49 protein-coding genes and 1 tRNA gene (1 of these 50 running past the window's edge) are annotated in these 57671 nt (G+C 46.2%); 18 read left to right on the forward strand and 32 right to left on the reverse strand.

Going from position 1 to position 57671, the window contains the following annotated elements; translation table 11 throughout:
• From Q0323_RS00320 to Q0323_RS00330, 3 genes are all read left to right on the forward strand, one after another.
• The coding region (locus Q0323_RS00320; protein WP_298050446.1) for a hypothetical protein at positions 1-186 on the forward strand (186 nt) is incomplete at its 5' end.
• Between the two features lie 14 nt (positions 187-200).
• On the forward strand, positions 201-2948 hold the full coding sequence (locus Q0323_RS00325) for a pitrilysin family protein (protein WP_298050448.1): 2748 nt from the start codon (positions 201-203) through the stop codon (positions 2946-2948).
• Between the two features lie 31 nt (positions 2949-2979).
• On the forward strand, positions 2980-3948 hold the full coding sequence (locus tag Q0323_RS00330) for a putative transporter (protein WP_298043837.1): 969 nt from the start codon (positions 2980-2982) through the stop codon (positions 3946-3948).
• 346 nt (positions 3949-4294) lie between these two features.
• Here Q0323_RS00330 and cydB read toward each other — a convergent pair whose 3' ends face one another.
• From cydB to gatC, 11 genes are all read right to left on the reverse strand, one after another.
• Positions 4295-5401, reverse strand: coding sequence for a cytochrome d ubiquinol oxidase subunit II (gene cydB, locus Q0323_RS00335; protein WP_298050450.1), 1107 nt, complete (start codon positions 5399-5401; stop codon positions 4295-4297).
• 1 nt (position 5402) lies between these two features.
• Entirely contained in the window at positions 5403-6926 is a 1524-nt protein-coding gene (locus tag Q0323_RS00340; protein ID WP_298050451.1) for a cytochrome ubiquinol oxidase subunit I, read from the reverse strand.
• A gap of 2 nt (positions 6927-6928) precedes the next feature.
• On the reverse strand, positions 6929-7135 hold the full coding sequence (locus Q0323_RS00345; RefSeq protein ID WP_005871229.1) for a DUF4492 domain-containing protein: 207 nt from the start codon (positions 7133-7135) through the stop codon (positions 6929-6931).
• A 478-nt stretch (positions 7136-7613) separates the two neighbouring features.
• Entirely contained in the window at positions 7614-8399 is a 786-nt protein-coding gene (locus tag Q0323_RS00350; protein WP_298050453.1) for a shikimate dehydrogenase, read from the reverse strand.
• Positions 8399-9430 carry a hypothetical protein gene (locus Q0323_RS00355; RefSeq protein WP_298050455.1) on the reverse strand — a complete coding sequence of 344 codons (1032 nt, stop codon included), beginning with the start codon at positions 9428-9430 and terminating at the stop codon, positions 8399-8401. Before Q0323_RS00355 ends, Q0323_RS00350 begins: the two co-directional genes overlap by 1 nt.
• A gap of 94 nt (positions 9431-9524) precedes the next feature.
• Positions 9525-10772, reverse strand: a complete 1248-nt coding sequence (locus Q0323_RS00360) for a serine hydroxymethyltransferase (RefSeq protein WP_298050457.1) — start codon at positions 10770-10772, stop codon at positions 9525-9527.
• 2 nt (positions 10773-10774) lie between these two features.
• Complete coding sequence (lysS, locus tag Q0323_RS00365; RefSeq protein ID WP_298050459.1) at positions 10775-12274, reverse strand: lysine--tRNA ligase; 1500 nt, start codon at positions 12272-12274, stop codon at positions 10775-10777.
• Position 12275: 1 nt separating this feature from the next.
• Positions 12276-12743: a Fur family transcriptional regulator gene (locus tag Q0323_RS00370; RefSeq protein ID WP_005871221.1), complete on the reverse strand. Its 468-nt coding sequence runs from the start codon at positions 12741-12743 to the stop codon at positions 12276-12278.
• Positions 12740-13417 carry a CvpA family protein gene (locus Q0323_RS00375; RefSeq protein WP_100067315.1) on the reverse strand — a complete coding sequence of 226 codons (678 nt, stop codon included), beginning with the start codon at positions 13415-13417 and terminating at the stop codon, positions 12740-12742. Before Q0323_RS00375 ends, Q0323_RS00370 begins: the two co-directional genes overlap by 4 nt.
• A complete protein-coding gene (locus tag Q0323_RS00380; RefSeq protein ID WP_005871218.1) occupies positions 13417-14499 on the reverse strand; it encodes a type IV pilus twitching motility protein PilT in 1083 nt (360 codons plus the stop codon). Before Q0323_RS00380 ends, Q0323_RS00375 begins: the two co-directional genes overlap by 1 nt.
• 10 nt (positions 14500-14509) lie before the next feature.
• Positions 14510-14797, reverse strand: coding sequence for an Asp-tRNA(Asn)/Glu-tRNA(Gln) amidotransferase subunit GatC (gene gatC / locus Q0323_RS00385; RefSeq protein WP_298050461.1), 288 nt, complete (start codon positions 14795-14797; stop codon positions 14510-14512).
• Positions 14798-14913: 116 nt separating this feature from the next.
• Here gatC and Q0323_RS00390 point away from each other — a divergent pair, with 116 nt between their 5' ends.
• The 5 genes from Q0323_RS00390 to hisG are packed head-to-tail and all read left to right on the forward strand — an operon-like array spanning position 14914 to position 18015.
• Positions 14914-15465, forward strand: a complete 552-nt coding sequence (locus Q0323_RS00390; protein ID WP_298050463.1) for a hypothetical protein — start codon at positions 14914-14916, stop codon at positions 15463-15465.
• A complete protein-coding gene (locus tag Q0323_RS00395) occupies positions 15465-16478 on the forward strand; it encodes an L-seryl-tRNA selenium transferase (RefSeq protein ID WP_298050465.1) in 1014 nt (337 codons plus the stop codon). The genes Q0323_RS00390 and Q0323_RS00395 overlap by 1 nt, the downstream gene beginning before the upstream one ends.
• Complete coding sequence (locus Q0323_RS00400; protein ID WP_298050467.1) at positions 16465-16800, forward strand: hypothetical protein; 336 nt, start codon at positions 16465-16467, stop codon at positions 16798-16800. Before Q0323_RS00395 ends, Q0323_RS00400 begins: the two co-directional genes overlap by 14 nt.
• The gene (locus Q0323_RS00405) at positions 16787-17407 is read left to right on the forward strand and encodes a type III pantothenate kinase (RefSeq protein ID WP_298050469.1); all 621 of its coding nucleotides are present in this window, start codon (positions 16787-16789) and stop codon (positions 17405-17407) included. The genes Q0323_RS00400 and Q0323_RS00405 overlap by 14 nt, the downstream gene beginning before the upstream one ends.
• Positions 17404-18015, forward strand: a complete 612-nt coding sequence (hisG, locus tag Q0323_RS00410) for an ATP phosphoribosyltransferase (protein ID WP_298050470.1) — start codon at positions 17404-17406, stop codon at positions 18013-18015. Before Q0323_RS00405 ends, hisG begins: the two co-directional genes overlap by 4 nt.
• A 1415-nt stretch (positions 18016-19430) precedes the next feature.
• On the opposite strand, the gene dnaE is transcribed toward hisG, so the two are convergent.
• The 7 genes from dnaE to putP all read right to left on the reverse strand — a co-directional run bounded on the left by dnaE (position 19431) and on the right by putP (position 31016).
• Positions 19431-23576: a DNA polymerase III subunit alpha gene (dnaE, locus tag Q0323_RS00415; protein ID WP_298050471.1), complete on the reverse strand. Its 4146-nt coding sequence runs from the start codon at positions 23574-23576 to the stop codon at positions 19431-19433.
• Positions 23577-23897: 321 nt separating this feature from the next.
• Positions 23898-24578 carry an amino acid racemase gene (locus Q0323_RS00420; RefSeq protein WP_298050473.1) on the reverse strand — a complete coding sequence of 227 codons (681 nt, stop codon included), beginning with the start codon at positions 24576-24578 and terminating at the stop codon, positions 23898-23900.
• A 28-nt stretch (positions 24579-24606) separates the two neighbouring features.
• Complete coding sequence (locus Q0323_RS00425; protein ID WP_297901296.1) at positions 24607-25917, reverse strand: dicarboxylate/amino acid:cation symporter; 1311 nt, start codon at positions 25915-25917, stop codon at positions 24607-24609.
• 249 nt (positions 25918-26166) lie between these two features.
• Positions 26167-26243: transfer RNA gene (locus tag Q0323_RS00430), tRNA-Ile, on the reverse strand.
• A 257-nt stretch (positions 26244-26500) separates the two neighbouring features.
• Positions 26501-27157: a YccF domain-containing protein gene (locus tag Q0323_RS00435; protein ID WP_298050474.1), complete on the reverse strand. Its 657-nt coding sequence runs from the start codon at positions 27155-27157 to the stop codon at positions 26501-26503.
• A 1044-nt stretch (positions 27158-28201) separates the two neighbouring features.
• On the reverse strand, positions 28202-29515 hold the full coding sequence (locus Q0323_RS00440) for a DUF2130 domain-containing protein (protein WP_298050475.1): 1314 nt from the start codon (positions 29513-29515) through the stop codon (positions 28202-28204).
• Positions 29508-31016 carry a sodium/proline symporter PutP gene (gene putP, locus Q0323_RS00445; RefSeq protein ID WP_298050477.1) on the reverse strand — a complete coding sequence of 503 codons (1509 nt, stop codon included), beginning with the start codon at positions 31014-31016 and terminating at the stop codon, positions 29508-29510. The genes Q0323_RS00440 and putP overlap by 8 nt, the downstream gene beginning before the upstream one ends.
• Before the next feature lie 169 nt (positions 31017-31185).
• On the opposite strand from putP, the gene Q0323_RS00450 reads away from it, so the two are divergent.
• Genes Q0323_RS00450 through Q0323_RS00480 form a run of 7 tightly spaced genes read left to right on the forward strand, consistent with a single transcriptional unit; the run spans position 31186 to position 37140 of the window.
• Positions 31186-31848, forward strand: coding sequence for an amino acid ABC transporter permease (locus Q0323_RS00450; protein ID WP_298050554.1), 663 nt, complete (start codon positions 31186-31188; stop codon positions 31846-31848).
• Positions 31841-32569: an amino acid ABC transporter ATP-binding protein gene (locus Q0323_RS00455; RefSeq protein WP_298050478.1), complete on the forward strand. Its 729-nt coding sequence runs from the start codon at positions 31841-31843 to the stop codon at positions 32567-32569. The genes Q0323_RS00450 and Q0323_RS00455 overlap by 8 nt, the downstream gene beginning before the upstream one ends.
• Before the next feature lie 11 nt (positions 32570-32580).
• On the forward strand, positions 32581-33321 hold the full coding sequence (locus Q0323_RS00460; protein WP_298050480.1) for a basic amino acid ABC transporter substrate-binding protein: 741 nt from the start codon (positions 32581-32583) through the stop codon (positions 33319-33321).
• A gap of 59 nt (positions 33322-33380) precedes the next feature.
• The gene (locus tag Q0323_RS00465; protein ID WP_298050481.1) at positions 33381-33920 is read left to right on the forward strand and encodes a hypothetical protein; all 540 of its coding nucleotides are present in this window, start codon (positions 33381-33383) and stop codon (positions 33918-33920) included.
• Positions 33917-34531: a thiamine phosphate synthase gene (thiE, locus tag Q0323_RS00470; RefSeq protein WP_298050483.1), complete on the forward strand. Its 615-nt coding sequence runs from the start codon at positions 33917-33919 to the stop codon at positions 34529-34531. The genes Q0323_RS00465 and thiE overlap by 4 nt, the downstream gene beginning before the upstream one ends.
• A complete protein-coding gene (locus Q0323_RS00475; RefSeq protein ID WP_297988807.1) occupies positions 34518-35294 on the forward strand; it encodes an undecaprenyl-diphosphate phosphatase in 777 nt (258 codons plus the stop codon). Before thiE ends, Q0323_RS00475 begins: the two co-directional genes overlap by 14 nt.
• A gap of 22 nt (positions 35295-35316) precedes the next feature.
• Positions 35317-37140 (forward strand): phosphoethanolamine transferase, encoded by a 1824-nt coding sequence (locus Q0323_RS00480; RefSeq protein ID WP_298050485.1) that lies wholly within the window; start codon positions 35317-35319, stop codon positions 37138-37140.
• Between the two features lie 631 nt (positions 37141-37771).
• Here the strand turns inward: Q0323_RS00480 and Q0323_RS00485 are convergent.
• Complete coding sequence (locus tag Q0323_RS00485; RefSeq protein ID WP_298050486.1) at positions 37772-39112, reverse strand: aminotransferase class V-fold PLP-dependent enzyme; 1341 nt, start codon at positions 39110-39112, stop codon at positions 37772-37774.
• A 101-nt stretch (positions 39113-39213) separates the two neighbouring features.
• Between Q0323_RS00485 and Q0323_RS00490 the strand changes: the two genes are divergently transcribed.
• Both Q0323_RS00490 and Q0323_RS00495 read left to right on the forward strand, forming a co-directional pair.
• Positions 39214-40023 carry a DUF234 domain-containing protein gene (locus Q0323_RS00490; protein ID WP_298050487.1) on the forward strand — a complete coding sequence of 270 codons (810 nt, stop codon included), beginning with the start codon at positions 39214-39216 and terminating at the stop codon, positions 40021-40023.
• Positions 40024-40060: 37 nt separating this feature from the next.
• Positions 40061-40891, forward strand: coding sequence for a hypothetical protein (locus Q0323_RS00495; RefSeq protein ID WP_298050488.1), 831 nt, complete (start codon positions 40061-40063; stop codon positions 40889-40891).
• Between the two features lie 207 nt (positions 40892-41098).
• On the opposite strand, the gene Q0323_RS00500 is transcribed toward Q0323_RS00495, so the two are convergent.
• Positions 41099-41839 (reverse strand): hypothetical protein, encoded by a 741-nt coding sequence (locus Q0323_RS00500; protein ID WP_298050490.1) that lies wholly within the window; start codon positions 41837-41839, stop codon positions 41099-41101.
• 88 nt (positions 41840-41927) lie between these two features.
• On the opposite strand from Q0323_RS00500, the gene efp reads away from it, so the two are divergent.
• The gene (gene efp, locus Q0323_RS00505; protein ID WP_005871146.1) at positions 41928-42494 is read left to right on the forward strand and encodes an elongation factor P; all 567 of its coding nucleotides are present in this window, start codon (positions 41928-41930) and stop codon (positions 42492-42494) included.
• A gap of 277 nt (positions 42495-42771) precedes the next feature.
• Here the strand turns inward: efp and Q0323_RS00510 are convergent, their stop codons facing one another.
• From Q0323_RS00510 to Q0323_RS00565, 12 genes are all read right to left on the reverse strand, one after another.
• Positions 42772-43008, reverse strand: a complete 237-nt coding sequence (locus Q0323_RS00510) for a SelT/SelW/SelH family protein (protein ID WP_298050491.1) — start codon at positions 43006-43008, stop codon at positions 42772-42774.
• A 152-nt stretch (positions 43009-43160) separates the two neighbouring features.
• The gene (locus tag Q0323_RS00515; protein ID WP_298050493.1) at positions 43161-43478 is read right to left on the reverse strand and encodes a hypothetical protein; all 318 of its coding nucleotides are present in this window, start codon (positions 43476-43478) and stop codon (positions 43161-43163) included.
• A 36-nt stretch (positions 43479-43514) separates the two neighbouring features.
• Positions 43515-43871 (reverse strand): metallophosphoesterase, encoded by a 357-nt coding sequence (locus Q0323_RS00520; RefSeq protein WP_298050494.1) that lies wholly within the window; start codon positions 43869-43871, stop codon positions 43515-43517.
• A gap of 432 nt (positions 43872-44303) precedes the next feature.
• The gene (locus Q0323_RS00525) at positions 44304-45356 is read right to left on the reverse strand and encodes a GDSL-type esterase/lipase family protein (RefSeq protein WP_298050495.1); all 1053 of its coding nucleotides are present in this window, start codon (positions 45354-45356) and stop codon (positions 44304-44306) included.
• Positions 45349-46662, reverse strand: coding sequence for a DUF459 domain-containing protein (locus tag Q0323_RS00530; RefSeq protein ID WP_298050496.1), 1314 nt, complete (start codon positions 46660-46662; stop codon positions 45349-45351). Before Q0323_RS00530 ends, Q0323_RS00525 begins: the two co-directional genes overlap by 8 nt.
• Complete coding sequence (locus Q0323_RS00535) at positions 46663-48195, reverse strand: MBOAT family O-acyltransferase (protein WP_298050497.1); 1533 nt, start codon at positions 48193-48195, stop codon at positions 46663-46665. It lies immediately after the preceding gene.
• Positions 48196-49693: 1498 nt separating this feature from the next.
• Entirely contained in the window at positions 49694-51976 is a 2283-nt protein-coding gene (metE, locus tag Q0323_RS00540) for a 5-methyltetrahydropteroyltriglutamate--homocysteine S-methyltransferase (RefSeq protein ID WP_298050498.1), read from the reverse strand.
• A 354-nt stretch (positions 51977-52330) separates the two neighbouring features.
• Positions 52331-52915 carry a hypothetical protein gene (locus Q0323_RS00545; RefSeq protein WP_297881510.1) on the reverse strand — a complete coding sequence of 195 codons (585 nt, stop codon included), beginning with the start codon at positions 52913-52915 and terminating at the stop codon, positions 52331-52333.
• A 255-nt stretch (positions 52916-53170) separates the two neighbouring features.
• Positions 53171-55351 carry an STT3 domain-containing protein gene (locus Q0323_RS00550; protein WP_298050499.1) on the reverse strand — a complete coding sequence of 727 codons (2181 nt, stop codon included), beginning with the start codon at positions 55349-55351 and terminating at the stop codon, positions 53171-53173.
• Positions 55352-55880: 529 nt separating this feature from the next.
• The gene (locus Q0323_RS00555) at positions 55881-56255 is read right to left on the reverse strand and encodes a hypothetical protein (protein ID WP_297905105.1); all 375 of its coding nucleotides are present in this window, start codon (positions 56253-56255) and stop codon (positions 55881-55883) included.
• Between the two features lie 307 nt (positions 56256-56562).
• A complete protein-coding gene (locus tag Q0323_RS00560) occupies positions 56563-57210 on the reverse strand; it encodes a hypothetical protein (protein ID WP_298050500.1) in 648 nt (215 codons plus the stop codon).
• 281 nt (positions 57211-57491) lie between these two features.
• Positions 57492-57671 carry the 3' end of a saccharopine dehydrogenase family protein gene (locus Q0323_RS00565; RefSeq protein ID WP_298050501.1) on the reverse strand. Its footprint extends 1032 nt past the window's final position, so only the last 180 of its 1212 coding nucleotides appear in the window; its start codon lies beyond the right edge, outside the window — the gene reads right to left on this strand; it ends in the stop codon at positions 57492-57494.

Consider the following 57671-nt stretch of genomic DNA (forward strand, 5'->3'; position numbering starts at 1 on the left):
AAAAATTCCAAAAATTCCAAAAATTCCAAAAATTCCAAAAATTCCAAAAATTCCATTCCTCTCAATTCTGCAAGTAAAATTTCAAAACCGCAAGTAAAATCCCAAATCTTTGGCAAAATTTCACCCATAGCAAAGCTAGCAAAATCATACTTTAAACTAGCTTTTGTTACAATCGCAAGTTTTTAAATCCAAGGACAATTATGAAAAAGTTTATATTTTTTATCGCCACCCTGCTTTGCTCTTTGAGCCTTTACTCCGCAGATATCAACCCGGACGCGCCACTTAAGCTCGATCCTAGCGTAGTGCACGGCGAGCTGGCAAACGGCGTGAAATTTTATATCCTCAAAAATGATGTGCCAAAAAATAGCGCGCTTTTTTACCTCAACGTAGCCGCGGGTAGTGTCGATGAAAATGACGACGAGCAGGGCTTAGCGCACTTCGTCGAGCATATGGCATTTAACGGCAGCGAGCACTTCGATAAAAACGAGCTAGTTCATACCTTGCAGCGCTTGGGAGTAAAATTCGGCGCCGATCTCAATGCGCAAACAGGCTTTGAAAACACCACATACAACATCCAGGCTCAAGTGAGCGACGAGACACTAAAGGACATATTTTTGGTACTGCGCGATTATTCAGGCGGCGTAAAATTTGACGAGAACGAAACGCAAAAGGAAAAAGGTGTAATCTTAGAGGAAGCAAAAAAAGGCTTTGAGAGGCGCTTTTACGAAAAGCGCGCCACATATTTATACCCTAATTCCATATTTTCCAGACGCTTTCCGATCGGACAAAATGAAATCATCAAAGGCGCCACCGGCGAGCAACTAAAAAAATTCTACGCGCGTAACTACCTTCCTAGCGCCATTAGCATCATAGTCGTGGGCGACGTAAATGTTGAGCAAATTAAAAACCTAATCAAGCAAAATTTTAGCTCTCTTTCTGCGCACGGCGAAAAAATCCCGCGCGATCTTGGTCTACGGCCATTTGAAGGCGGGCTTGCAAGCACCGTAGAGCCCGAGCTCGGCGCTAATGTCGCTAGCGTGCTTTACGCAGGCAAATATGAGCCGCTAAGAAGCTACGGTGCGCTTAAAAATGAGTGGCTGCAAGCCTACGTATCGAGGCTGATGGAGCTTGGATACGACGCGATGAATGTAAATGCCAAAATTCCGCTTAAAGCCTATTTCGGCTCGGACGATCTGTTTAAAAACCGCAGACTATACAGCATAAGCGCGAATATTTTTAATTTCGACGCCAACGCCACGCTAAGGAGTCTTTTTAGCGCGATCAAAGGGGTGCGCGAACATGGATTTAACAATGACGATTTTGATAGCGTTAAGGCAGAATTTAAACATCAAGTGCAAGCCGATCTGCTTAAAAACGATACGCAAAGTGCGCAAATAGAGGCATTACTTGATTTCGTACAAAACGGCAATGTAAAGCTTAGTAAGCAAGACGAGCACGATCTAAGCCTCAAGGCGTTAGAAGAAATAACGCTAGCAGATGTTAATAAATTTTTCTCAAAGATAACAGATGGAGCGAGATTTACGGAGATTATATCGGCAAAGGATTTGGGCATTAGCCAAAAAGACGCGGAGCTGCTCTACGAAAAAGCGGTGCCGTTTAATTTCGCTGCTTCGAAGCTTGCTTCCAAGCAGCTTGCGGGAGCAGATTTAAAAGAGGCGGAATTTAAAGCACAAAAAGGCGCTAGCGGCACTGAAATTTTGGAGTTTAAAAACGGCGCGAAGGTAATTTTAAAGCCTCTTAAAAGCGAGAAAAATAAAATTGCCCTCGCAGCCGTTAAAAAAGGTGGCTACGCGCATTTCGGCAAAGCTCGTGGCGAAATTCTAACCGCGCTGCTAAACTCAGGCACCATAGGCGAGCTAAACGAATACGAGGCGGGACGTTTGACTTCAAAATTTGATTATAAGCTAAGATTTAGGATGGATGACGCGGACTGCGGTTTTAGAGGCGCAGGGGCGGATCTGGAGGCGATGGCACACGAGCTTTACGCAAGATTTAGCGAGCCGTTAATTCATGCAAGCTCACTTACAAAATACAAAACCGACGCGCTTTCGGCGATTGCGCTACGAGACGAGACGGCGGAATTTAAATTCGGCGAGCAAATTTTAAAATCGCTATATTCAGGAGATACGACTCGCAAGCAGCCGCTTAGCGCAGATGACGTAAAGAGCGCAAATCTTGCCGATTTACAGCGCGATGCGGATGAAATTTTTTCAGGTGCTGGAAATTTTATCTTTGTGCTTAGTGGCGATTTTGAGCCTGCGCGCGCAAAACAAATTCTAGCCAAATATATCGGCAATCTAAAGTCCGGCACAAGCAGCGCTACACCTAAAACTCTGATGTTAAATACTTCTAGCGGAGAGATTGTGCAAGACTACGGCGATAGTGATAAAAGCGAAGTTCGGATGATTTTTTCAAACTATGAGCTGCAAAATTTCGACTTTGCAGACACTTATAAATTTCAAGCGTTAAAAAGCGTGCTAGGCAATCGTATCGTCGAGCAGATCCGCGAGGCACGCGGACAAATTTACTCGGCGATGGTGCATAGCGCCTATGTGCGCGAGCCACAAATCGCAGCGAGCTTGAACGTATCGTTTTCTACCGAGCCGAAAGACGCCCGTGCCGTTGCAGCAAGCGTGAGTGAAATTTTAAAGCAGATCGAAAGCTCGGGCGCAAAAGATAGCGAGCTGGCAAATTTTAAAAAAGCTCAAATTCTATCGACCAAAAGGGCTGCTCAGACGAATGATTTTTGGCTTGCTAATATCACTGCGCACGAGCTTTACGGCTATCCGCTCTATGACGAAAAAAGCTACGCAGCAAGCATAAACGCAGTAAAAAGCGCGGACGTGCAAAAAGCGGCGCGGGTGCTTCGCGAGCATCTATTTACGGCAATCTTAAATCCAAAACCAAGCAGCGATGCAAAGCCGTAAGAGGCGCAACCGAAAGAATAAAGGAGTTTAATTGTTTTCATCGTTTTTCAAGAGTAAAAAATACGCATTCTTTGCTTATTCAGGTCTAATTTTTATTATTTTGGTGCAAATTTTTGAAGTGGATCTTATGGTGCAATACAATAAATGGAACCGCTCCTTTTACGATCTGGCTCAAGACGCTAAAAACCACACCATAGACGATTTTTGGAACCAGATGTTTATATTTTTGTGGATCGCCATCCCTTTAGTTTTAGTGGGCGTTCTTGAGAGGTACGTCGTTAGACTCTGGGTGTTTCAATGGCGCGAGGCGATTACGTTTTCATATTTTAAATATTGGAAAAATGTCGAACACGACGTAGAGGGAAGCTCGCAGCGTATCCAAGAAGACGCTCTTCGCTTTGCGCGCATCTTAGAAGATATCGGTTCGCGAGTGCTATCTGCGATTTTAACGCTAATCGCGTTCATCCCCGTGCTTTGGGAGCTTAGCGCAAAGGTCAAGATACCTTTTTTAAACGAAACACCGGGCTCTCTCGTATGGATCGCACTGGGAGTCAGCATCGGCGGACTTATCATTTCGTGGTTAGTGGGCTGGTACCTGCCGCGCCTGGAATACGATAACCAAAAGGTAGAAGCGGCGTTTAGAAAAGAGTTAGTTTTAGCCGAGGACGACAAGATCAACTATGGAGGGCAGGAGCAAGTTGGGGGGCTGTTTGCTAAGCTGAAGCATAACTATTACAAGTTATATTTGCATCTTTGTTATTTCGATCTATGGCTTCGCTCTTTTTCTCAAATTTTAATTTTAGTGCCTTACTTTTTGGTCGGTCCTGGTATTTTTACTCAGGCGATCACTTTGGGTGTGTTGGTGCAGGTAAGCAACGCCTTTAATCAAGTGCGCGGAAGTTTTAGTATTTTTATGAATAACTGGACGACGATCACGGAGCTTCGCTCAATCCATATGCGACTTAAAGAATTCGAAAAAAATATTGACTACAAGGGCTAGATAAAATTTCGCCCGCATCTTGCGGCTCTAGATTTCGCTTTCTAAATTTAAAGCGAAATCCCGGACCGCAAGCTTTTAAAATTTCTACGCTTTTACTGCTCTCTTTTTTCGTGATGAGTAATGTTTAGCTTTATAAATTTATAACTTCCTACGAGCAAGATCATCCAAATCGCGATGAAAACTAAAGATTTGATCATTTTTAATCCTTAAAATTTTTATAGATGCGGCGCATAAAAAACGCCACCGATATGAAATTTAACTAAGCGCAAGAGCACGCAGTTGCCGTGCACAAAAGCACAGCCTCGCCGCCACACGGCGCGCGGAAGCCGTGCTAGAGCTGGCGTGCTTAATAATGCTCGTTTGCAAGCTCCTCTTTATCAAGCTTTTTCGCATCCATCGCGCGCCAAACATAGCTGATATAACCCAGCACAAAAGGAACTAGAAACGACACGTAAAACATCGTCTTAAGCGTATAGAGGCTCGAGCTTGCATTGCTTATCGAAAGCGAGCTTTGCAGGTCGAAATTTGACGGATAAAACGCCGTGTGATTTAGACCCAGGATCAAAAATACGCTCGTTACCGCGCATACGACGCCCATGCCGTAGAAAAATACTCCGCGCACGCTGCTTGTAAATGCGCCTTTGACGATACCCACCAGCACCAGCACTACGCCCAGCAGCAGCAAGATTAGCGCCGCAGGCAGGCTTAAGTAGTTATGTAGATACTTAAAGCTCTCAAGGCTTACTACGCCGCCGGCGCCGATCGCGTAGCCCTGCTTTAGCAAGACCCACGCCAAAAACGCGATGAAAAAAACCAAAAACGCGCTAGCGTTAAATTTAAGCGAGGCTTTGAGTTTGGCGATCATTTCGAGCTCGGCTATATTATTCATCAAATATAAGCTCGCTCCCGTCCTAGCGCAGAAAAATAGCGCAACTCCCAAGATGTAATTAAACGGATTTGCTAGCGCCTCAAGTCCGCGAGCGGGATTTTTCCACTGCACGAAATTATTATCGCCCAGCGCAAATTCGCTGCCGCTAAAAAGCGTCGAGACGATGATGCCAAGCAGGATCGTGCCCAGCGAGCCGTTTATGAAAAGAAAGGCTTCATAAGTTTTAGCGCCCAAGAAATTATCGGGCTTTTTTCTGTATTCGTAAGCGACGGCTTGGATTATGAAGCAAAAAAGCAGAGCCATCCACGCCCAATACGCCCCGCCGAAGCTGGTCGCATAAAATAGCGGAAACGCCGCAAAGCACGCTCCGCCGAACATAACGAGCGTAGTAAACGTAAGCTCCCATTTCTTGCCGATGGAATTTATTATAAAATCCTTCTCGGTTTCATTTTTCGCCAGCGTAAAAAGCAGCGTCTGACCGCCCTGCACGAAGAGCATAAAAACCAAAATTCCGCCCAGAAGCGAAACCACGCACCACCAATAAATTTGAAAAATTTCGTGCATCTTAAAATCCTATCTTTATCTGTTTTAGCATGATCTTTATCTCGGCTATGAATAAAACCGTAAATAAAACCGCAAAGAGCGCAAACGAGATCATTATGTTCGTCCCCGCCAGGCTCGTAGCCGCGACGCCCACCGGCATGAGATCTTGTATCGCCCACGGCTGGCGCCCTACTTCGGCCACGATCCAGCCCGCCTCGCACGCGACGTATCCCAGAGGGATGCTAAAAACGCAAAGCCATAAAATTTTCTTGTATTCGGCGAGATTCTTTCGCATCGCCAAAAATAGCGTAACGAAAAATAGCAAGATAAAATAGCTTCCCAGAGCCACCATCACGTGGAAGCTATAAAAGGTAAGCGCCACGGGAGGGACGATCTGCTTCGCGTCGTCAAAGTAGCCGTAGCCTAAATTTTGCATATTTTGGTTGCCGAATAAAATTTCGCGCGCTTGCTGCATCGCCGCAGTATCATTGGCGTCTTTGGCGGCCTTGTAATCCTTTAGCGCTTGCAGGGCGATTTTGCCTTTTTCGATCTTTTTATCCGCGCCTTCGATGCCGAATTTTTCGTTTCCAAATACCAAATCATCGATGCCCGGAGTGAAATTATCAAGCCCTCTCGTAGCCATCAGCCCCAGCGCGTAAGGCGCCTTGATCTCAAATAAAAACGGCTCCTTATCGTCTCCCGCGGTTTTGCTCGGATTTAAAACTCCCGCCGCGACGATGCCTGCATTTACTTCGCCCTTATACAGACCCTCCATCGTCGCAAGCTTCATCGGCTGCTTTTGCGCGACCTGATAGGCGCTCTCGTCGCCGCTAAATAGCACGAAAAGCGAGCTTAGCATACCGAAGCTTGCCGCTACGATGAAGCTTTTTTTAGCAAGTGCGAAGTCTTTGTTTTTTAGCATATAAAACGCCGAAATTCCAAGCACGAAAAGCGCCGCGGTAATGTAGCCGCCGCCGACGGTATGTAAAAATTTAGCCACTCCGAAGTGAGATAGCGCGATATCTAAAAAATTGCTCATCTCGTTACGCATCGTATCGGGATTAAAGCTCGTGCCTGCCGGGTTTTGCATCCAGGCGTTCGCGATTAGGATCCAATATGCGCTTAAATTTGATCCGATCGCCACAAGCCAGGTCGAGATAAGGTGAAATTTCTTGCTTACGCGATCCCAGCCGAAGAACATTACCGCAAAAAAGGTAGCCTCCAAGAAAAACGCCAGCAAGCCCTCGATCGCAAGCGGCGCGCCGAAGATGTCGCCCACGAACCAGCTATAATTCGCCCAGTTGGTGCCGAACTCAAACTCCATTATGATACCGGTCGCGACGCCGATGGCGAAATTTATACCGAAAAGGCGCAGCCAAAATTTAGTGATCTTGAGCCACTCCTGTTTGCCTGTCGCGACATACAGGCTCTCCATAAACGCCACGATAAAGCTAAGCCCCAGCGTTAGGGGCACGAAAAGAAAGTGATAAAGTGCCGTGAGCGCAAACTGCACCCTCGACCAATCCACGCTAGCAAGCTCTTGCATTCCTACTCCTTAGTCAAATTTTTATAAATGAAATCGATTTTTTCTTGATCGGTTTTAAATTTAGAGTCCAAGTTTTCGTCGAAAATGAAAAATTTAAGTAGCACAAAAATTATAAACAGCTTGATCAAAATCACCGCCCATAGCGTTTTGCCAAGCTTCATCGAAGCAAATCCGTGCGCGTAAAATTTTAAAATTTTGCCGAAAAACATCGAATTTTAACCTTTAGCAATTATTAGTTTATATTTTTTATTGTATAACAATTAATTAAAATTTAGCTTTAAATTTTGAAATTTTGGTAGCAATTTTATCTTTTTAATAAACGCCTCGGTCTTGCGTCATCTCGCTCAAGTAAAGTTTTATTGTATAATTCACAAACAATCACATTTTACTTAAACTGCACAAAATTTTAGTTTAGATTCGTCGTAAAATTTTAGAATAGAACATCCAAGAAACGAGCAGAAAAATGCGCGAGACTTTACCAAGCATCTTTATGCCTAATTCGTAGCGATTTTAAATAGAATTTTTTGTAGGCAAATTAACGCGCTCAGCTGAAAGCAGACGTAAGAATTTTAAAATCAAACGCCCAAAGCTACACGATACGAAATTTAAGAACGGATAACTAACTCCATGCAAAATTTAAAGCATTTCATTAGACTGGACGTATAATTGAGAAGCCTAAGAGTCGATTTAGCGCAAATTCGCAGCACGGCTCATCAGCGATACAATCTCTGCTAGGTCGAATTTGCCGCCGAAAAAGAGATTGAAAGCAAGCACGCCCTGATTTATAAGCATCTCTTTGCCATCTTTTACGGGCAGATTTTTTGCGCGCGCGGCTTGTAAAAATGGAGTCTGTTTGCCGTAGATAACATCAAAAGCAAATTTTGCGCGGGATAAAATTTCATCTATTACCCCCTCGGGCGCAGGCAGCGCGTCATCTTTGAGCCCCGCACCGGTGGCATTGACGATCAGATCGTAGTCTTTGGATCTAAAATTTTCATAAGTAAAAAATTCCTCGCAGCCGAAGTCAAAATCTTTTGCGCTGCGATTTAGAATGTCGAATTTCACGCCGTTTTTGCCTAGCGCGTAGCCGATCGCTCGCGTCGTGCCGCCCGCGCCTAAAATAAGCGCGTTGCGAATCTCGCCAAAGCCCAAAATCGCGCAGAAAAAGCCTTGCGCGTCGGTGTTAAAGCCTTGCAGCGCGCCGCCTTTTAGCACCAGCGTGTTTACCGAGCCGATCTTCTGCGCCGCCTCGCTTAGGACGTCGCATGCTTTAAATGCGTCGAGCTTAAAAGGCACGGTTACGTTCGCGCCCGCAAGCCTTAAAGTTTCAAATTTAGCGCGCAGCTCCTCGCCGCGTTGCAGCAAAACTCGCCCGTAGTAGGCGTCCAGCTCCAAAAATTTTATCGCGTAATTATGAAGTAGCGGCGAGAGAGAGTGGGCGATCGGGTTGCCGAAAACCGCAAATCTGTCCACTATTTCACTCGGTAGATATACGCTCCGCTATTGATGCTGCGCATATCGCTAAGTGCCTTTTGTAGCGCCTCGCCCTCAAAAGGTCCAACTAAAATTTTAGTTACGCTCTTGCTGCCGACGTGAGTTTGCAGAGCGATCGGATTATAGCCTTTTTTAGTGATTTTTTTAGTGTCAGACCCGTTTGGATCGTAGGCATTTGATGCGAAAACCTGCACATAACTGCCGTTTGCCACGCTGGTGCTGGTGCTCTTTGCTGCAACGCCAGCTTTTACGCTCTCGCTTTTAGACTCCGGCTTGCTAGCTTCTTTTTTAGGCTCGGACTTAGCAGGCTCTTTCTTGGTCTCAGCTTTAGCATGTTCCTTTTTAGCTTCCGTTTTTGAAGGCTCTTTTTTAACTTCTGTTTTTGCTTGTTTTTCAGGTTCTTTTTTAGGCTCTACTTTCTGCTCGACTTTTCTAATTTCGGTTTTAGAAGGTTCTTTTTTGATCTCGTCTTTTGCAGACTCTTTTTTAGGCTCGGACTTTTTTACATCCGTTTTTTCAGGTTTTTTAGCTTCGTCTTTAGGCTCAATCTTTTTACTTTCTATTTTAACTTCGGATTTTTTTGGCTCTTCTTTGATTTCGGGCTTTTGGATTTCTACTTTCTGTGCTTCAGGCTGAGCGCTTGCGACGACCTTGCTTTCGGAATTAGGCTCTTGGGTTTTTATCTCTACTTTGGTTGGAGCTGCAGATGCTGTATTGGGTTCTGATTTCACTTCTACAGGCTCAGGCTGCGAAGGCTCAGGCTTTTGAACTTGCACGGCAGGCTTTTGCTCCGCTTTGGCAAGCTCTTCTTCACTAGGCATAGTAAGACCTGCGTTAGTATCAATATCGTCTTTATTAATAGCCTTCATTATGATTAAAATGATTAAGAATAAAACTACGACGCCGGCTGCAGCGGTAAGACCTTTTTTTAAATTCGCGTTCTTATCGACATTACCGCTATTGATCACTATGTCGTCTATGCTGCTCATATCGAAATTTTTGTCGTTCATACTCTCTCCTAAGATTATTATTTACTTTGTAAATTCTACCACGCAAAATTTACGAAATAAATAATTCGGGTAAGCTTACCCGAATTTATTAAATTTAATACATCGCGCGGTCGTAGATGATAAAGCGGTGCGCCAAATCCCGCACTTCCTCTTTAACTCGCGCCTGAAGCTTGGAATTTGAGATGTCGCTTAGCACGTCGGCGATTTTATTTCCGATAAACTCAAATTCTTTCTCCTTCATGCCGCGCGCCGTAAGTGCGGGGCTTCCGACGCGGATACCGCTGGTGACGAATGGGCTGCGCGTCTCGCCCGGAACGGTGTTTTTATTCGTCGTAATGCCTGCGTTTTCAAGCGCGGCGCTAGCGTCCTTGCCGCTAAAATCTCTATTTAAAAAGCTCATTAAAATCAGATGGTTATCGGTGCCGCCGCTAACGAGATCAAAGCCGCGCTTAACCAGCGTCTCGCCCAAAACTCTAGCGTTTGCCTTGACCTGCTTGGCATAGACCTTCCACTCCGGGCTTAGGTTGTGTTTAAACCCGACCGCCTTTGCGGCGATGACGTGCATTAGCGGACCGCCCTGGATGCCCGGGAAGATCGCCGAGTTGATCTTTTTAGCAAATTCCTCGTCGTTGGTCATTATGATGCCGCCTCGCGGACCGCGAAGCGTTTTATGCGTGGTCGAGCTTACGACGTGGCAGTGCGGAAACGGATTAGTATGTTCGCCCGCGACGACGAGCCCTGCGACATGCGCTACGTCGGCGAAAAGAAACGCGCCCACGCTATCTGCGATCTGTCTAAATTTAGCAAAATCTATCTCGCGCGTATAGGCGCTCGCACCGCAAACGATCATCTTCGGCTTTACGATCTGAGCGATCTCAAGCACCTTATCGTAGTTTATGCGGCCGTCAAGCTCCACGCCGTATTCGAAGCTCTCATACATCTTTCCGCTGCTTGAAACCTTCGCGCCGTGCGTCAAATGTCCGCCGTGGCTAAGCGCCATGCCTAAAATTTTATCGCCAGGTTTCAAAAATGCGGCATAAACACCCTGGTTGGCTTGGCTGCCGCTGTTTGGCTGGACGTTTGCAAACTCACAGCCGAAGAGCTTTTTGCAGCGATCGATCGCGATCTGCTCGATCTCGTCCACGAACTCGCAGCCGCCGTAGTAGCGCTTGCCGGGATAGCCCTCGGCGTATTTGTTCGTTAGCACCGAGCCCATCGCCTCCATTACCTCGGGATAGGTGAAATTTTCGCTCGCGATCATCTCTAAATAATCGCACTGGCGAGCAAGCTCTTTGTTGGTTAAACTAAAAATTTCATTATCGAATTTTTCTAAATTTGACACGTTCACTCCTTCTCTAAATTTAGTGGCCTCATCGCAGGGAACAAAATCACGTCGCGGATCGATTTTTTATTCAGCAAAATCATCGCCAAGCGATCGATACCGAGCCCCCAGCCGGTAGTCGGCGGCATCGCGTAGCTAAGCGCGCGGACGTAATCCTCGTCCATCTCGTGAGCTTCGTCATCGCCTGCGTTTTTAGCGTCGATTTGAGCCTTAAATCTGGCGTATTGATCGAGCGGATCGTTCAGCTCGTTAAAGGCGTTGGCTAGCTCTTTACCCGCGATGTAAAGCTCAAATCTCTCGGCTATTTGCGGATTTTCGTCGCTTCTGCGCGAAAGTGGGCTGATCGAGATCGGAAAATCCACGATGAAGGTCGGATTTATGAGCTTAGCTTCTACGTAATTATCAAAAAGTTCGCTCTGTAGGTGGCCTAGATCGAGCTTTTCATTGACTTCAAATTTATCCTCTTTGAGTTTAGCGATGATCTTTTCGCGATCATTTATGATCTGCGGCTCGATGCCGCCTATCTGCGTAAGTGCATCGAGATACTTTATGCGCGCAAAAGGTTTTGAAAAATCGATCTCGCGCTCATCGTAGGTTAAAATTTCGCCCAGCCCGAGCCTCTTAAACAGCGCTTTAAATAGCTCTTCGGTTAGGTTCATCGCGTCGTTATAATCATGCCACGCCCAGTAGAATTCTATGCTGGTAAATTCCGGATTGTGCGTCAGATCCATACCTTCGTTGCGGAAGTTTCGGTTGATCTCAAAGACCGCCTCCATGCCGCCTACGACGAGGCGCTTTAGATAGAGCTCCGGCGCGATACGCAGGTAGCGATCGACGTCGAGGGCGTTGTGGTGAGTGATGAACGGCTTAGCGTTCGCGCCGCCTGCGATAGGGTGCATCATCGGCGTTTCGACTTCCAAAAATCCATGCTTCTCAAAAAAGCTACGGATCTCGCTAACGATGATCGAGCGCTTGATAAAATCCTCGCGGATCTCTGGGTTCATTATCATATCGAGGTATCTTTGGCGGTAGCGCATCTCGATGTCGGTTAGGCCGTGAAATTTCTCCGGAAGCGGGCAGATCGCTTTGGACGCGAGCGTTATTTTGCTGGCATGGATCGAAAACTCGCCCGTTTGGGTGACGAAGGCGTATCCGCGTACCAAAATTATATCGCCCACTTCAAGATTTTTCTTAAATTTAGCGTAATCCTCCTCGCCGATGCTGTCGCGCGAGTAATAAATTTGAATATTGCCGCTTTGATCTTCTATGTTTGCAAAGGTGGATTTGCCCGCGACGCGCTTTAGCTTTAGCCGCCCGGCGAGGCTTACCTCCTCGCTCTCGCTCGCTTTTTTATCCTCGGTATCTTTTATGTAGCCGAATTTCTCTTTAAACTCGGCTATACTAATATCTTTTTTTAGAAAGTGCGGATAGGGATTAGCCCCTAAATTCCGAAGTTCCGACGCCTTATCTATCCTTTGGATTTCTAACTGGCTATCAAACAATCTACTTCCTTTTTGCCGCGCATTCAGGGCAAATTCCATACAGCTGCATCATATGTCCCGTAAGCGTAAATCCGTGCTCTTTGGCGACGGCAAGCTGCTTGCGTTCGATAGTAGCATCTTGAAATTCTATGATCTTATTGCAGCTTTTGCAGATTAAGTGGTCGTGGTGAGGCTTATTGGCAAGCTCAAATTTCTTACCCTGTGCGCCGAATGAGATCGACGTAGCCATACCTGAATCCTCAAGCAAATTTAAGGTGCGATACACCGTCGCTATGCCTACGTTTAGCTCCGGAAATTTCGCTTTGATCTCATTATGAAGCGCTTCGGGCGTGAAGTGTTTGTTATTGTTATAAAGCGTACGAAGCAAAACCTCGCGTTGTTTTGTGTATTTTAGACCGCTAGCGGCAAGTGCCTTTTTAAACTCAACAATTAGAGCGTCAAACTCTAAATTTTCGATTTTTGCATTCATAATTTTGTCCTTTCTGTAGAATTTACTTCTGAACTGGCGTTAAAATCGCTAGGTTCAGTGCTTTGATTTTGATCCGAGTTCATACGGGCGGTAGAATTCTGATCTTTTAAGAGCTTATCATCCATCTTAGAACCGATAGAATCCAAGCTTTGTTTGATCTTCGGATCGTCTTTGAGATTTAAAATCCAATTTCCGATTTTTAAGAAAATCGGCGCAGTTTTGCTGCTTTCAAAATACTTTTTGGTCTGTTCATTCATCGACATAGGACCGCTTGCAAGCGTAACGATAACTGCAAAAATCAAGAAAATTTTACTTACGCTAAACACGAAACCGCCGATCTTATCGACAAATCCGAGTCCGCTCCATTTAAAGAATTTTGAAATGATTTCGCCTATAATCAGACACGAGATCCATACGCCAAAAAGCACAGCGATAAAGCCGATGAGAACCTGCGTCGTATCACCCGAAAGTACGCCGTTTGCATTCTGTAAAGCTGGAATTTTTGCTGCAATCCACTCGCCTGCCATAGTTTTATAACGCATCGCGGCAAAAAGACCGCCGATGAGACCCAAAATTCCAAAAATTTCTTTTACAATGCCGTTGGTGATACCGCGCAGTCCGAAGAGCACTACGAGTACTAAACAGCCGACGTCGAACCAATTAATACCTTCCATCAAGCACCCACCACGCCTATTAACTCTTGCAGGTTAGTCGAATACCTAAATGCCGTGTCTTTTGAAATTTGATTTGCACGGATCGCTTTAACCATCGCTTGAGTTTGAGTTATCATACCGGTAGATTGCTGATTTAGCTGCATTTGAGAGTAAATTTGATGCACCTTGTTTTCGCGGATTAGATTCGCTACGGCATTGTTATTTAGCAAAATTTCATGGATCGCGATACGTCCACCGCCAAGCTTTGGCAAAAGCGATTGCGAGATGACCGCGGTAAGTGATACGGAGAGCATATTTCGTACTTGGAGCTGCTCGCCACCATCAAAGCTATCGATAATACGGTTGATCGTTTGCATCGCGGAGTTGGTGTGTAGCGTACCAAATACCAAGTGACCGGTCTCTGCAGCGGTAATGGCGATCGAGATAGTCTCTCTATCGCGCATCTCACCAACTAGGATAATGTCCGGGTCCTCACGCAAGGCAAATTTTAACGCATTAGCGTAGGAATGGGTATCGGTGCCAATATTTCTGTGAGAGAAAAGCGCTTTTTTATTGGTATGGACGAACTCGACCGGATCTTCAACGGTAATGATGTGCTTGCGCTCTTTTTCGTTGATCTCGTTTAGCATCGCGGCAAGAGTAGTTGATTTACCGCTACCAGTAGGCCCGGTAACCAAAATCATACCTTTTTCGTGCTTGACTACCTCTTTAAAAATCGTAGGGGCTTTTAAATCGTCCAGGCTAGGAATATCGATAGGAATAATACGAAATGCGGCAGCCAAATCACCGTTCATAGTGTAGTAGTAGTTACCACGGAAGCGTCCGATATTAGGAAGCTCGATCGCAAAGTCGAGCTCTTTATTTTCCTCGAGCGCACTTTTTTGCGCATCGGTAATGAGCGCGTAGCAGATATACTCGATATCCGTGCCCTTAAGCGGATCCATGGCAAGTGGGCGCAATGTTCCGTCGATACGTATTTGAGGCGCCGAGCGCGAAACTAAGTGAAGGTCGCTCGCTTTGTTAAAAACGACGGTTTTTAGTAGGGTTTCGATATCTACTAAATTTCTTTGAACTTCTTCCATAAAATTCCTTTCAATCTATGATTTTCGGTACTACGAAGTAGCCGCCTTCGGACTGCGGAGCATGCTTTAAGACGCTTTCTGCGACGTCGCTTTTGCGTGGGATATCTTTGCGAAACGGAGTACCGCCTTTTAGCGTAGTGATAGCCACCTCGCCGCTTTGTAAATCCAGCTCATTTAGAATTTCTACAAAATCTACAATATTATTTAATTGCCCTTTAAATTCTTCTCGCTTAGCATCTGGAATTTTAAGAGCAGATAGCCTTTCTAGCTTACTTAGCAAGGCATCGTCTATTATCATAACTTTCCTTTTTCTGATAAATGCGACATTATATCATAAAAATTCTTTATCTTAGGCGGTATTTAAAATTTTTTATGCTACAATTACGCCGATTTTCTCAAATAAAGGACTAAATTTTGGCTTTAAAAGACGACATCGAAGGCGTGAAAAAAGAGATTGGCACAGAAGAGCAGTTTCTAGAAAGCGTCATAAAAAGTGAAATTTTCGTAAAAAAATACAAAAAGCCGCTGATATTTTTGGTTGCGGTTTTGATCGTAGCGTTTATCGGATATTACGCAAATGAATTTCTAAGCGATCGCCGCATAGCAAGCGCTAATGCGATCTATGACGAGCTGCTTAACAAGCGCGATGACGCTAAGCTAGCCGAGCTTAAGCAAAAAGATATCAATCTATACGCTCTTTATATTTTGCAAAACGGCTCTGCAGACGAGCGAGCGGCGCTAGAAAATACCCAAGGCATCGATGTTATGCTAAAAGAGATAATAAATCTACAAAACGGCAAACAAGGCGGAGTGCTACTCGCAGATTACGATTCTTTGCTCAAAGGCTACGACCTACTAAAAGAGGGCAAAATCGAGCAAGCTCACGCAGAACTAGATAAAATTCCACTCAACTCGCCAGTTCGTCAAATCGCACTTGCTTTGAAACACTATGGAGGCAATAAATAATGAAAAAAACGCTGATATTTACGCTTTTACTATCGTTTTTATTTTTAGGCTGCTCGACGAAGCGCCAGTATTTCGAACCTAGCGACGAAAACATCACAGGCGATATGAAATTTAACGGCTCGCTGCCGTCAGAAATCGTAGCGGTTAGTAAAGATGGCGCTACGCTAAAAGACGGCGAAGTCATCTCTAAAAATGGATTGGTGAAAAATTTCAAAGTCTTAAAAAGTGAGAAATTTTTAGGCGAATATGACGGAAATTTCGTCGTAACCGACATCAATGGCACGCTTAAAGTAGTTGGTAGCACAGGTGCCGTAAAATTTGAAAAAGCCCTCGGCAGACAAGCGCTCAGTGCAAATATACGCGGCGATGATTTGGCTTTAGTGATGAGTGATGATTCGATTATGCTTATCAAGCTAAGCTCGGGCGCAGTGGTACTCGATCATAAAGTAGGCGATGCATTCGCAATCGATTCGCGCGTAGCGTCACCGCTATTTATCAACCAACTTATCGCTTATCCTGCGTTAGACGGACTAGTCAGCATCGCAGAAAACGTAGGCGGGCGCTCGGCACGCGATTTTGTCGTGAGTAACCAGCCGTTTTTTAACAACATTATCGCCTTAGAAAACAAGGGCGATAACCTTTATGCTGTGACCGCCACTAGGCTAATGCTGGTAAGTCCTGCGGGCAATAAAAACCATAACGTAGACATCAAAGACGTGATTTTTAGCGGCGATAGAATTTATCTTTTCTTAAAAGACGGCAGAGTCGAGCTACTCGATCGCGGGCTAAATTTGATCAAATCGCGTAAATTTACCTTCGCGCAGTTTAGCGGCGCACTACTTAGCGGCGGCTATCTGTATATCATCGAGCGCAACGGCTACGTCATCCGTACCGACGAAAATTTAGAAGGTCAGGCGATCTACGAGCTAAATGGCGAGTTCGATGATAAGTCCTTTATCGCGGGCACGTCCTTTTACTACGACGATAAAATTTTAAATTTTGATGCTAGATAAAATTTCAAAACTCTGCGTTCGCGAAGGGCTCCTGCTTCAAAAATTTCAAACGCTAGATATCGCTAGCTTTACGCGCTCGCGCTCATATGGCGCGTATTTCGGCGTGGATCTGAAAAGCTACAACGTTCTTTTATTTATGCGCGACGCAAAATCTCGCTTTGTGATGCGCGATGCGGAATTTCTACTCTCGCTCGCAAGCGACATTAGCGCAAGCCTAGGCAAGGTCGTGAAAAAGCGCGTGCTGTTTTACAACTCGCAAATATGCTCTAAAAGCGCGAAATTTTTAAAAGAAAACGGATTTAGCCTCTATGCTTTTGTGTGACGTGGGAAATTCCAGAGTTAAATTTTATAAAGGCGGCGTAACGCAAAGCATGCCCATAGCGGAGTTTATGCGGTACGAGCCGAAAGAGCAAATTTTTTTCATTAGCGTAAACGATAGCGTGAAAAAAAAGCTGAAAAACCCTCTGTTTGTCGATCTGGCGCCGCACTTTGAGCTAAAAACAGCCTACCGCGGGCTTGGGATCGACCGCATAGCGGCGTGCTCGGCGGTGACGACGGGCGTCGTCGTCGATGCGGGCAGCGCGATCACCGTGGATTTGATGTTTAAAAGCTCACACCTAGGCGGATTCATAATGCCCGGTATCGGCACGCTTTTAAAATCTTTCGCGAGCATCGCGCCCGTGCTGGATGTTACGCTTTCAACCAATATCGATCTGGACCCGCTGCCGCAAAAGACCGTAAACGCCGTAAACTACGGGATTTTAAAGCCTATCGTGCTTACTATCGAAAACATCGCGGGCAATAATAAAATTTACTTCACGGGCGGCGACGGAGCCTATCTGATGCGGTATTTCCGCAACTCGATCTATGAAAAGGATTTGATCTTCAAATCGATGGTAAGCTTAATCGCAAAAAAGGGGCTAGCATGATAACCATAGCGCTTCCCAAAGGCCGCATAGCCGACGATACACTTAAAATTTTCAAAACCATCTTCGGGCTTGATTTTGCTTTCGAGGATCGCAAACTCATAATGCAAGAGGGCGATTTTAAATTCCTCTACGTCCGCAACCAAGATATCCCTACTTACGTTATGGGAGGCGCGGCGGATATCGGCGTAGTAGGGCTTGACGTGCTTGAGGAGCATCGCCCTGACGTGCTTACGCTGCTCGATCTTAAAATCGGAAAATGCCGCGTCTGCGTGGGCGTGCATGCGGGCACCCGGCTAAACTACGGCGCTCCGAGCCTAAAAATCGCTACGAAAATGCCTAACATCACTCGCGAATACTTCGCCTCAAAAGCGGTCGCCGTAAATATCATCAAACTCTACGGCTCGATCGAACTAGCCCCGCTCATAGGGCTTGCCGATGCTATCGTCGATGTCGTGGAGACCGGCGCTACGATGAAGCAAAACGGGCTGCAACCCGCAGAAACCATAATGCAAAGCTCGGCGCACCTCATCGCCAACAAAAACAGCTTCGTGCTAAAACGCGATGAAATTTTAAATTTAAGAGATAAACTAGCCCGCACGATCGCTTAACGCTCGCTTGCCCGCCGCACGGGTGCTTGCGGCCCGCGCGGCATATTTTGCGTGAGAATCATCGCCACTTTGGTGCGCCGTTGTTTAAAAGGCCGCTGCTGCGTATAGAATTTTACGGTGGCAACCGCACCGACTAAATTTAAACCAGCCTGCAAATTTGATCTATCAAGAAGCGGAAGCGCTGTCGAGCCACGGGGCGTAAAATTTTAAAATTTTATCGCTACAAATTTTAAAATTTAGCCTAAATTTGCAGCTCGTAGAATTCCGAAATTCTAAAACCCTGCGGCATAGAATTTCAAAATTCCAAAATCTCGCTCCACAATTTCACGCCGTAAAATTTCAATATTTTGCAAGTTCTAAATTTAGGCTCAAATTTCCGCGGCTTGGAAACGACAGAATTTCTGAATTTCAACTCGCTAAATTTCGCCGCTCAAAATCGTGCAAAATTTAATCGGCGCTACTCTTTAAGCATAGGAAGCAGCTTGCGCAAAAATTAAGATGCTAGCCGCCCACATCGCAGCTAAGTAAAGCTCCGCAAATTCTGCGCATAAGCCAATCTCTGCCATGGCGACATTTGAAAAACTGCTATAAGGCTTACAAAGCCCGCACAAGCAGCATTATCACCTATATTTTCGGGCAGGACAAACACGCTTAGCGCGATCAATATATATAGCGCGAAAAATTCCAAATATAATCGTTTAATAATTTTGATAAATTTTGGATTCAGGACGAGCTGCGAGCAGGTCTCGGGCTCAAGCCCAGTCCGCGCTAGCTTGATTTTTTCGGGTACCATTTGCTTGGGCCAGCTTTTGTTTCGGATTTTTTCTGCGCGTCTTGGGTCTGTTTTTGCGTGCTTTACTAAATTTGCTCGGCGAAATTTTACTGCGATAAAATTTTACGTAGTAAAACTATGCCTAAAATTTCAAATCCGCTAAAGTTTAAAATTTTAAAGCTGCGCGGAGATTCGCCAAAGTAAGGCTTCGCAAAAATTTATCTCGAAATTTAAAAACGCTCATGTCGTTTATCATGCCGCAGGTAGGCTAGCGCGAGAATATAATTCAACTCTGTCGAGGTATGGCGAGCTGTTATTGCGGTAACTCAAACGGCATGCTACCAAGCCTCACCGACGCAATAAAGCAGGAAGCGGTCTATGTGCCTGTAAATTTGTGGCAGATAAATTTCCGCCGCAATAAACGCAATAAATTTAGATATCGAGAGCGATCCGTGCGGTTTTGGTTTCTGCGCGTAACACAGCAAATTTTGTGCGCGGCAAGCTTTGAGCCAATATTGTCGTCTCTTATCGCAACCGCGCCAAAGTCTAGGCTCTCTGCGCGCTCAAATATCGCTTGCGTGCGGCACAACAAGCAAGAATAAATTTTAACCGACCTAGCGTGGCGATAGAGCGGCTACCCCGCCTACGCCGCGATGATTTCGCGCACCTTTTCGGTGAAATTATCGCTCACGATGTATTCGGTCGGATAAACGAGCACCTCGCTGCCGTTGCGGATCCGTAGAATCAGCCGCTTGGTGTTTTTTAGCGCCGTGTCGCAAAAGGCGAGGTGGTAAATTTTATAAATTTTCTCGCGACTAAGCTCGCCCAAGCTTAGCTCAAACTCGAAATCCTGCGCGTTTTTGCGCTGTGCCTCGCGCTCTTTGCGCGCCTTAAAGGCGGGATCCTCCGCAGTAAACCCGCCCCTTCGCTCCGCAAAATTCCCGCTGCCGTAGCCGCCGCCTCGTTCGCCACCAAAGTTTCTGCTGGAGCCAAAATTGCTGCCGCTAAAGCCCTCACGCTCCCCACTACCGAAGCCTCGCACCTTGCTAGGTGCGTAGCCGTCGATATTTTGCGCGGCATCTAGGGTTAAAATTTCATCCAAATAAATTTGAAATTTCCCGCCGTAAGGGCTCGTGTTTTTGCTAAGCCGTGCCCAAAACGCCATCGGGCGCTCCAGCTCCGCGTCCGTTAGCGCAGTGACCGCATCACAAATATCACCGAACGCGCTCATCTCGAAGCTGCCCGCAAGATCAAGCACCGTAAGATTTGCCATCTGCTTGCCCGATTTGGTCGTGCGCGAAAAGACGTTTTCGATCTTGCCGACGCATAAAATTTTAACGCCCGCGCCCCCGTCGTCCACCAGCTCGTCGAATTCGCTGGATTTGGTGTACGAAATGCCGTCAAGCTCACTAGCATAGGCTCTTAGCGGATTTTCGCCTAAAAATACCCCCGCGCGCGGACGGAAGCTCGCATCTCGAGCGTTTTGCAGGCTCATCATCGAAAGAAACGATAGCTGATACGCCGCGCCGCCGACTGCGCTTTTTGAAATTTTGATCATAAAGGCATACGGATGCTCCCGCTCCTGTGGGCTTAAGTTTTCGATCGCCTTTAGCGCGTTATCGAACACCGCGAGCTCGAAGCTGCCGTGCAAATCAAGCACGTTTAAAATCCCCATTTTTTTGCCCGTTTTCGTCATGCGCGTGGACAGATCCTCGATCCGCCCTACGCTAAGCACCTCGGCGCTATCGCCGTCGATCTCGCTAAATGCCGAGGATAGCGTATAGTCGATGCCCTCCATCTCCTCTTTGTAATCATCCAGCGGATGCCCCGAGAGATACACGCCCACGGTCTGCTGCTCAAATTTCAAAATTTCGCCCTGCGGAAATTCCTTATCGGTATCGACGAAGCTTACGCTCATGCCGCTCGTCATATCCTCATCCTCGCCAAAAAGCGAGCTTGCGGCGTCCTTTTTAATCTCGGTGATTTTTTTCATCACGTCTAGGATATTTTCCATATTTTGAATCATCGCCAGGCGGCTCTTGCCCAGACAATCCATCGCGCCTGCGTAGATCAGCGACTCGATGACCTTTTTATTGACGCGGAAATTATCCACACGCGAAGCAAAATCGTCGATACTTTGAAATTTAGCCTCGCTCTGAAGCTCTAAGATATTCTCGATCGCGGCGCCGCCTACCCCCTTGATTGCGCCTAGGCCGTAGATGATCGAGGTGCCTGATTTGGAGTTTTCGTCGTCCACGACGCTAAAGCCTCTTAAGCTTTGATTGATCGACGGCGGCAAAAGCCCGATACCTAGGCGGCTCGCCTCGTCGATATATTTTGAAATTTTATCGGTGTTGCCCTCCTCCGAAGTAAGCAGCGCCGCCATAAACTCCGCCGGATAGTAGGTCTTAAGATAGGCCGTTTGAAAGGTGATCATCGAATACGCCGCGGCGTGGGATTTGTTAAAGCCGTAGGAGGCAAATTTCATAATCAGATCAAATAGCTCATCCGCCTTAGCTACGTCAAAGCCCAGCTCTTTGGCGCCGCTTAGATACTGCTCGCGCATATGAGCGAGCTTCTTCTCATCCTTCTTGCCCATCGCGCGGCGCACTAGATCGGCATCGCCCAAGCTAAAGCCGCCCACCTTCTGCACGATCTGCATGACCTGCTCTTGATAGACGATGATTCCATATGTTGGCTCTAAAATTTCTTTTATCTCGGGGAAGATATAGCTTGCTTCTAGCTCGCCGTGTTTGATCCTGATAAAATCAGGGATTAGATCCATCGGCCCCGGGCGATAGAGCGAGATCATCGCGATGATATCCTCGAAGCGGTCGGGGCGCAGGTTCATCGCAAGATCCTGCATGCCCGCGCCCTCGATTTGGAAAATCCCCAGCGTGTTGCCGCTTTGAATCGTCTCATAGGTTTTGTGGTCGTTAAAATCGATCTCCTCCCAGACGATATCGCGGCCGTAGCGGCGCTTGACAAGCTTGGCGGCATTATCAATCACATCGAGGTTTTTTAGACCCAGGAAGTCAAATTTTATCAGATCGACGTCCTCAAGATAGTTTTTGGTGTATTGCGTGACCAGGCGCGCATCCTCGCCCTTATCCTGCTTAAATAGCGGCGCTTTGTTCCACAACGGCTCATTTGAGATCACTACTCCCGCAGCGTGCATGCCTGCGTTGCGATTGAGCCCTTCAAGGCCTAGCGCAAACTCCCAAACCTGCTGTGCGATCGGATCTGCGTCGATAAATTCCTTCAGCTTCGGCTCGGCGTCGTAAGCCTGCGTAAGCGTGATGCCTAGTTTATCGGGGATCAGCTTCGCCATCTTATCAGCTTGCGAAAGCGGCATATCGCAGACGCGAGCCACGTCGCGGATGACGCCGCGCGCGAGCAGCTTACCGAAGGTCGCAACCTGCGCGACATTGTATTTGCCATACTGATCGATGACGTAGTCGATCACCTCGCCTCTGCGCGCCTGGCAAAAATCCACGTCGATGTCGGGCATCGAGATACGCGACGGATTTAAAAATCGCTCAAAAAGTAGATTATACGGGATCGGATCGAGGTCGGTAATGCGAAGTGCATACGCGCAGATACTGCCCGCCGCAGAGCCGCGACCTGGGCCTACGGGGATATCGTGGTCCTTCGCCCAGTTGATGAAATCCTGCACGATGACCATATAGCCCGAAAAATGCATGTTTTTGATGATGGCAAGCTCCTTTTCCAGGCGCTCGCGATAAATTTCGTGCTTGGCGGGATCAATAAATTTAAGGCGCTCTTTAAGCCCCTCGCGACACAGATGATCGAATAAAAAATCATCGTTTACAAAGCTATAGCGCTCCGAGGGCTGCGGCAGCGAAAGCCCGAGCCTAGCGGCGTATTCGATCGTAAATTTAAAATTCGGCGGCGTCGGCGCGTAGTCCTTCTCGTCGAAGGCAAATTTCAAATTACACTTTTGCACGATCTCGGCGGTATTTTCGATCACTTCGGGGATGTCCGCAAAAAGCCGCCTCATCTCCTCGTCGCTTTTTACGTAAAATTCTGAAACGACGTGTTTTAGGCGGTCGCCGTCGTTGATCGTCTTGCCCATCGAGATGCACTGATAGACGTCGTGAGCCTTGGCGCGGTCCTTGCGCGCATAGTGAGCGTCGTTGGTAGCGATGATCTTGACGCCGATTTCGCGCGAGAGGCGGATGAGGTCTTTATCGACATTTAACTGCTCGCCGATGCCGTGGCGCATGATCTCGAGATAAAAATCCTCGCCGAAAATTTCCTTATACTCAAGCGCCGCTTTTTTCGCCGCTTCGTAGCCGCCCGCGCCGCGCTTTAAATTTCGCTCGCTTCTATTTAGATGAAATTCCACCTCGCCCGCCAGGCATGCCGAGGAGCAGATAAGCCCCTCGCTATGCTCTTTTAAAATTTTTTTGTTGATCCTCGGATAGTAGTAGAAGCCGTCCAAAAACGCGCGCGAGCTAAGATACATTAAATTTTTGTAGCCCGTCTCGTTTTTGGCAAGCAGTATCAAGTGGTAGCGCTGGCGGTCGCTTTTATCGCCGATATCGTCGTGGTTGTGCAGGTAGGTCTCGATGCCGATGATCGGCTTGATGCCGTGCTTTTTCATCGTCTGATAAAAGTCTATCGCGCCGAACATATTACCGTGGTCGGTGATCGCGCACGCCTTGGTGCCGCGGCTCTGCAAAAGCTCGGCGAGCTCGCTTACTTTATTCGCGCCGTCTAGCAGCGAATACTCGGTGTGAAGGTGCAGGTGGGTGTAGTCGCTCATTTTTGGTCCTTTTTTGATTTGGAGATTATATTAAATTCGGGCTTTAGAAACGGTCAAATTTAATGAAATTTTAGCTTAAATTTGGGTGCGGAATTTTACGAGCAAATTTTGTTACGGAATTTTACTTCGGAGGTTTTACATTCTGAATCTTACGGATTAAATTTTGACAAAATTTTAAGTTTAAAATGCTGTGATGAAATTCCACTATCATAAAATTTCACCTCGATGGAATTTTGAGCTAACGCAATTCCGCAAAATTCCACGACTTAAGTCATCGTAAAATTTTGCGGTTTAGAATTCCGTTTGCAAAGCCTTGCGGCTCTACGATCTTGAGAATTCCACGATCGCTTTGGCAAGCTCTCTAGTAGGATCAACGAAAATTTTATCGCTTTTGATTAACGGCAAAAATAGCGGCAGCTCGGTGCAGGCAACGACGTAAATATCGGCATCGATTTTGCCTAGCAAATTCTCAAAAGCCCCCACGTATTCGGCAGTCTTGCCCGCCTTAACGCCTTTGTAGATGCAATCCATCAAAACCGCTTGATTTTCTTCACCAAGCTCCACGCTGATTAGCCCCGCTTCTTTGAGCGGATCGTCGTAAATTTTAGCTTTTTTTGTACCGATAGTGGCTAGCACAGCGATTTTATGGGCGTTTGGATAATTTTTGCGGATCGCTTTTACGGTGACCTCAGCGATATGAATTAGCGGGATTTCCGCCGCAGCTTCTACATCGTCTGCGAAAAAATGCGCCGTGTTACACGCCATCGCAAACGCCTTGCAGCCTGCATTTTTGAGCCTAACAGCGCTCTCACTTAGGCGCGGAAGCGGATTTTCACCTTTGCCTAAGATAAACGCCGTGCGATCTTCAATCTGCGGATAGCTATCGATTACAATCGGAATATTTTCTTGATCGCTGCCCGCAGCGGTCTCTTCTATGATCTTCATATACAGATCCGCACTCGCCAAAGGTCCCATTCCACCGATAATCCCAACTCTTTTCATAGCTCGTCCTTTCTAAATTTTAATTGGGTTAATTCTCCCACTTACTCATATCCATTTCGTTTTCGCTCTTTGCGACGTAGATCGACGCCACAACATCGCCCGTTACGTTCATCGAGGTTCGCCCCATATCCAAAATCGCATCAATGCCCAAAATCATTCCGTAAGCGATCGCCACGTTACCGCTTACCTTGACGCCGATAGACTCGAGCACTAAAAGCAGCATCAGCGCACCAGCTCCCGGAACTCCGGCAGTTCCGATCGCAGCAAGCATCGAAGTGATGATGATCGTGAGATAGTGGCTGCTGTTTAGATCGATACCGCAAGCATTAGCGATAAAGAGCGTGCACACGCCCAAATACACGGTCGTGCCGTTCATATTCACCGTAGCGCCCACGGGCAAAACAAAGCCGTAGATCGCCTTTGGAATTCCCATATCTTCGGCGGTTTGCATCGTAATCGGAAGCGTGCCGTTGGAGCTGCGGGTAACAAAAGCCGTAAGCATCGGCGGACGCACTTTTTTAAGGAATTTAATCGGGCTAACTCCGATAAGCATACAAATAACGCAATAAACCGCAAATACTTGAATCGCAAGTCCCACGTATAGGGTAATCGTGACATTTAATAGCGAGCTGAAAGCCTCGATACCGCTTTTATTAAACACTACAAACATTAGCGCAAAAACGCCAATTGGTGCGTATTGCATCACCCAATGCACGACCTTAAACATAATTTCGCTCATTCCATCGAAAAAATTATAAACCGTATCAGCGGAATTTTTAATACGAGCATCACTACTGTCGCGGCAAAACGCAAGCCCTACGCCAAGAAATAAGCAAAACGCGATGATCGGCAAAATTTCGCCCTTGGCTATGGAATCAAAAGGATTCGTAGGAATTATATTAAGCAAAATTTTACTCATACTAGGCGCGTTCGCTGCCTTTTCGACAGCCTTGGACGCATCGCTTAGATCAAGCCCGCTACCTGGAGAAAATACAAACGCACACGCTAGGCCGATGACGATCGCAAAAAGCGTAGTTATAGCGTAAAATATGATCGCCTTAACGCCTACTTTGCCCAGGTGCGCTGGCGAGATACTGCTAGTGCCCACGATGAGCGAACAGATAATGATCGGCACCATGATCATCTTTAAAAGCCGCACGAAAAGATCTCCCAAAGGCGTTAAAATCGCTACCCACGTGGTATCGCCCACCGGCATATTTTTAGGTAGTAACATACCAATCGCAGAGCCCAACACTAAAGCGATAATGATGCGCCAAAGCAAGCTTGAGTTAAAATAAAAGGCTAAAATTCCGCCTTTTTTCGTTTGATTTTCTGACATGGACATCTCCCTGCACTAAGAATTTTAACGGAATTCTACCGCAACTTGCCATAAAATAAAATTTAATCGGTCGCCAAATGAAAGTTAAATTTGAAAATTCAATCGCGAGTTTGCCGCATTTTAAAGCGGGAATTATGCAGCAGGCTTTGTCTTTTGAAGTTATGAAGCGAAATTTCAAAGGAAAAACGACGCATGAAATTTATAGAATTTTGCGGATTTTGATGTAGTGAAAAGCAAAAAATTTTGTGGTGGTGGGCTCACTAGGACTTGAACCTAGGACCATCCGGTTATGAGCCGGATGCTCTAACCAACTGAGCTATGAGCCCGCCAGCGGTAAAAAAGAAATGTGATTTTACAAAAATAATCTTAAAACGGCGTTAAATTTTAGCCGCGGAATTTTATGGCGCCTAGATCCGCCCAAATAGTGGCTAAATTTCACGCCAAAGCGCGCGACTTTGTCTGATTTCCGATCAGATCACTTTCGTGCGCACAAGGCGGCGTAAATTTAAGACGAAATTTTATATAAAATTTCAGGGCTCTTAAATCCGCCGCCATAATCTAATTCGCCCTTAAATCGTGTGAATTAATAGCTTTTTACTTGAATAGGCTCCGATAGCATTTTAGGGACGCCCGGTAATTCATACGCTCCCCGGCAGATATTATTTTCGGCATCGGGACCTTTTGCGATGGTGATCGTTTTATTTTCGCCGTCCACGCTGATTAGGAAACATTTATCTCCCTTCAAGCTTTTCAGATAAGCAGAATTCGCTCCGTTAGGCTCTAACGGAACATTCGTCATAACCAAAAAATCGGATGCGAATTTGCCTTGGGAGATATAATAAGCGTCTAGATCGTATTTAACGGTACTTAAATTTGTCGCTAATCTAGAAATCTCCGCATCATCTCTAGTAGTCAGCCCTGGTTCCGCAATCGCTACTGCAGGTAAAGCGATCGCTACGATACAAACCGCAGCTACTATCGTCGCTACGGATACTTTTTGGGGCGTTACGTCATATTTGTAGTTCTGCAGCGACTCTGCGGCGACGGCAAGCGAGCTTTTATTTTTGCGCACCATATCGCTAGTAAAAGGTAAAAATAGAAATTTACTGTATTCCATAAGACCCAATCCCGCGGGAGCGGTCCGACTAAAATGGTTAAGGATTAAACCCGACAAATAAGTTAAGATAGCCAAGATCCAACCGCCCAGAAAAAACCAAATAATGCTGCCTAAAATACGCATATTTTACCTCTTTATAAATTTATGCAAATCAAGCAAGCCGCCCGCTTCGAGCGGCTCGCACAACCTCTCATCCGTTTCGCAAAGCATTTGGCACAACTCGCGCGAAAAGACGCGCCAAAGCGCTATGGCGCAGCAAAACGCTAAAACGTGTCGAAACACTAAGAAATGCTAAGGCGTACACCCCGCACGACGCGCCCACGCCTGCGGCTATGGCGTGCAAAACGAGCCTTGTGCGTGCAAAACTCCTGTACGCAAAACGACTGCGGAATTATAGGGGGGGGGCGGTTAACGATTGGCAACAAGCGCTTTCACGCGATAAAATTTTACCCTGCAAATAGCTGTAGCAAGGGAGTTTACGAAATTTAAAATTTATTTTGAAAAAGTTATGAATTTTAAAATTTTGATGATAGAATTTTGAAAAATTTTATAAATTTTTATGAATTTTGCGAACCAAAATTTTAGAATTTTCACGGCGCGGTAAAGCTAAATTTTAAAATTCTGCTACGAATTTTGATATGGATTTTGACGCGAGCTTTGATGGGAAGGTCTTACCTTTAAATTTGGCGCGAAGTTTCGCAGCATAAATTTTAACGGAAGCCCTTAAAACGAACTTTAGCGAAGAGCTTGTAGCAAATTCCAAAAACCCTACGGCACAAAGTTTAACTAAAACCGGTGCGACGACGCCGTATTCAAAAACGGCAAAATTTCACGCTTGAAAAGCGGGATTGTATCGCTCGCTAAGTCTCAAAGCTTAACAAATCCGTGCGCGGCAAAATCTCGCGGCACATTACTAGCGGATTTTTTACTCGCGCCCTTAAAATTCTGCATATACGTTGCTTCGCAAAAATTATCACGCTGCAAAATTTCAAAAGCCTAGCGTCGCACTACTTTGCAAACTTCTAGTACCACTCTATTCATAGACAGCTACCGCATTATTTTACAAAATTTTAATCTCACGCCGTCTCAAGCCGAGCGTTATGCTACTTATGCAAATTCTAGCTTCGCGCTGCGCAGAGCCAAGCCGATCTGAGCCGAGATGCTAGCCTAATCCTCCGCTTCGCTCTCCGCCGCAATCGCCTCGAGGCTTAAAATTTCATCGACGTCCTCGAGCTGCGCTACGCCGCTTCCGGCGATGCTTCTGATACTTGCGTGCATCGCGATCGCGCCGTCTCGCGCACGCGCGATCTGTTTTTCGCGCTGTTTCCAGATGCGCTCCATCGCGTTGCGCTCCTTATTTAAGCTCTCTTGCATGCCGACGAATGCCGAGACGATCGTCTTTATCTGGTTTGCAAACTCGGGCGAGGTCAGATAGTCGTAGAGCATCGCCGTTTTGCTATCTTGATTTTGACCCGATCTTTTGGCAAACGCAAGCGCCACGACATGTTCGCGCAAGACGGCGCAAAGCCCCTTAAATTCCTCAAACGAACAGATCCAGATGCTAGCATCGCTCGGCGCTTGATGCAGCCTAGGGCTGTGAGGCGGCATCTGCTCGGTGACGATAACGCCGATCTGCGCGCCCTCGCCTATCATATCGTCTTTGAGTTTGTCGATCCATTTGGGCTCGAAGCTTTTCGTGCGCTTGCTCTCGTATAAAATTTTACCGCAGCCCGCAAACTCCCTCGTATGCACCATCTGCACGCAGTCCGCGCCGCGCGCGCCCTTTTTGACCTCATCTATCTCGTCCAAAGGAAAGCTTAGCCGCAGATACTCCTGCAGCGCGAGCTCCTGCACCTCGCCCTGAAGCTGCTGCGAGCCCACCTCCGAGCGGCGCTTAAGCTCGTTTATTTGGCCGATTAGGCTTTGGATCTGCTCATCCTTTTGGCGAAATTTCAGCTCGTTTTCCTGCGAAATTTGTTTCGAAAGCCGCTCTCGCTCCATATTCATGCGGTTGGTTAGCTCGATCTCGGATTTAGCTTTATTCTCGGCCTCAAGCTCGCTAAATTTACGCTTTTGCGCCTCCATTTCGGCCTTTATTAAATTTAGCTCGGAAATTCTTTGCGATTTTTCTTGCAGCTCCTTTTGTAAAATTTCAAATTTTGCCGCGTTTTCGCTCTCGATCTGAGATTTCGCAAGAGCTAAAATTTTCTCTCGCTCGCTGTTTAGTGCGGAATCGGTCGCCGCCTTTACGCGCTGCTCAAAGGCGTTTTCCTTCGCTTGCAGCTGAGCCAGATGCTTCGCGTACTCCTCGCGCTTAGCGGCGATCTCGGCTTCAAATTTAAGCGTGGCTTCGTTTTGCTGCTGCTGCCACTTTCGCTTCTGCTGCAAAATTTCATCTTCAAATTTAGCTTTGATATCGCGCTGCAGCGCCTCGTCTATATCGATCTGAGAGCCGCAGTGCGGGCACTTTACGTTAGCCATCTTTGCCCCTTAAACTCTGCTCTTTCATCTTTTCAAATTCCTGCGAAATTTGCGCGGCATTAGGCTCATCCGCCATTTTATCGAGCACGGAGTTGTAGCGATTTACGAGCAGTATCGCAAGCGCCGAAAAGCAAAAGCCCGGCAGCAGCTCATAAACGACCGCCGAAAGCCCCGATAATATCCAGCAAATGACCGTGATACCGCCTACGAGCATACCCACTAGAGCCGAGAGCGCGCTCATTTTTTTAGAATACAGGCTGAAAAGAAGCACCGCTCCGAAGCTCGCGCCAAATCCCGCCCAGGCGTTACCCACGACGTTTAGCACCGTATCGTTTGAGCCAAACGCCAAGATCGCGGCAACCGCGGCGATGATCACGACGGCGATACGGCTGCTTAGCGTCTGCGTGCGCTCGCTCACCTCTTTTTTATAAAACGCGAAGATAAAATCCTTCGTAACCGCGCTCGCGCTTACCAAAAGCTGGCTTGAGATGGTGCTCATAATCGCCGCCAGCACCGCAGAGATTATGACGCCTAGGATAAATGGATGAAAGAAAATTTTACCGAGCTCTAGGAAAATTTTTTCGGGATCGTCTATGCTAAGACCCTTTTGCGAAAAATAGACAAAGCCGATCAAGCCGCTAAGCATCGCGCCCGCAAGACCTAGCACCATCCACGAAATTCCGATACGGCGCGCGCTATCAAGCTCGCGCGAGCTTCTAATCGCCATAAAGCGCACTATGATGTGCGGCTGCCCGAAGTATCCGAGCCCCCAAGCAAGCAGGCCCAAAACGCCTAAGAAGCTTTGATTGTAAAATAGATCAAGGTGGCTCGCGCCGTATAGCCGTACCTGCGCCAAAAAGGAGCTGTCCGCAGGGATCTGCAGCGCGAGGTAAGAAAACAGAGGGATCAAAATAAGTACCGCAAACATCAGTGCGCCCTGAAATGCGTCGGTGATCGCGACGGCCTTAAATCCGCCGAAAAAGGTATAAAACACGACAATTAAGATCGTAGCGACCGCGCCGTATGTAAAATTTAGCCCGAAAAAGCTCTCAAATGTCTTGCCGCCCGCGATGATGCCGCTGCTAACATAGAGCGTAAAAAATATGATGATCAAAAGCCCGGAGATGATGCGAAGCGTCTTGGTGCGGTCTTTAAAGCGGTTTTCTAAAAAATCCGGGATCGTGACGCTGTCGCTTGCTACCTCGGTGTAAATTCTAAGCCTTTTGGCAAGAAATTTATAGTTGCACCACGCGCCCGCGCAAAGTCCTAGAGCTATCCAGATATTGCAAATCCCCGTCGCAAACATCGCGCCCGGCACTCCCAAAAGCATCCAGCCGCTCATATCGCTAGCGCCCGCGCTAAGCGCCGTTACGAATGGGCCCAGGCGGCGATTGTCGAGCAGATACTCGCTTAAGCTCGCATTCTTGTCATAATAATACCTACCTATAAAAATAAGCGCGCCGAAATATATCGCGATTGCGCAATAGGTCCAAAAGCTCATCGTTACCTCCTTTTAAAAAAGCTAATTTTACTCTATTTCAAATAAAATTTTACTTTCGGAATTTAGCCAGATTTTAACGAAATTTTAGTATTCTTGCCATTTAAATTTTAAGAAAAAGGCGCCTTGGTTGAACGAGAAAATTTTAAAGGTCGTATTTGTTTTGACTGTAATCGCCGTGGGGCTTTATTTCACCTATCCCGAACTGAGCGAAGCGCAAAAAATTTCATACGCCAAAAGCTACGGCATCACTCTTATTTTGACCTCCGGTGGCATTGTGATCGGTATCGCATTAGGATTTATGCTGGCATTTTTAAAATTTCTAAACAATAAATTTTTAAGCTTCATTATCGACGAATACATAGACATCATCCGCGGAACTCCAATCGTTATCCAACTGATGGTGTTTGTGTTTATTATCTTTGCTACGTGGAGCAATAATATCGCAGCTGCGATCTTTGCGCTGGGGCTTAATAGCTCAGCTTACGTCGCGGAGATCGTGCGCGGCGGCATAAATAGCGTCGATCGCGGCCAGATGGAAGCCGCGCGTGCGATGGGGCTAGGCTACGGCACGGCGATGAAAGAGATCGTCTTTCCACAGGCGATAAAAAATATCCTGCCTGCGCTTGCGAATGAGTTTATTAGCCTATTTAAAGAGACCTCGGTCGTGGGTCTCGTAGCAATTACTGATCTTACGTTTTTTTCAAAAAGCATGCAGGCTGCGCTTTATACCGTCCAGCCGATACTTTTTGCCGCAGTACTTTACTATGCAAGCGTGAAATTTTTCTCGTTTTTAGTAAAAATGCTAGAAAGTAGGTTAAACCGCAATGATTGAAATATCAAATTTAACCAAATCCTACGGCAATTTATCGGTGCTAAAAGGAATTTCAAAGACCATAAATAAAGGCGATATCGTAGCAATCATCGGTCCAAGCGGCGGTGGTAAATCGACCTTTTTGCGTTGCTTAAATCTGCTCGAAATTCCGAGCGGCGGCACTATTAAAATAGACGGCGAGTATATTACCGATAAGCACACTGATATTAATAAAATTCGCCGCAAAGTTAGTATGGTGTTTCAGCATTTCAACCTCTTTGCAAATAAAAACGTGCTGGAAAATTTAACTCTAGCACCCATAAAAGCGGGTATTTATACTAAAGAACAAGCCTACGCAAAAGCAGAGGAGCTGCTACAAAAGGTCGGTCTTAGCGATAAGGCCTATACTTATCCACACAAGCTTAGCGGCGGACAAAAGCAACGCATCGCAATCGCTAGAAGTTTGGCAGTAAATCCGGACGTGATTTTATTCGACGAGCCTACCTCGGCACTAGATCCCGAGATGATCGGCGAGGTGTTAGGTATAATGAAAGAGGTTGCCAAAGAGGGAATCACGATGCTTGTGGTAACGCACGAGATGGGCTTTGCACGCAATGTCGCAAATAGGATTTTTTTTATGGAGGGCGGTAAGATCGCTGTGGACGATACGCCTAAAAACGTATTTGAAAATCCGCAAAATCCGAGATTGAAAGAATTTTTAAATAAAATTTTAAACCACTAAAGGAGAGGGAAATGAAAAAATTTATGAGATTTTTAGTTGCGGGCGCTTTGCTTTGCAGTTCGCTAATCGCTAAAGACATCACCAAAGATACGCTCATCGTAGGTACAAACGCCGAGTATCCGCCGTTTGAGTTTGTGGATGAAAACTCCAAGGTCACCGGCTTTGATATGGATCTGGTAGCCGAGCTTGCCAAGCGCGCGGGGGTGAAATACGAAATTTTAAATATGAGCTTTGACGGGCTAATCCCTGCGATTAAAAGTGGCAAGATCGACATGATCGCCTCGGGAATGAGCGCGACACCGGCTCGCAAAAAGGCTATCGATTTCACAGCTCCTTACTATAAAGTCGAAAATTTATATGTCAAGCGCAAGGACGATAGCTCGTTAAATTCCAAGGCGGATCTGCAGGGTAAGCGCCTTGCCGCGCAGCTAGGCACCATTCAAGAGCTTGCGATCAGAGATATCAAAGGCGCCGAAGTTAGCGCTACGGAAAACGTTTTTGTAGCCGTTATGTCGCTTAAAAACAAAAAGATCGACGCACTTTGCGTAGATTCATCCGTGGGCTACGAATATCTTAAGAAAAACGACGATCTAACCGCATTTTTTAAAGAATCCGACGGCAGCGAGGGCTTTTCGATCGCATTTGATAAGGGCAAGTATCCCGAGCTGCTCACTAAATTTAACACAGCGCTTGAGGAGATGAAAAAGGATGGAAGCTACGAAAAGCTTTTGGAAAAGTATAATTTAAAATAATCCGCAAAATTTAGGCGCAAATTCCTCTCATAGAATTTGCACCGCCCAAGAGGAATCCTATGAAAAAGATATTTTTGACACTTGCGATTTTGCTCTGCACGCAGAGCTTTGCGGAGCAAAAAGACAGATATGGCATCGCTGCGTTTGCAGGTCTTGGCAATGACGGCAGAAGCTTCGTTTTTACCTTCAGAAAGGCTCAAAAGGATCGCTTCTTTCCCTGCGATTTAAAAAATTTAAACATAATCGCCGCGGGCGCTTCGAGGTGCATAACGGACACTAAGGAGCTAAGGAAATTCGACAAAGAATATAAAAAAGCTCTCGAGTCCGTGATAAAACCCGGCAAGCGCTACTACGTAAATTTAATCAATCGCGGCAACGACGCCTATGTTTGCGACGTAAGCGATCCTAAAAGTAATCTGCGATTGGATCTGGTAGCGGCGGGATTTGCCGTGCCAATAACCGACGATAGCGAACTGCTTTTAAAAGCCGCCGAGGAAGCCAAAGAGGCTAAGCGCGGAATGTATAGCGCAAAATTTTGGGACGTTACCAACTGCATCCTAAACGGCGTACCTATACCTAAAAAAGACGAGGATAGATGAGCGAAATTTACGCGCTTAGCGACGATGCCTTAACGCCGCCGCAAACTATCTTTTCGCAGATAGATGAAATTTTGCGCTGCGGCGTAAAACTCGTGCAGTATCGCAGTAAGCTCGCCGCGCAGGATGAAGCCTTAATCCGCTCTCTCATCGGTCTTTGCGAGGATTACGGCGCCAAACTCATCATAAACGACGATGCGGTGCTTGCTAAAAAGCTTGGCGCGCATGGCGTGCATATCGGAAAGGACGACGGCGAGACGGCGCAGGTGCGCGAGTTTTTAGGCGCGGATAAGATCGTCGGCGTTAGCTGCTACGCTGATCTTGCTAGCGCGCAAAAGGCCGAGGCGCAGGGCGCTAGCTACGTAACCTTCGGCTCACTAAGGCGCGGCAAGACAAAGCCTGATGCGCCGCTTTGCCCCGATGCGCTTGTGCAAGAGGCGCGAAAATCTTTAAACCTCCCAATCGCCGTAATCGGCGGAATAAACTTAGAAAATTTAAATGAAATTTTAGCTCTCAAGCCTGATTATATCGCGATGGTAGAGGCGATCTACAGACCCGCTTCGATCACGCAGAATTTAGCAAATTTAAAGGAAAAAATGGATGAATATATTTGACGCCGTGATTTTAGGCATCGTCGAGGGGCTGACGGAGTTTCTGCCCGTAAGCTCGACCGGGCATATGATCCTGGCCGCAAAACTAATGGGCTTACAGCAGACCGATACGCTTAAATGCTTCGAAGTCGTTATCCAGCTAGGCTCGATCCTAGCGGTCGTTGCGATGTTTTACAAGCGGCTTTTGGTTGATTTTAAGCTCTGGTGCAAGCTCATCGTGGGCTTCATCCCCACCGCTGCGATCGGATTTTTGCTCTATAAAAGTATCAAATCTCTATTCGCGCCGCAGACCGTCGCCTACGCGCTGATCGGCTGGGGTATTATTTTTATCGCGGTCGAGCTCTTTCGCAAGGCGCGCCCGAGAGAAAGCGAGCTAGAGCATCTGGATCAAATTTCATACGTTCAGGCCTTTATCATCGGACTTTCGCAATGTTTTGCGATGGTGCCGGGCACTTCGCGCAGCGGCGCTACCATCATCGCAGGGCTTTTGTGCGGGCTAAGCAGAAACCTAGCCGCGCGCTTTAGCTTCCTGCTCGCGATCCCTACGATGTTTGCGGCGACTTTTTACGATACCTATAAAAATTTAGACACCTTCGCGCAAAACTCCGACAATATCACGACCTTTCTCGTAGGCGGCGTAGTGGCGTTCGTAGTGGCGCTTGCGGCGATCAAACTATTTCTAAGTTTCGTTTCGAAGTTTGACTTCATCCCGTTTGGAATTTATAGAATTCTAATCGGCGTCATATTTTTCATCTTCGTTTTTTAAACGCAATCATCAAAGGAATTTCATGAGCCTGGCAAAAAATATCGGCGCATTTTTAAAAGATAGATTTAGCCTTCTATCGGTATTTGATGGCGCGGTGCTAAACGCATACGTGCTAGTTTTAGTATTAAATTTAGCCCTCGGGTTGCTTCTTATCGCGCGCGGCGGCGAGCTGCTCTCTGCGCAGGCGCTGTTTTTCGTGGCGTCTGCGATCTGCGGCGTGACGATACTTTTTTTCGCACTTTACGCGCTTAGCTTTTACAGCGCTAGGCTATATAAAATTCTCGCCTTTGCGCTTCTGGCGATAAACGCAATCTTCGCGATCGCTCAGATTTTTTTGATCTTTAGCCTGGAACTTACCTACTCGCACGGCACGCTGGACGCGCTAGTGCAAACTACGCCCAAGGAGGCCTTCGAGTTCGCGCATGCGTTTTTAAATTTTAAGCTTATCGCGACTTTTTTGGCGCTTTTGATCTTCGTCATCGTCGCTCTTAGGCTTAGAGTGAGCCAGCGAGCGCGAATGAAGCTATGTCGCGCGATAAAGCTAGCCTTTCTGCTTAGCTTGCTCGTTTTTATCGCGCATACGGCATTTAAAAGCTACGTAGCCAAAAGCTCGAAAATGCGCGCCAGCATCATAATCGCGCTAAATAAAATTCCGATTTATAACTTTGCTTTCGTTACGAAGGATTATTTCGGCGCCGATTTTAAAAGTGTGCGCGAGCTGCAAGCCGGATACCAAAGCATTTACGCCTCGCATTCGCATAAAACCGCACCAAACCGCATCTCAAACGTCGTTTTCATCATCGGAGAGAGCCTGCAGCGAAATTTTATGAGCCTATACGGCTACTATCTGCCCACTACGCCGAACTTTCAAGCGCTTGAGCAAAGCGGAAATTTAATTGCCTTTAGCGACGTCGTCTCGCCTGGAGCTAAGACCAACGACGTATTAAAATACGTGCTAAATTTCGGAAATTACGAGAGCGAAAAACAGCGCCCGTGGAGCGCCAACCTCGACATCGTAAATCTCGCGCGGCTCGCAAACTACGAGACCTTTTGGATCAGTAACCAGGAGCGCTACGGACAGTGGGCGGTCGCAAGCGGCGCGAGTGCGCAGATGACGGATCATTCGGACTTTACGAATCAAATCCCGGTTTACAAATACGCCTACTCGCTCGACGAAGTTATGCTTCCGAGTATAAGAAATTTCAAATCCGGCGTGAAAAAATCGCCCCTTGCGCGCAAGGACGAAAGCTCCGCCGCAGAGGCGGGCGGCGCGCAGATGAAGGATAAATTTTTCATCCTTCATCTGATGGGCTCGCACCCGAGCTACGAGTTTCGCTATCCGAAAAGCTTTGCTAAATTTAGCGCCGCGGACATCTCGCGTGAGCCACTTGATGAGGGGCAGAAAAAAGAGCTCGCGCACTACCTAAACACCGTGGCTTACAACGATTTTATCGTAAGCGAAATTTATAAAATTTTCGCAAACGACAACACGCTGATAGTCTATTTCAGCGACCACGCCCAGAGCCTTTATCAGTACCGCGGCAAGCTAATCCACGGCGGCATCAACCGCTTCACGCTCGAAATCCCGCTGATTTTCATGGCGTCTGATAAATTTAAAGAGCAAAACGCTGATCTTTGGGCGCGCATCGCGGCAGCCAAAGACAGGCCGTTTTTAAACGACGATCTCATCCACGCGATTGCGGAAATTTTAGAGATGACCGACCTCCCCGAGTACGATCCCGCTCGCTCGGTGATAAACGCGGATTTCAACGCCTCGCGTCCGCGCATCATCGAGGGGGTCGATTACGATAAGGTTTACAAGCTGCAAAAGGAATTTGGCGAGTAAATTCGGTGAAATTTTGCGCCTTTTAGCTACGTAAAATTTCGCCTCTTAAAATGCGCTCTTATCGCAAATGCTCGCGCCCTAATTTAGCTTTCGGATGGGGGGCGTGTCTGCGTCAAATCTACGCTATCGCAAAGCTCTGCGGTAGAATTCTTGTGTTGCGAAATTCTGCTTAGCAAAATTCGGCTTTGTAAAATTTCAAAATTTGCGGCTAAAATTTCACGGCGTAGAATTTTCTATGCGTTCACGAAATACAAAAATTGCGAAGCTCGTTCGAATAGCGAAATTTTGAAATTTAGGAATTTTAAAATTTGGCGGTATAAAAATTTATCCACGCGGCATGGAATTCTACCGCTCAAATTTCACGGCGCAAAATTCCGCAGTACAAAATTTATCGATAGAATTCAGCCCGCAATTTAAAATCTCAAAATTCCAAGCCGCGAAATTTTATGCCGAAGAATTTCATGCCCCAATCGGCACGGAGTATCTGCTGTCGAGCCGCGCATAAAATTCTACGCTTTAAAATTCCAAGCCATAAAATTTTACGCTACGAAATTTCACCGACAAAATTTTATGTCGCAAAACCCCGCGCCGTAAAATTTAAAAGCAGCTCTTGTTATAAAATTTCGCGAGCTTAATTTACGCTGCCGCAGCGGTATTTGCCCGCTACGAAGGTGATTTTATCGCGAATTTTAGCAATCTGTCTTAGCGCCTCCGCCAAGAAATCCACGTCGCTTTCGTCGTGGATGAACGAGAAGCTAACCCGCACCCAAGCGGGTTTGCGCGACATTTCGGTATCGGGTTGCAAGCCGAGCAGATCAAAGCCGTAAGGTGCTGCGCAGTCGCATCCTGCGCGGGTCTGGATCTCAAATTTCTGCCCGAGCACTCCGGATAGCGCGTCCGCGGCGAGCCCTTTCATATTAAAAGCAAAGATCGGCACGCGCGGCGCGGTCAGATTGCCGTAAATTTCAACCTCAGGGATTTTTGAAATTTCGCTTATGAAGCGCCTGCAGATCGCCTCTTCGCGCGACTTGATCGCCTCTAGTCCCGCGCTTTTGCGAAGCTTTAGGGCAAGATAAGCTCGCACCAGCGCGATGATGCCCGGCGTGCCCGCTTCTTCCAAGCGCTCCTTGTCGATTATAAAGCGCTGAGTTAGGGCATCCGCGTATTTGATTGTGCCGCCCCCTGCGAACGTCGGCTCCTCGCCGCGCAAAAGCTCCTTTCGCACCGCCAAAATCCCGCTAGCGCCCACGCCGCCCAAAAGCTTGTGCGCGCCGAAAAACACTCCGTCGCAAAAGCCGAGATCTACGTTTTCGTGCGCGATGAGCGCGCTAGCGTCCACAAACAGCCGCCCGCCATGCGCTTTTAGCATCAAGTAAGCACGCTTGTAATCAAGCTTAAGCCCCGTCACGTTCGATGCTGCAGTAAGTACGCCGTAAATTTCGCGCCCTTTGTTTGTGGATAAAATTTCGCCCAGCCGCGCAAAGTCTATCAGCCCGCTTCCGTCCAGTGGCACGCGCACTACCTCGCAAAACCCCTGTCTTAGGCTAATTTCAACGGAGTGATGCTCAAAAGGCGAGATGATGAAAAGCGGCAGCTCTTTTAGGCTCTCGCGCCGCAAACTGAGCCTATCTCGCGTTGCTGGCGGCAGGTAGATGCCTAAAATTTCCCAAAGCTTCTTAATCGCCGCGGTCGCGCCGAATCCGCAGGAGATCAGGTAGTAGCGCTCCTCGCAGCCCAGAAGCTCTTTGATTTTGGCTCTTGCATTTTCGTAGTAATCGCTCGTGATCTCGGCGCTCACTCCGCCTGCGGAGTGGACGTTGGCATATGTTGCAAGCACGCGCTCGATCTCCGCTTCTATAGGGCGATACGCGAGCCCCGAAGCGGCGAAATCGAAGTATTTGATCCCCTCTTTTAAGATGATATTTTCTTTGATCGTTTCAAAATCCAAAGCGCGACTCCAAAATTTTTGCAAATTATATCCAAACTCGCTAAAATTACGCCCGCAAGGAGGGCGAAATTTACGAGTTAAAAGACACGGCGCGAAATTTAGGCGATGTTGGTATCGACGCGATTTTGCAGTTTCATTTCGTATTTGACGAGATAGGTTGCATAAGCGGCTACGCGGACGTTTTCGAAGCGATCGAAAATGAAATTTTGCTCTGCTTTGAACACCTTAGCGAGCGCTTTAAATTCGGCGGCGAGTGTGAAGAGCAGATCAAAAAGGCGCTGATGAAATTCGCCAGAAGCGACCGCAAAAAGATCGGGATTTCAAAAATCTTGCCGCGATTTACAGCGCAAAAAATCACCGCAGATCTCATAAACGCGAAGTTTCTAATCACCGAAAAATCAAGCGAGCAAAGAGCGCAAAAGGCCCGTAAAAACGACCGCCTACCACGCGCGCTGCGCCGCTACCATATCACCGACAAAGTCCATTTTAGCAGTAACTTCGCGAGGTTTTGGTTTAGATTTATCGAGCCGAACCTGCCCGCGCTGCGCCGTGGCGAGATAGGGCGCGTGCTAAGTCTAATCAAAGCGGATTTCAACGCCTACGCGGGGCTTGGGTTTGAAATTTTAAGCAAGGAGCTGCTCGCAAAGTATCTAAATTTAGAGATTTCGCAAATTTCAAGCTTTTGGAACAAAGAGGTCGAGATCGACATCTACGCGAAATTTGAGAGCTTTTGCGTCGCGGGCGAGTGCAAATACAAGGAACGAAAAATTTCAAAAAACGTGCTAAATGAGCTTATGCTCAAATGCGAAAAAGCGCGCCTCGCGCCCAATCTGCTCGCGCTGTTTTCCAAAAACGGCTTTAGCGGCGAGCTACAAAACCTAAAAAGCGATAAAATTTTACTCTTTTCGCTCGAGGATTTTAAAATTTTACTTTGAATACGAACGTAAAATAAATGATTATAAGGGAATTATCATGAAAAATAGGATCTTGGCAGTATCGTTAGGCGTGCTTTTGAGCTTAAGCTTGACTGGATGCGATAAGAGGAAAATAGAGGATATTCAAACAGAGGATTTTTATGTCGCCAATCCGGATAAAGCAAAAAGCGTCTCCGAGGCGTGCGCCCTAGCCGATCTATCCAAAGAATCGGCAGAGATTTACGACAACTGCGAACGAGCCGCGATGGCGTATTTTAAAATCTTCTATAAAAGTATGATGCAAGCGGCATCAAGGCAAGAGGTAAAGGCGCAAGATGAAAAACAAAAAGCTATGTGCGAGCGCAAAGAGGTGCGAAATACGGAATTCGATGTGGAATGCTTTCTGTTTCTAGCCGTCACGGGTTTGCCGATAAACTCTACAGCGCCTAAAAATAGGCTGACTTATCTACTGGAGGAATGCAGAAATGATACAATCAGCCCGAAATGTAGGCTTTTAAGAAAGGAGATAAAGTTTCTCAAGGAAGACCTTAGAATGAGCAAAGAAGAGGTCTACGAGGCATTATCGAAAAAATTGCAAATCGTGATAAAAGACTATATTGATTTTTACGTATCGCAAGGTAGATTCGACGAAAATCCAAACAAGATAACAAGCATGACGGTCGAGCAGATAGCTCCAAACTCGATTAGCATAGGCACGACGAGCTATGTCAGCTGCTTTACTATAACCACAATCAATACAGGCAAAAACGCTAGTTTGGAGATACGAAAAGGCGCAAGCCAAAATGACGAATTCTGCATGGAAACATATAAATTGCCCGAAGTTGCAAAAATTCTAAATGAAAACGGCGGTGTTATTAGGCTTAGATAGCAAAATTTTATATTTTCAAATTTGATTACAAAGTCTTAAGAGTTTAATTTTAAAAACTGAAATTCCGCCGCTTGAAATTTTAAAGCGACGGAATTTTATGAAATTTCAGCTCGCGCGGGCGGCTGTGCTGCGCGCGACTTGCGCTACCGCGAGCAAACTCGCGTTGCTCGCACACAAACCTCGCGCCCCAAATTCCGTAAATTTAGACTATTTTTTCACCTTGATCACGTATGGCACCGATTTGATCACGCCTTTGGAAAAGAGCGTCTTGGTGTCCGCATACACGGCATCAAGCTCGGCTTTTGAGACGTCCGCATCGCTTACCTGCGCGTCCTTGTTATAGTATTTCTCGATCACGTCGATCGCGCCTTTTTGATCGCTCGGAGAGAGGGCTTTCAGCTGCTTTAAAACCAGCGCTGATTTGATAAACGCGCTTTTGCCGTGCACCGGCGCAAAGATCAATTTTACGTTGCTGTTGCGAAGATGCTTCGTGATCCTTTTCATCTCCTCGGCGCAATACGGGCACTCCGGATCGCCCACGATGTAGGTTACGTAGGGGTTGTTTTTATCAAACGACTCGATATAGGCAAATCTCGCGGGATCTATGCTCTTTAGCAGCTCAAGCGCGGCGGCATCCCTCGCGTCCTTTAAAATTTGAGTTCTCATCTTAAATAGCGCCGCGTCCGCCGCGTCCGCGAGCTTGGGCTCCTCAGTTACTGCCACTAGGCTTTTGGCGTCGTCGCTGGCTAAAAACGCCTCTTTTTTATCGCCCGAGCGGACGATCAGCAAATTTAACCCGTTTAGCGAGTTTAGTTTATCGATCGAGATGAGCTGAGCGTTTTTATCATTTAGACTTTGCTTTAGGTTTTTCACAAACTCCGCTTCGTTCGCATTCGCACCGAGCACAAAAGCTGCACATGCAGCCAAAACGTAGATGATTTTTTTCATAGCTTCCCTCCCCTTAAAATTTCGCCAATTATATCAATTTAAAATAAAATTTGTTATAATCGCGCCCTATCAATTTAAGGAGAAATTTATGGCTTATTCAATGGGCGATCTAAAAAAAGGTCTAAAAATCGAGGTGGACGGAATTCCGTTTAAAATCATAGAATACCAACACGTAAAACCGGGCAAAGGACCTGCTTTCGTGCGCGTTAAAATAAAATCTTTCATCGACGGCAAGGTGCTTGAAAAGACCTTCCACGCAGGCGATAAATGCGAGGCGCCGAATCTTGAGGAAAAAGAGATGCAGTATCTCTACGACGATGGCGAGGCGTGTCAGTTCATGGATACCGATAGCTACGAACAGATCGCGATCAGCGACGAGGATGTGGGCGAGGCGAAAAAATGGATGCTAGATGGTATGATGGTAAATATAATGTTTTACAACGGCAAAGCGATCGGCGTGGATGTGCCGCAGGTGGTGGAGCTTAAGATCGTAGAAACTGCGCCAAATTTCCGCGGCGATACGCAGGGCAGCAACAAAAAGCCCGCCACCCTTGAGACCGGCGCCGTGGTACAGATCCCATTTCACGTACTCGAAGGCGAGGTCATCCGCGTTGACACCGTCCGCGGCGAGTATATCGAGCGCGCAAATAAATAACCCTCCCTGTTTTTGCGAAATTTTGATTTCGCAAAAATTTCCTCTTTCTTTTGAAATTTATAAACTCCGAGCGATAAATTTAAACCGCGACCGTCACGTAAATTTTAATTAAAATGACTTTTTGGATTCGCCAAAATGTGGGATAATTTAGTCTAAATTTTACTCAGCGCTGATTTTTGCAAAATTTAGGATGGTTTTGCGATTAAATTTACGGATTTGAAATTTGAGTATAAAAACGCCCGAAAGCAAATCTTGCGACCCGCTTTCGGGCTTTGAGCTAAGCCATCTCTTCGATCAGCTTTAAAATTTCACCTTCACTTGGGAAACGAGGCCTAGCAAAATCTTTATTGAAGAAAAGCTTTCTGCCGTCAACTTCTACTAGAAAGTCTCCGCTGCCACCACCAGGGACCAACTCGACAACTGCATCCTTATAGACGCTTGTTATTTCATCTCTCACACGGAGAGCTTGCTGTCCATAAGATCAAGAATTACAAAAAGTAATTACAACCTTCATCTTTATTCCTTTCTAAAAAAAGTGCCACATTGTAGCCAAACTAGCTTAAATTTTAATATAAAGGCTCAATTTCGCGCGCCTCAGCATTTAAAATTTTTGGGCGAAATTTCGCAGTTTGCAAAGCTCTAAATTTTGCTGTCGCGGGCTTAAGGCTAGTCTTCAAATTTTAAAATTTCATCGTAGCAAAGATGAAAATCGCAGCCGTGCGCATGGAATTTTTTATCGCCATGAAAGTGCCCGAAATACCACCGCGCAGGCCTTATGAGCTCAAAGATCCTCTCTAAATACTCAGACGTTTTATCGGGGATACTTTTGCCGCACCAAAGGTATTCTTTTAAAAATTTCATCGCAAACCCTGGCGCCGTGTGGCTCAGTACCGCATCGATCCGCCCGCCCACGGCGATAAAATCGCGCGCATTTTGCACCGCATAGCTAAACTCCTCCTCGCTCGGAATCTCGCGCGCACCCACCAGCTAAGCCCCGGTATCCGATGCGCCTTATCGACGCTAAACGTGCCGCCGAAGCATAAAAAGCCGCCCCGCTATCTCGTAAATTTCGCCGCGTCGCAGCCAAAATATGTTTTTGTCGCCCACGCCCACGGTGCCACCAAATTTCCGCTCGCGCGGCAGCTCATCCAACATATCGAAATTTTCGTGATTTCCGTCTATGAAAAGAAGCGTGGCGGGGAAATATCTTTCTATATTTTTGCGCGCCATAAACTCATCTATCCGCTCGCTCCAAAACAGCCCGAAATCCCCAAGCACGATGACGAAATCATCGGCACTAAGCCCGCCCGCAAAGGCTTTGTTCGTGATTTTGCCGATCTCGTTTATTCCGTGTGTATCGCCGCAAAGATATATCATATTCCTCTCCTTTAATCTGACTCGCCGCGCTTTGCCACAGCCCATGCGAATGAAATTTTAAGCGCTAAATTTTACACGGCGCACGCCGCACGACCCTCTGTGCTCCGATCCGCAACCACGCAAATTTAATCCAAATTAAAAGCGTAAATTTGGGCGACGTATTTTAAAAGCACGGGCATCGAGCCTGTCGCCGCCTAAATTTAAAGCCGCAGCTTCCGATTTAGATTTCGCGGCGCAGATCTAAGCGGCGAAATCCGAGTAGGCGCAGCTTTGCTTGCTGCCACTAAATTTTAAATTTAGCGACGGATTTTGTAAATTTATAGCGAACCACATAAATTTAGCGGCGGATTGCGCAATTTCCGCAAAGAGCTTTGTAAATTTCAACGAACTTTGTAAATTCCACGGCGAGCCGCCTAAATTTAAAGATTAAATTTAAAGCCTGCCGCGCAATTTCGTTGCCAGCGCGGCGCCGATTTTTTCGTAGCCCTCTTTTTGTAAGTGGATCTCGTCTGGGCGGATAAGCCCGCGCTCGCGCCAGCCGCGCCAGCCGCCATCCTCATCCATAAGACCGGCTATGTCGTAAAACATTGCCCCTTCGTCTCGCGCTAGATGTGCTAGTACCTCCGCAGCGCGTGAGGCGTTTGGCACTTTAGGGCTTCGCGGCGGTGCTACGAGCAGGATTTTTGCACCAGGAGCTGCAGAGCGGACAGAGCGAAGCAGCCCACGGATGCTTTGGTAGAATTTTTGCTCGTCAAATTTCGGATCCATCGCATCGTTTGTACCGTAAGCGATGACTACGAGATCGTATCTAAGTCCCGAAAAATCCCTATCAAAGGCATCTGCGCCCCATTTTTCGTAGAGGTTGCTAAACGCGCCGTTGCTCGCACAAGAGTCTGCAAAGCGCGCGTTTTTGCGGTAAATTTTATATCCTCCAAGCTCTGCTCCGTCACGCAGCGATCGAATTTCGATCGGAAATCTAAGTCGCAGCTTAGAATACTCCCATTTCTGCGGCACTTCTTGCGAAATATACGCGCTTAGCCCACTTGCATCGCGCACGCGAAAAATCTCGCCGCCCTGATCCGATTTATGTAAAATTTCGACGTAAAAATCGCCGCTAAGCTGCTTTAGCTCCAGTCGCACATTAGCGCCCTTTTTGCCGGTAGCGATCACTCCGCATAGTGGGAAATCGGGGTCTTGCTCGGTGCGAGACGAGATCACATTAAAGCCGCTTTGCTTAAATTCTATATTTTCGCTTTTGTGATATTTAGGCATCATTGCAGGCACGAAGCCGACGCTGTTTTGCACAAAAAAGCCGTGCCTGAAAGCATCTATCAGCGCGTCGCTTCCTAAATGCGAATCGCCAAAAAATTTCACTCCAAAGCCCGCAGAGCTTTTTGCGTTTGCGGAATTTATGCCGCGAACGCCTGCGTTTGCCGCGCATCCGCCTAATAATGCAGCAAATAAAATCACTATAAATTTACTCAACTTCAATCCTTGATAAAATTTCTTTCGCTACCGCTTCGCAACCCTCTTTGCTCATATGAATGCCGTCGTCTTGGCGCACGCGCACGAGCTTCGAGCCGCTTTGCAGATAGGTTTTATAGACGCCTTTTTCGCACACCAGCGGGGTTGTTTGCATAAAATACCCGCCAAGCGCCATACTAGCGTCGGCATATATTTGATTTAGCAGCTGCGTTTTCTCCTCAAAATCTGGCTTTTGCATACACGGCATCGCTAGCCACAGCACTCCTGCACCGTGCGAGTGCGCCGTATCGTAGATCTCGCGCACCCTTGAGGCGTAAAACTCCCGCCAGCGCGGCGTTTTGATGCCGTAGGTCTTGCCGCCTGCGCGGTACTCCCAGACGTCGTTCGCACCCAGCAGCACGACTACGAGCTTAACGCCGCCGTTTTCGCGAAGCGCGGTATCGAGCGTCTTTTGCCAGTCGAAAGATTTCTTGCTCGCAAGCCCCGTAGATTGCTTGCTAAGATCAATCACCCTCAGGCTTCGCTTCGGGAAAAATTTCTTAGCGTTCATCCCCACGTATTGCATCAGGCTATCGCCCATAAAAAGCACCTCATCGCCTGCATTTAGGCGGATTTTGCCATCGTCGCTAAGCGAAATTTTAGCATCAATCTCCGCGGAGCTTTGCGTCGTTAAATTCTGCTCCAAGGCCTGCGTAGCAGGAAGTTGAGAATCGGAATTTTCGCCGCTTTGCAAGGTTGCGCTTGCCGTAACGGAGTTTTGTGACGCAGAGGAGCTGCGCGACACAGAGCTTGTTGTAGCCAGGCTTTGTGGCACGGAATTTTGCGAAGTAGAATTTTGAGGGATGGAATTTTGTGCGTAAGGCCCCTGCGCAGAATCGCGCGTTTTTAAATGATGCGTAGAATTATTTAAGGCAGAATTATTCTTTGCAGCATGGGCTTGCGGCTTGCTATCTTGCGGCTTAACGTTTTGCAAAGCATCGTGATCTCGTGCCCTCGTGCTTTGCAAAGCTTGATTTTCTGCCATGCGATCTTGCGCAGGTTTTTTAAAATTTTTGCTTCCGCTATGCGGACTTGCGTCCTCATCCTTGCTAATATCCTCGCCTTTGATGCGCTGCTCAAGCTTATCTGCGACATTTGCAATTTTTTCGTAGATCTCTCCGCCTACGCGAAACGGCGAGCGGCGCAGCCATTCTTCCAGCCCAAAATCATCGTGAAATCGCTGCTCCAAATAATAAAGCAGCGAGCCTTGCATAAAAAATGCCGAGAAAAGCAGCGCAAAAAGCAGAGTCGAAACAAACCTAAGCATCTAAAATCCTGCGTAGATGAAATTTGGAATTCCGCTTGGCATCAGCGCGAAAATCAGCGTGAAGATCACGCCGAGCGCGAGAGCTTTAGGCAAAAACGGCAGCTCGGCAAAAAGCGCGATTAAAGTATCTTTAAGAGCTGAAATTTTAGGATAAACAAAAATCCCCGCTAAAATCACCGCAAGCACCGCTAGCTCGCTAATATCTCCGAAAGCTCGTGCTCGGGCAAAAGCACCCAAAATCGCCGCCGCATCCGGAAGGGAATTGGCGAAAAAAATCCAAGCGAAACTTACAAAAATATAGGTGCAAAAAAGCGCTAAATGCGGATTTAGCGGCTTTACGCCCACTTTGGTAAGACATTTTAAAAATACAAGCGCTGCTCCGTGCAAAAGCCCCCAAATCAAAAAATTTAATCCCGCGCCGTGCCAAATGCCCGAGAGCGCAAATGCGATTAGCAAATTTACGCAGGTACGTGCAAAACCCCTGCGCGAGCCGCCGAGCGGGATATAAATATAATCGCGTATAAACGTGGATAAGCTGATATGCCAGCGATCCCAAAACTCGCCTAAATTCTTAGCCGCGTAGGGCATATTAAAATTCTGCGGCAGCTTAAAGCCCATCGCAAGCCCAAGCGCCCGCGCCATATCGATAAAGCCGCTAAAATTCGTATAAAGCACCACGCCATAAAGTAGCAGTGCAGCTAGAATTTGCGCCGCGGAGGACTCAGGCTCGTCGCCGTAAACGCCTGAAATCACATCGCTATAATACGCGCCCAAATAGCCGCTAATAAGCAGTAGCTTAACTAAGGCAAAAATTATAAGTACATAAATTTCATCGGCATTGCCAAAGTGCTTGAAGCGATCAAACTGTGGCAGTACTGGCTCTACGCCCTTGGCAGCGCTAGCGCGCCCGATAGGACCCATCACGACGCTGGGGAAAAACGCTAAAAAGCACGCCAAGCTCAAAAAGCCCTGCTCGCCGCATTCGCGCCTATAAACCGAGACGAAATAGGTGATCGACATAAAAACATAATATGAAATTCCAAGCGGAAACGCCACGCTGTCGACGGCACCTAGGTGAAGCGCAGCAAGCGCGGCATTGAAAAACTCCCTGACGTAGCCATAATATTTAAAAAATGCGAGAAAAAATAAGCCGCCAGCAACTGCCGCAAGCATCACTGCACGCGCCTTCGCAGTGGGTAGTGGGAGCTGCTTTGCTATGCCAGCTTGTTTTGTTGCGCTCATCTGCTTGGCTGCCGCTTTACGCGAGAGTTTTTTCTTGTGCGAAGACTGCTTTGCGGGCGGTATGGTTTTTGTGACTACGCGATTAGCGCGCGCGATACACACACCTGCAAAATATACGAAAGCACTATAGGCTGCAAGCACCAGCGCAAAGCGAGGATTTACGGAGCACATGAAGCCATAGCTTGCCAGCAGGATCAGGATTTTTTGCGCGAAAATGTGATTTTTGAGCGTCCAATAAACGATTAAAAACGCTAAAAAAGCAAGGACAAACTCGGGCGAAAAAAATGTCATTCAATCTTTCCAATTTAAATTTTTAAAGCTCTTGCGGGCTTTTAGACGCTTGCAACGCGAGATTTATATGAAGCAAAAAAGCTTTTTTTAAATCGCTTACAGCGCGATATTTTATGCGCAGGTGCGGCATTGCGCCGCTAAACGCTCTAATAAATCTAGCGTCCAAATCCTTAGATTTCATGGACAGCTTGCAGCAAGCCCTTGCCACGTGAGCGAAATTCCACAACAATGGCAAAATTTGAAACGCAAATGAGGGCTCGACGCACGAATAAAATTTTTAAACGCGCTGAGTGCTTTGCATCAAATTCCCACGAAACCTCGCAAACGCAGTCTCGCAAGTTCTACCCGCAGGATTTCAAAATAAGCGCCTTTTGGAATCATGCCATATAAATTAGGCGCGCGATGCTGCTAAAATCTTATGAAATAAGATAAGCCACACTTCATCACAACTATGAGGGCTGAAATCCTACAAAGCAAAATTTTAAAAGCCAAAAATTTTGCAGCGATAATAAAATTCCGCCCGTTAAAATCTATCGCGCGAAATTACTAAGTAGAATCTCACTTTAAGGCGCAATAGAAACCATCTAAAAGCTACGCGCCTTATGAGCCAAAATCATGGCTTTTAATTTTTACTGCAAATTGCAGATCTGCGCCTCCATAAAGCCCCTTTTAAAATTTTGTATCAACGCAAACGCACCTTACGCTAGCCTCGCTCTTTCTTGCAAAAAACACAAGTTAAATCAATGAGCTTCGCATCGTAAAATTTTGGCTCTAGACTTGGTTTTGGCGCGGCGCAACTTCAGGCTCGCTAGGCGAAATTAGTCATAAATTAATGCGGCTACATAGATTTTGACTTGGCTGAAATTTAACGTAGCAGATCCGAATCTCGCTTCGTAACTTAGCCATTCTAACGAGATAATGTAAATTTTAATTTGCAATTTAAAATTTCTAGCGCAACCATACCAGCTTTGGCTCGCGTTTTGCAATTCTAATCTAGCGGCGCGAGTAGCTCATAAAACGCCGCGTAAAATTGCAAATTTCAGCGTTTTTTATTCGGCTAGCGAAGAGATCTGTGTGCGCAAGAACTGGTTTGCGAAAATTTTAAAATTTTATCGCTTGCCTCAACCTGCCTTTAGGGCAATCGCGATAAAATTTACGTTCCGCGTTTCAATCAAACGAGCAGTTGCGATGAAATCCTAAGCTAGCAGTCGAGATGAAATTTTACGCCGCATTTTAAAAAAATCCCGCGCATGCCCAACTGAGAAATCCGTAAATCTCGCGCGAAATTTCATATTGCTGCATTACTTAGCGGCTATCAAATATGCTTGCCAAGCAGACGCAGTGAAATTTCGCACTGCCCTTTAATACTCGCTCGAAGTAAAATTTCGCGCAGATGTTTTAACGGTCCATAGTCGAAATAAACGTTCCACATAATTCTATCGCAAAACGGCTACCGGGTGGAATTTTTCCTAGCAGCAAAGTCCGTTCTGCGCGAAATTTATGCCTCTGCGCGGATGATCCTTACCGCTTCGACCATATTTTTTAGGCTAGGGCGGACCTCCTCCCATTTGCGCGTTTTTAGGCCGCAGTCCGGGTTAATCCACAGCTGCTCTTTCGGAAGCACCTCAAGCAGCGCGCGGATCTGGCTTACGAGCTCATGTACGCTAGGAATTCGCGGGCTGTGGATGTCGTAAACGCCGGGGCCGACCTCCTGCTTATAGCCGACCGATTTGAAAACTCGAAGTAGCTCGTTGCCACTGCGAGCAGTCTCGATGCTGATAACGTCAGCATCCATCGCCTCTATCGTTTTGATTATGTCGTTAAACTCCGAATAGCACATATGCGTATGGATCTGCATGTGAGCACTTGCGGCGCTGACAGCAAGCTTAAAAGCACTAACGGCGAATTTTTCATACGCAGGGATATTTTCGGATCTAAGCGGATAGCCCTCTTTAAACGCAGCTTCATCCACCTGAACGATCTTGATACCTGCGTCTTGCAGATCCGAAATCTCATCGAAAATCGCAAGCGCAAGCTGTTTTACTATCTGCTCGCGAGGCTTATCGTCGCGCACGAAGCTCCAGTTCATCATCGTAACAGGTCCCGTTAGCATGCCCTTCATAATCTTTTTAGTGCGGCTTTGGGCGTATTTGATCCACTCTACCGTCATCGGCTTTGGGCGGCTCACGTCGCCGAAAAGTAGTGGCGGTTTCACGCAGCGGCTGCCGTAGCTCTGCACCCAGCCGTTGGCGCTAAACGCGTATCCGCTCATCTGCTCGCCGAAATACTCGACCATATCGTTACGCTCAGGCTCGCCGTGAACCAGCACGTCCAGACCAATCTCATCTTGAAATTTAACGCAGTCGTCGATGTAGGCTTTGATGTCACGCTCGTAGGCTTCGCGACCAATTAAGCCCTTTTTATAGGCGTTGCGAACCTGGCGAAGCTCGGCAGTCTGCGGGAAGGAGCCAATCGTAGTAGTAGGCAAAATTCCATAGCCTAGCTCCTTTTTCTGCACCTTGATGCGATCCTCGTAGCGATCGGCGCGCTCGAATTTATTTAAATTTGCGGCGCGGCTTTGAACTCGCTCGTCATGAATAAGCGGCGAGCTAGCGCGAGTTTTAGCGGATTTTTGATTTTCCTTGTATGCCTTCATGCCGTGTTCGCACATCGGAATTTCAAAGAAAAGATGGGTCAAAATCGAAATTTCGCTTAGTTTTTCGACCGCGAAACTTAGCCAGGATCTGATCTCGGCGTTTAGCTTGTCCTCATATTTTAGCGTAAAAGGCACATGCAAAAGCGAGCAGGAGGTACCCACGTAGATGCGCTCTTTAGGCACGTAGGCTTCGATAGCTTTGAGCTGGGCTAGCTTTTTGTCGATGTCGCTCTTCCAGATATTACGCCCGTCGATCACGCCTGCGAAAAGCACGGTCTTGACGTCTTTTAAAGCTTGAAGCTCTTTTTTGATATTCTCTTCGCTTGCGTAAACAAAATCAAGCCCGATCGCCCATACATCAGTCTTTACTATCTCTTTAACGGCCTCGGTCGCATGCTCAAAATAGGTCATAAAGATGATTTTTACGTTGCTTGCGACCTTGCTTAGGCGCTGATAAACAGGCTCGATCTTCGGCGCTAGCTCAGCCGCGCGATCTGTCACAAAAATCGGCTCGTCGATCTGAACCACGACCTCGTTATCAAGCTCGCTAAGAAGCTTTAGCAGCTCCTCATATTTCGCGGCAAGGGCATCTAAATGCGCGAGTGGATCGCTTTTGTCGCTTGATTTACTAAGCGCAAGATAGGTGATAGGTCCGATTAAATTTATCTTTAGCGCGCAGGAATCCTTAAAATCGTTATTCTTCGCGGCCTTATACTCGCTTAAAATTTTACTAGGATTTAGGCTAAATTCCGCATACGCAGAGATCTCAGGCACGATATAGTGGTAGTTTGTGTTAAACCACTTCGTCATCTCCATCGCGACTGCGTCTTTACTGCCGCGCGCCATCGCAAAATACTGCTCATGCGCCGAAAGAGCCGCAAAGCGCTGCGGGATCACGCCGAAAAGTACGCTGGTATCGAGCATCAGATCGTAGTATGAAAAGTCGTTTACGCTAATTAGGCCGCTCCAAGCATCCAGCTGATATTTGATGTGGCGATCTTTTAGCTCTGCGGCGACCCGCTCCAGCGCGTCATAATCGCACTTGCTCGCCCAATAGCTCTCCAAAGCCTTCTTTAACTCGCGCTGCTCTCCGATACGCGGAAAGCCCGTGACGTAACTTTTCATTTTAATCCTTTACGTAAAATTTGATATTAAGGGTTGGATTTTATCTTAAAATTTCTTTTGCTGCTATTAAAATTTTAATCTAATCTCGAAAATGAACGAAATTTTATCCAAAAGCGCAGGGGTGGAATTCCTCGATAAAATCTGAAATGGAATTTTTATCGACGGAATTCCGTAAGTTAAAATTTTAGGATTGAATTTAAAGGCGTTAAATTCATCATGATTTAAACCTCGTCGCAAGATTCTACTAAAACTTAGTAAAACCTTGCGACGAAGCTAGCCTTACCTGACACACCGCAAAGCCACTGAGCATCAAGGCTCTATGAAAGCAGTGCAATGCCTCAAATATGAAAATTCTTAGAATTTATAATTATATCCTGCGTAAACGCCGTATTTTTTACCGTCGTTATCTTCGATATAATCGCCGTCTTTGTACCACGCCTTGCTTGCTTTAAAGCCCATTTCAATCTCGCTATTGGAGCCAAACTCATACGCAGTACCTATCTTGCCGCCCAAAATGAAGCCACCCAGCGTATCGTCTGCTCTAACCCAGCCGCCATTGCTATAGTCTATTTTAACTTCAGTATCTAGCACCGAAAGCCCAGCGTAAGCGCCTAGGACGAGCTTAAATCTACCGAAAAGCTCCGGCGTAAAATCCGCACCGGCTACGAAATCGTGCGTGCTCCATTTAACCTTTCTCTTCGAATTGGCATTCGAGCTGGAATCCTCGCCCTTAAATCCGTAAAAATACCCGCCGTAAGCTCTAAACGTGCCGAAGTCATATCCGGCCTTAACGCCGATTTGCGGTTGTCCGTCATCAAAACCCGCAGCTTGGTTTTTGAAATTGTATCCGCCTTCGCCGCCTATGAAAAGACCCTCCGCCATCGCGCTTACTGCAGCTAAAGAGCTAAGAAGCGCCACTTTTGCAACTAAATTTCTCATATTTACTCCTTTTGGTGAAATTTCATCTCAATGATAGCGACACGCTTCGAAACCTAGGCTAAATTTAAAGTAAATACATAACATTTACGATTTTTAGTGATAAAATTTTGAAGTATTTTTATAATTTATTTATAACCAGTATAAATTATAAATCTAAGCATATAGCTTGCGCTATAAATTTTATCACTTAGTAATATACGCTTTGTAAAAGCATAATGCAATAAGAATTTACGCAATATTCCTCTGGATATAAATTTATCTTAATAACTTGTAAATCCGCGCAGAATTACTTAAATAAACGGGCTCAAACAGATCTTTATCATAGTTTTCCAGCACAAAAAGTTGGATGAAGGCTGATTCAAAGACCTTTTTATCTAAGATTAAAATTCTTTGATAATCCGGTAAAAATATCACGTAAAGATTGGAATTTTTATCTATCTGCCTAGATAATTTGACGAGTTTGCCGTTTACTTCGCCCACTTGATAATATGAATTAATAGGCATTCTTTTACCGTCATGGATTAGGTATTCAGGATCGACGCTAGGCAGCGTGCATTCATCATTTATTATGATGCTCTCTCCATCTTTACCCATTCTAATATCATAACCCACATGAATAAATGGTGTCCAAGACTCTTTACCTGTTTCTATATCTACAGTAGAAAATTTTAAAATATTGGGCAATATATCTATCATGTGCGGTACAAAATAATAATATATATCCCTAGTTTTCTGTGGAAGCTTGAAATTCTTATCGCTTAAAGAACTTAAGAATTTATTGATATCGGCTTCGCCATAATCTTTTTGAATTTGATATAGATTTAGTTTAAATTTATCTTCCAGTTTAGGATCAAATTTTTTACCTTGCAACTTTTGTATATATTCGACATTAAGCCTTGCCATATTAGCAGAGCTTACCTCATCTTTATTAAAGGAAAACGCACTCATAAAAGTGTATTCTCCTGCCTGTCTACCTCCGGGATCGGCTACTACTTTTACATCGGAGTAATATCTGATTAAATATCCGTAATCCCACCACGATAGCACGTAATCTTCTCTGCTGGCTTTATTTTTTAGCTCTGCAAGAGGCATTATGGAGTCTTTCGTAAGCGTAGGCGCAACGCGGAATTTATAAATAAAATCTATGCTAGGCATTATCGCTAAACAAGTTAAAATAGCTAACAAAGTACTTCTAAGCCAAGTGCGTATTTCAAAGTAATTCAGCGTGAAATATATAAAATAAGCAAATCCAAGCGCTATCATCGGTGTAGCGTACATTGTAAAGCGAGTTCCACCGAAAAGTGCTAAAACTCCAAGCGCTATCATCGGCAAGGTTAAGATAAACGAACGGAATTTTATCAGCAATAGAGCCAGTCCCCCTACTGCACATATGAATATAAATAGATGCCCACTAGATTCAAGCACAAATTTCATGAAATTAGCGTTTTCTACCTCATTAACCGTACTTCTAACGCCATAGAAGTAGAAAATTTCCTCTTTGCTTACATCCTTTAAGATGTATGCTTTAAGCTGCACTGCTATAGGCACAAGTCCGCCGAATATGACGAACGTAATTACGGCGATCGTACCCAAAATCCAAAGAGCTTTTTTGCTTTTATGGCTTGGAATTTTAATCATTAAAAAATATAAAAACGCAATTAGTGTGATTTTAAACAATAAAATATAATTTACAATTATTGTCTCACCTTCGTAATACGCGCTAAATTTTATGACCGCTGCAACCATAAGAATAATCGCTTTGTAATTTGCCTCATTGCGTCTATTAAAAATCAAAGTATAGATTAAAAATATCACTATAATCGCCATATTTAAAGAATACGAGCTAGGATACCACCAGCTATAAAGTACCATAAAGACGGCGGGCAAAGCAAAGCTACTCTGCTCGCTTCGCCCTATGAGCCTGATCAAAGCCCATAGCGTTAGCAGCGGCAGAGTAACATTTAACATATCGCTATCAAAATACCCGCCCAAAGTCCTAATATAATATCCGGGCAGCACGCAAGCAAGCAGCGCTGCGATGATGCCGGCGCCCAGGATCTTATACTCTCTTGCTATCAAAATAATCGGCACGACCACTAGCGGCGCCAAAAACACGCTCATATAGATCGTAATGCTATTTAGGCTGGCGGGTAAAATTTTGCTAAGTAAAAATGCTAGAGTTGGGATCGACGCGCCGTACGGGCTAAGATCGCCCGGTTGGTGAAAGCCCGCTATCATATCGCGCGCGCCCTCGGCATTCGCAAAGGCGTCGTTTGTGGTCATGATGAGCTCGCCATCGAAAGAAAACTGCTCGATCCCGCTAGCCCAATATATCCAAAAAAACCTGCATGCCACGCCGAATATATAAACCAGCGTCATGATCAAAAACATATCCATACGGGAGCATTCGCCGTTTGTAATTCTAAATTTTTGCATCTTTTTCCTTGATTTGCCGTTTGAAGTACCGAGCGGAAGGTTAAAATTTGCCTCTACAAATTTTACTCGCTTTATCGCCCCGCGTTACGTCTTTAACGACATTGTTTAATTTGCGTTTATTATAGCAGAATTTATCGATATTAAAAGCAAAATTTTAAAAACAACCGAAGTCAAGCCGTTTAGAATTTAAATTTGTGATATGCAATTTTGGCGACCATCAAAAAATATGATACGTAAAGATAGAGATTAAGATGTAAACTAAATATCCAATATAAGGCAGATACAAAACAACACTAAGCCAATAAACATGCGTATATCTAGCATATTATAAATTCCATCTTCTGGGTGCGGAATGAACAAATATAGGACAATAAACATAACGAACGCTTTTAAAAAAATATATAATAACGTTTTATTCATAGGCATATATTTAGCGATCTATGCTATGGCTAAATAGCAGAAACAACCGGTCGTTGCAAGAAGCTTACGCCGAGCCGGTGGATTTTTGTAGTTTAGACAAAATTCTCGCCTAATACGCGTCGCACATAAATTTACAGACGGTTTTCGTACGGAGATTGAGCATGATCGAGCTTAGGCATCTGCCGTCCTTATTGCCGCTTAGCAGGCGCACGGCATCGCCCTCTTTCCACTGCGTGCTGTCGCCCTCGATCGTCCTGTAATGCGCGCCATTAATGACAAGCGACTCGCCGCCCTTTAGCGTTTTATCGATCTTTAGATCGCTTGCGATCTGGCTTAGATCGCCTTTTAGGGCATTTGCGATTAGTTTTTCCTCGGCCTGCTCATGCGTCTTCATCGAGCTTTTAGCAAAGTCCGGCACCTGCACAGTTTCGGTCTGAGCCGAAGCAAACACGGCGAGCACGCAAGCAGCGTAAATTAGTTTCATATTTTCTCCTCGGTTTTTTCAAAATCTCGGCGATTATAGCAAAGTTTACTTAAAAATTTCGGTCTAAATTTAGCTAGAGTTTAAATTTAAGAAACCGCCCGTCTGTTTAAAACAGAGCTGAACTCGATGGCAAATTATAAAATTTCGCCGTAATTTAAAATTTACTTATTAAAATACGCCGCGAGCGCGCTTAGCCAAACAAACAAAGCTATTATCCAAGACATCACTCGCGGCGTACCCGCCCAAAACGCAGCCCTCATATTGCAACGTAAGAGCAAGCGAGCATCGAAATTTTTACTGGCAGAATTTACTCGTTATCAAATAGCGCGCCGAGACTTTGCATTACGGCAGCGACGGGCATCCAGACGGGGCTAAACATAGTTAAAACTGCGTCTTGCGTCTCACCGTTTTTACGCACGTTTTCCTCGCTCAGCCTGCCGCTATCAATAAATACTACCGCGTTTAAACTTAACGGCTTAGCAAGCGCATATTTTTTTAGGATCCGATCGCGATCTTTTACGCGCGTAGGAACGCCTAAAATTTTGAAGCTAAATTGTAAAATTTCGCGATCTTTAAAGCCCGTAAAATTTGGATGCTTGTAAAGCACAAGCTGATCTGCTAGCGGCAGGCTCTCGCGGTCAAGCCACAGCTCAAAAAGTAGCGCGCTTACGTGAGGTTCATTAAATGCATCCGTAGCGATCGAAATTCTATTTACCTCCACTGCGTGTGGATAGAGCGATTTTAGGTGCTCAAATTCCGCTTTCGCCACGCGATAATCGCTGCCAAATTCGTAGTCGTAAGCGTCGCCGATCATTATCGTACGGTTTGCCTCTATTTGGATTGCGCGAATTTGCTCCTTGCCTTCAAGCTCTACGGGCGCGGTTTTACTAGCACAACCCACAATGAGAAATGAAAATGCCATGCTAAAAATCAGCGCTTTTAAAATTCGTTTCATATCTACTCCGATAAAATTTTATGCGATTATAGCTAAATTTAAAGCAGCATTCGACGCACGGTATTGTCTTAATTGAGACGAATTAAAATTTGAGGACGAGAGCGTATATGAAATACATAACTGAGTAAATTTTAATTAGAATTTAAACGTAGCAGAATAAGGCACAGTATTTTTCGCTTAGACGAGGCGAAATTTGATTTTTAAGCGGAGCGTATATTTGATACGTGAGCATTAAAAATCAAATTTCAACGAAGTATAAGTAGAAAAAGACAAGCCTAAATTTAGACTTCATACCTCTCGCCTGGTTTCATCTCTATCATCTCCCACGGCAAGCCCTGTTTATTTAGCTCATCCATGAAAGGCTTGGCGTCGAAATTTTCCATATTAAAGACGCCCTTGCCGCTCCAAATGCCTTTGGCGACCATCATCGAGCCGATCATCGCAGGCACGCCTGTGGTGTA

It is taken from the genome of uncultured Campylobacter sp. (assembly GCF_938030145.1).
Lineage (GTDB): Bacteria > Campylobacterota > Campylobacteria > Campylobacterales > Campylobacteraceae > Campylobacter_B.

Excerpts from the sequence above, each read along its gene's own strand:
- Q0323_RS00325 (WP_298050448.1), top strand. The coding sequence starts at position 201 with ATGAAAAAGTTTATATTTTTTATCGCCACCCTGCTTTGCTCTTTGAGC.
- cydB (WP_298050450.1), bottom strand. The coding sequence starts at position 5,401 with ATGCACGAAATTTTTCAAATTTATTGGTGGTGCGTGGTTTCGCTTCTG.
- Q0323_RS00340 (WP_298050451.1), bottom strand. The coding sequence starts at position 6,926 with ATGCAAGAGCTTGCTAGCGTGGATTGGTCGAGGGTGCAGTTTGCGCTC.
- Q0323_RS00345 (WP_005871229.1), bottom strand. The coding sequence starts at position 7,135 with ATGTTTTTCGGCAAAATTTTAAAATTTTACGCGCACGGATTTGCTTCG.
- Q0323_RS00355 (WP_298050455.1), bottom strand. The coding sequence starts at position 9,430 with ATGAACGACAAAAATTTCGATATGAGCAGCATAGACGACATAGTGATC.
- Q0323_RS00370 (WP_005871221.1), bottom strand. The coding sequence starts at position 12,743 with ATGAATGCAAAAATCGAAAATTTAGAGTTTGACGCTCTAATTGTTGAG.
- Q0323_RS00375 (WP_100067315.1), bottom strand. The coding sequence starts at position 13,417 with ATGGAAGGTATTAATTGGTTCGACGTCGGCTGTTTAGTACTCGTAGTG.
- Q0323_RS00380 (WP_005871218.1), bottom strand. The coding sequence starts at position 14,499 with ATGGAAGAAGTTCAAAGAAATTTAGTAGATATCGAAACCCTACTAAAA.
- gatC (WP_298050461.1), bottom strand. The coding sequence starts at position 14,797 with ATGATAATAGACGATGCCTTGCTAAGTAAGCTAGAAAGGCTATCTGCT.
- Q0323_RS00395 (WP_298050465.1), top strand. The coding sequence starts at position 15,465 with ATGAAAAAAACGCTGATATTTACGCTTTTACTATCGTTTTTATTTTTA.
- Q0323_RS00405 (WP_298050469.1), top strand. The coding sequence starts at position 16,787 with ATGCTTTTGTGTGACGTGGGAAATTCCAGAGTTAAATTTTATAAAGGC.
- hisG (WP_298050470.1), top strand. The coding sequence starts at position 17,404 with ATGATAACCATAGCGCTTCCCAAAGGCCGCATAGCCGACGATACACTT.
- dnaE (WP_298050471.1), bottom strand. The coding sequence starts at position 23,576 with ATGAGCGACTACACCCACCTGCACCTTCACACCGAGTATTCGCTGCTA.
- Q0323_RS00420 (WP_298050473.1), bottom strand. The coding sequence starts at position 24,578 with ATGAAAAGAGTTGGGATTATCGGTGGAATGGGACCTTTGGCGAGTGCG.
- Q0323_RS00425 (WP_297901296.1), bottom strand. The coding sequence starts at position 25,917 with ATGTCAGAAAATCAAACGAAAAAAGGCGGAATTTTAGCCTTTTATTTT.
- Q0323_RS00435 (WP_298050474.1), bottom strand. The coding sequence starts at position 27,157 with ATGCGTATTTTAGGCAGCATTATTTGGTTTTTTCTGGGCGGTTGGATC.
- Q0323_RS00440 (WP_298050475.1), bottom strand. The coding sequence starts at position 29,515 with ATGGCTAACGTAAAGTGCCCGCACTGCGGCTCTCAGATCGATATAGAC.
- putP (WP_298050477.1), bottom strand. The coding sequence starts at position 31,016 with ATGAGCTTTTGGACCTATTGCGCAATCGCGATATATTTCGGCGCGCTT.
- Q0323_RS00455 (WP_298050478.1), top strand. The coding sequence starts at position 31,841 with ATGATTGAAATATCAAATTTAACCAAATCCTACGGCAATTTATCGGTG.
- Q0323_RS00460 (WP_298050480.1), top strand. The coding sequence starts at position 32,581 with ATGAAAAAATTTATGAGATTTTTAGTTGCGGGCGCTTTGCTTTGCAGT.
- Q0323_RS00465 (WP_298050481.1), top strand. The coding sequence starts at position 33,381 with ATGAAAAAGATATTTTTGACACTTGCGATTTTGCTCTGCACGCAGAGC.
- thiE (WP_298050483.1), top strand. The coding sequence starts at position 33,917 with ATGAGCGAAATTTACGCGCTTAGCGACGATGCCTTAACGCCGCCGCAA.
- Q0323_RS00475 (WP_297988807.1), top strand. The coding sequence starts at position 34,518 with ATGAATATATTTGACGCCGTGATTTTAGGCATCGTCGAGGGGCTGACG.
- Q0323_RS00480 (WP_298050485.1), top strand. The coding sequence starts at position 35,317 with ATGAGCCTGGCAAAAAATATCGGCGCATTTTTAAAAGATAGATTTAGC.
- Q0323_RS00495 (WP_298050488.1), top strand. The coding sequence starts at position 40,061 with ATGAAAAATAGGATCTTGGCAGTATCGTTAGGCGTGCTTTTGAGCTTA.
- Q0323_RS00500 (WP_298050490.1), bottom strand. The coding sequence starts at position 41,839 with ATGAAAAAAATCATCTACGTTTTGGCTGCATGTGCAGCTTTTGTGCTC.
- efp (WP_005871146.1), top strand. The coding sequence starts at position 41,928 with ATGGCTTATTCAATGGGCGATCTAAAAAAAGGTCTAAAAATCGAGGTG.
- Q0323_RS00520 (WP_298050494.1), bottom strand. The coding sequence starts at position 43,871 with ATGATATATCTTTGCGGCGATACACACGGAATAAACGAGATCGGCAAA.
- Q0323_RS00530 (WP_298050496.1), bottom strand. The coding sequence starts at position 46,662 with ATGCTTAGGTTTGTTTCGACTCTGCTTTTTGCGCTGCTTTTCTCGGCA.
- Q0323_RS00535 (WP_298050497.1), bottom strand. The coding sequence starts at position 48,195 with ATGACATTTTTTTCGCCCGAGTTTGTCCTTGCTTTTTTAGCGTTTTTA.
- metE (WP_298050498.1), bottom strand. The coding sequence starts at position 51,976 with ATGAAAAGTTACGTCACGGGCTTTCCGCGTATCGGAGAGCAGCGCGAG.
- Q0323_RS00545 (WP_297881510.1), bottom strand. The coding sequence starts at position 52,915 with ATGAGAAATTTAGTTGCAAAAGTGGCGCTTCTTAGCTCTTTAGCTGCA.
- Q0323_RS00550 (WP_298050499.1), bottom strand. The coding sequence starts at position 55,351 with ATGCAAAAATTTAGAATTACAAACGGCGAATGCTCCCGTATGGATATG.
- Q0323_RS00555 (WP_297905105.1), bottom strand. The coding sequence starts at position 56,255 with ATGAAACTAATTTACGCTGCTTGCGTGCTCGCCGTGTTTGCTTCGGCT.
- Q0323_RS00560 (WP_298050500.1), bottom strand. The coding sequence starts at position 57,210 with ATGAAACGAATTTTAAAAGCGCTGATTTTTAGCATGGCATTTTCATTT.